We start from the raw sequence: 57671 nt of genomic DNA, 5'->3' as shown, positions 1-57671 counted from the left end.
TTTTAAATAGGCCAGTTTTAAGGTTGTATGATCTTGCAATTTATATTGCAGCAGACTGGTAAAATCAAAACTGCGTCGTGCCGCCAGATAATAGGCCCCTCCACGGTCTAATGCGCCATCTGCGGGTAGTTTCCCAAGGTTTAATGCATCACCAGCAATAAAAAAACCGTCCCCAATCATTATATTTTGTCGACCAATACTTAAATCATATGTGGTCAATTGATCTTTATGAGTACCATCTTTAAAACCAATGACCCATTCATTCACATCAGTTTTACGTTCTTTACCATTACTATTTTGTCCTGCATCCCCCTCTCCAAATGTGGCTGAGCTAATCCCACTCAAACCTGCATAGAGTTGGTTGTTATTCAATGTGTATTGTCCTTTTGCACCATATTTAAGATGCCCTTCTTGCCAATTTATTCTTTGCTCAGCTATATTTTCACCGTTATAACTTTTCCCACTGCTAAAAGCACCCAAGGTAACTTCAAAAATCGGTTTGATTTCTATTTCGCTTGCATAGACAGTTGAAAAAATTGAGACAAAGAGAGTCCCTCTCATCACTTGAGAAAGTAGCGTTTTCATACAAAATTCCTTTTTGTGAACGGTCTACAAGACGCTAAGTTTTGGGTAACTTATTGGTTACCCATACTTGCTGATTGGCACCTTTAGTGATGCTCATGCTGGGTATTTTCTTTTTCATCACCCAAGTTCAAGGTCGGTGTATTGTCAAAGAAATTCCACGGTTTGATTAAGGTATAAACCCATTCGGTTGGCATAATTGGCCATTCTTCAGCACGTGCTACATGGGTTGTTCCTGTCGTCATCCAGACCACAAGGTCTTTATTCTCAATATTGTCATTGTTACGAATAAACTGTCCTAAACCAGTATCTTGCGTTGAGCGATTTGAATATTTACCTTCAGGGTAGCGTTCATCAGCATTGTACTGCGTCACCCAAATTTGCTTATCCATAAAATTCAGGCGTTTAAATAACCATTCATCTTTGGCAAAATTTGCCCCCTTCGCCACAGGGTGTGTACCGCCAGCAAACGGAATCAGCTGATAAGAAACTGGGTTTCCGAGTTTATTTTCCTTATTAAAGTTGGTTAGCAAACGAATAGTCGACGGATCAAACTTTTCAGCAGCGTTTTGCTCATTGCTAATCACCTGACTGTCAATTTGCATCGTACTTGTACGAACACCACCTCTGTCATTTACCTTTACGACAGGGTCCATATGCATAAAGCTATTATTTTCCCCATCAACGTCCATATCTAAACGGAAGTTATAGATATGTTGATGCGTGGTACCAACAATATTATGGTCAATTAACGTGCCGTATTTAGTGTCTTCTTTGGCAGTACTGTCATGCATAGTTCGCGCTTTAACACCTTTAACAGCTTCAATTCCTGTTGCACCAGCATTAATTCCAATGACACCATTTTGAGCAAATACCCAATCAAACATATAATCATAGTTTCCAACCGTACTAATCCAGCGCACCACAAGCTCACGGCGGGCTTCACTTGCATCCTGATCACCAAAAATTTCTTGATGCTTATACTCAGGTCCAGCGTATCGCTCAAAAATTGCGATCGCATTTGGAATAACTTGAGGCTGCCCTTTGTAGTCAGCAATCACGGCATCCAGTAAAACCGCATTTTCTGGCGCATCTGTTCCCAGTTGAATCGATGAAGTGAGTGTTCCCATACCATACTCACCTGAGTCTAGATAAGATTTAAAGTACCATCCCATATCTGGGTCACCATATGGAACAACCATTCCACCAAGGTTGCCCTCATACATGACTTTACGCTTTACACCCTTATCTTTATAAGTCACGGTTGAAAGCTGTAGGCCAACACGAGAATCAAGTCCAACATGGAAACACCAGTTTCCCCAATGTACAGTCTGTCCAGTAATTGTGAAGTTTTTACCTTCAGGTTCAATAATGTTCAGTGGTTTAATTTTCGGGGGTTGCGTATTTTTAGTCGCATAAGGTCGATCTGCCATCGGAACGGGAATCATTGCCCCTTCTTCAATTTTAATAATTTTTTCTTTATCTAGATCAACCACAGCAACTAAATTTTCAATAGGATGTGCCCAATAATTACCATCGCCTGTATCTAGATATGACACAACTTTTAAAACGTTCAATTGTTTGTCTAAACCATCCTTACCGCCAAAATATCCAACAGTTAAAGGATTGGTAATGACCTTTTTAACATCTGTTACGCCTCGTTTACGTAAAGCTTCCTGATATTCTTTGCTTGACTCAATCACACGCTGGACTGTCTCGAAGTTATCTAGCAGGATCATTCCATGTGTATCTTTTAATACATTCCATTTTGTAACTTGCTGAGTATGAAGGTTCACCTCACCTTCAATCGCTTGATTACCTTTTAATAAAATAAAAGATGCTATGCGGTCTTCTTTATAGTCTTTGTGGTTAATAAAATAATCCCACACTTTGGCTTTTTCAGGTTCTTTCAGCTTTAACTCGGCAAAACGCATATTTTTATAGGCATATTTTGAGCGATTAATACTTTCAAATGTTTTTTTGATTTCTTCTGTATTTAAACTATTGAGTGGGTGAAACGTGTTTTCAATTTTAAATGTTTGATCTAAGCCAGACTGAAATACTTCATTGAAAAAGTCTTTGCCAATAACAGGCTTACCCTCTTTAATAATTAATGGCACACTTAACTTTAACGGTTTACCATTGACTAAAACCTGATCTGAATTTGGTTTAGCTCTCACCACTATAGAGCCTTTGCTGATCATATACGTATTGGTAAAATCATCTTTTACAACTTTAGCACCTTGCTCGCTCATGTTTTGATATAAAGGGACTAATTCTGCCTGTCCACCATGCGCATAAGCTTGTGTGTTCAGTCCCCAAAAGCTTGCAGCTATAGATAAGTTAAGCGCCAATATTTTTTGTATATCATTGAATAATCGTTGTTTACGCATCAGTTTCATCCTTTTCATCTATCCCTAAACTATCTAAGACAGATAGTTAAATGCACGTTCCTATGTGTGAAATTCGTGAGATAAACTGAATATTTTTAAGTTTATTCAGTCGTTCCTAACTGTTCTCATCGATTTAATTTCAACACACTTGCATGGGGCTAGCTTGTTCAGGAATGACCTCGAACTTGTCTAGAAGTGACATCAAAAACAAAAGACTTAAGTCAACACATGCTCTCTAAATTCTTTAGGAGAGACACCATAATTCTTTTTAAAGATTTTTGAAAAATGCGCGCCATCCCAAAATCCCCATTTCAAGGCAATTTGGGTAATCGAGCTTTGCTTATTTTTTTTATCAAGCAAATCTGCTTTAATTTTTTCTAAGCGTTTGAGCTGTATATACTTGTTAATCGATAAATTTTCTTGCAGAAATAATCGATAAAGATGCCGTAACGATACACCAATATGCTCAGCAATCAGCTTAGGCGTCAGATCAGGTTTGGCTAAATTTTCAATAATATAGCGCTCTGCTTTTTCCATAAGATTATTTGAATCATGCATATTTTTATAATTAATTGTCGGTTTGATTAAAGCAATCAAGGCATCTTCAAAAGCATTGCCATCTTCAGTTGCATACCAAAGTTTAATGTTTTCAGCAGACATATTTTTCATAATATTTTTAAGTAAAAAACCACTCATATTTTGCGTAATGAGTTTGCCAAAATATTCAGAACTAATATTTTCTTTCAACAATTTTTCCCGCGACAGATGCACAGAAATTTGACTGACTAAGCCTTGTGGAAACATAGAAATTGTTTCAACTGGGTCGAGTAATACAATATCGCCCTCATTGAGACTCAAGGTTTCATTTTTATAGTTCAACCGTATTTTGCCCGAATACTGCAAAATCAAAAAACAAAAACGATTATTTACTCGATCGATTTCATCCGCTTTTCGGACAATTTTGTTTGCATTATTTTTAATAAAAGCGATCTCAGTATCGCCCAATAAAAAACATTCGACTTCGCCAATGAACAAATCACGTGTACCATCAAAATCTGTTTCAAAATTACCGCAAACATTTTTGATATTACGCGTCCAAGTTATTAGTGCATCACGTACATATTGGTTCATCCGCTCACTTCCTTGTTTTACGGTTTAAACTGTTCAAAAATCGATATTAAATATACTTCTCGCTCATAAATTCTTTTGTTTATTATATAAATAGCGAATAGTCTAAAGCTGATAGACCCTTTCAACCTATCAGCTTATTAAGCCTTATACAATCCCCGCAATATCCTTTAAAATTTTAATAAAAATTTCCTTTTCATTTTCAGGATATTTTTCAAAAACTTCATTTTGATGGCTATCGGCAATATCAAACAGATAATGTGCGGTTTTCTTGCCCTTTTCCGTTAACTTAAAAAATCCATCCGTTTCAATCAATAAACCATCTTTTTTTAAGATAAGCGCAGCTTGTTCGATCTCACGCATCGGCATGGCAATATCACGTGGTAAATCTGCTTTATTGGATGCGGTACCACTGCCCAACACCAATAATAATCTTGCTTCACTGGTGCGAAATCCAGTGATTAACTGCTTCGGAATATAATCGGTCTGATAAAATTTAAACGCCCGACTCATTAAATAGCAGACATTACTATATAAATGCCCTTGATGTAATTCGCCTAAGTCTTCTGCTTCTACAGTATCTTTGAGCTGTAATAATGGATGAGGAATCACACCTGAATACGCACCTTGATGATACACCAACGGACTACGCCCTTGATCATGAAACTTAACGACTTTGCCAATTATAATCCAGTGATCACCACCTTCAATAATTTCGTGTCGTTCACATTCAAACACTGCTGAACAATGGTCTAGAACTGGTGATTGACCTGCACCAACCTGATAACTTGTACCTTCATACTTATCGATATTGCGACGGGAAAACTTATTGGACAACTCAATTTGAGAACCCGATAAAATATTTACCGCAAAATGCGTAGCTTGCTCAAATACAGAAAAACTCGATGATTTTTTATCGATACTCCATAAAATGAGTGGTGGGTCTAAAGACACTGAATTAAAACTATTTGCAGTGACTCCAACCTTCTCACCTTGCTCATTTTGTGCCGTAACAATGGTCACACCTGTAGCAAAATTACCCAATGCCCGTCTAAATTGCATTGGATCTATTTTGATTTCATCCATTGATTTTAATGAATTCATTATTCTCTCCTGAATCTTTTATCCTATTTAGCTCGGTATCTGAAATTGCTTAGTCCTGTTAAAAGCAATTAAATATCCAGTACCAATCGTGCTGACTTTGCACGGGAACAGCACACCAGTATTTGTTCATTACTGGCTTTTTCTTCATCAGTAAAATACACATCACGATGATCAGGCTCACCTTCGATCACATCGCACATACAGGTTCCGCAGACGCCCTGTTCGCAAGACATTTCAATCTCAATCCCTTCTCGTGCCAGTGCTTGCAGAATGGTTTCTTCGGCATTGACCATGATGATCTTGCCACTACGCTCAGCAACAACTTCAAATGCATCACCGTTGGTTTCAACCTCAACCTGAAAATATTCCTTATGAATCTGTTGCTCAGGAAAATTTTGCGTCAATGCCAAATTAATCACCCAATCCATAAACCCATTGGGACCACAGGTATAGATATGGCTTGCTTTGTCTATGTCCTGAATGGCGGATTGAAAAAACTCGCGATGGCTGGCCCCTTCCGATTTAAAATGAAAGGTGGTAAAGGGCGCCAATACACTATTTCTAATTTCATCGACAAAGGCACATTGCTCTGGGCTTGCCCCGCAATAATGCAGTTCAAAAGATGCGTTTTCTTGTACCAATTGATAGGCCATGGTGATCAAAGGGGTAATTCCAATCCCCCCACCCACCAGTACAGCATGTTTGGCTTTGACTAATGGAAACAGATTTTTCGGTTCACTGACCTGTATTTGCATACCATCTTTTAAATCATCAAAAGCCGAGACTGAACCACCACGCGATTCTGGATCACGTAAAATCCCCAGTCTGAATATGCCAACATCCTTTGGGTTTTGGCATAGTGAGTACTGACGCACCATACCATTGGGTAAGTGCACATCAATATGCGCACCTGCTTCAATTTTTGGTAATGTGGCAGAATTTGCAGATTCAAACTCCATGACTGCAACATTCCCACCTTCTACATGACGGTTTCTGACAACCACGTTATAGAGTGTAGCCATGATTTATCTCCCTTTTATGCATCTCGCCCAAGGCTTAACGCATAAATAATCCACCGTTAATATCCCACGTCGCCCCAGTGACAAATGCAGCGCTTGGGCTTGCCAACAAGGCACAGGTTTCAGCAATAAATTCCATACTACCTAATGCTTTGACTGGGATATTTTGAATAAATTGCGCCATTTTCTCGTCAGATACCACACTGTGTACAATCGGTGATTCCATTGGCCCAGGTGCTACGGCGTTCACAGTCACACCTTTAGCAGCAAACTCTTTGGCAAAGATTTTGGTCAAAGTTACAATTGCACCTTTGGTTGCAGCATAGTGTGCTCCTGTTGCAGTACCTCCATTTTGCCCTGCCAATGAAGCCATATTGACGATACGGCCATAGCCTTGATCTGCCATATATTTGCCAATAATCTGACATGCTTGAAAGGTTCCTCGCTGATTCACTTGAGTGATCCAATCAAAGTCAGCTGCAGTAATCTCTAAAACAGGGGTTGCCTTGGTGACCGTCGCATTATTAATCAACACATCCAATTTACTGAATTTTTGTTGAATCCACTGCACTGCGGCATGAAAATCTTGCTCAACTGAAATATCCAGTTTTAACGCAAACATATTCTCCGCATTAGGACTACGTGCTTTGGCATTTTCAGCCTTTTCTAAGCTGCTGGCAGAGACAATCACTTGATGCCCCTGTGCTGCAAAATATTCGGCGATCACATTCCCTAAACCAGATGCTGCGCCCGTGACTAAAACAACCTGTTTCATTTTTGCGCTCCTAGAGGATGTAACTGATACCCGCCAAAGTATCGGTCGAGTTGACTAAGTTGATAATTTTACGATTGATCTTAAAGCCTTGTTCTGGATCACGAACCAAATGAAAAATCACATCTGCGGTGTAATGTTTCAAGCTTTCCTTACGGAATTCACGAAGGTTTTGTGCACAGCGTAAAATGATTTCACCATCCTCATCTTTTACGACACGGATACGTGACACGCTACGGACGGTATTGGCTTTGGGTGCAGTCGAAATCGCTTCACCATTTTCCAAACGTTCTACCCGTAATGTACGCATATGATTGTTGTCATAGGCATAGTTCAAATTATTTTCATAATCCTTGAGTGTCGGATCAATCGGAATGATATACACGCCTTTTTCATTCCATAGATTGAGCCATTCACGGTATTCACTGTGATCTAACATGTCAGCTTCAGCCCAAACAAAAGCAGTCACTTCATTTAATAATTGCAAATTCATGTTCATGCTACTCTCCTTAAGCCGTCATCATCTTTTTCCACTGCTGATAAGCAGCGCGCATTCCAGTTTCTGCACTGACATCACTCTTTAAGCCATCTTCAGTTTTTACTTCACCGGGTAAACCACGGTTCAACATGATCCATAAATCATGACCAGCATTGGCACCATGTTGCACACGTTCCCACGCTTCTGAGTCATCAGGTGTACCAAAACCAAATGGACCTTGGAAATGTTCATGTAGACGTAAGCGATATTGATTGGCAATCTGTGGACCACCATCCATCGTGATCACGGAATGATGAATTTCAGTTTCATTGACTGAAATCGGTTGCATAACACGGAAGAAGGCCATTGAACAGGCAATGTTCGGGAACAGGTTTAAGTTAAAACCAGAGCCACCCACAGCGCGTACAATACGGCGTACTTCAAGTTCTTCATGCCCTTCATCACGTAACGCCTGTGCAAGCTCTTCAAAACGTTCCTGAATTGGGCGTTCCATCAACTCTTCATCTAAATCAACCAGTTCAGGAATCATCACCATGACACTGTGTCCATTGCCTAAATCTTCAACATAGCCAGGTTGATTTTCAAAATTAAATAATTCTTCAGTCTTCTCATCGACTGAACTTAAGAATGACTTATGTACCAACGGAAAATGATAGGCATCGGTGGTATTTTCCAGCTGGATTTTCCAGTTGCCTGGGAAACGGAAACGATGTTCACCCAATACTTTAATTGGATAACCTGCGCCTTGTTTCATAAACAAATCAATCCATTTTTTCGCAGCGCCCAAGAAATCCGCTAAAGGTTCAATATCGTCTTTAAAGGTGGCGAAAATCATACCGTTGTATTCTTCAACACGTAGGCTAATCAATGGAAACTCTGATTTATCCAGACATTCACCATAACTTTCAGGTGAAGGTACACCACGTAATGAACCATCCAATGCATAGCTCCATCCGTGATATGGGCAAACAAAACTGTTGGTTTTGCCTTTTTTATGTTCACATACAGTTGCTGCACGATGGCGGCAACGATTGAGCAATACATGGACTTTTTTCTTACGGTCACGTACAACGACCACAGGTTGCTTACCAATATTAATAGTTTTATAGCTACCACCATCTGGAATTTCGCTGGCATGTGCCACCCAAACCCAAGTGCTGTAATAAATCTTTTCCATTTCATCATCAAAGACACGCGCATCTTTATATAAAGAGGTATGTGCACGATCACTTTGAACTAACTCACTGTAATCAATGTTAATATTCTGCATTGGAATAATACTGTTCATATCCATTATCCTTTTCAATTTATCCATAACTTATTGCTGAGACGGTACTGGCAATATCGCTGTACTGTTCCAGTGAGACACGGGGCGACTAAAAATATTTTCAGTCTGAAAATGTTTGATCTTCCATAGACCATCGGTTTGCTGTTTAAATTTCACACTGAGTTTTGCGGCATTTAAATGGCTATCTCCATTGAGAAAGGTCGAGGTTTGCAACATCAACCAGCTTGCATTGGCCTGATCGCCTGCAATATAAATTTGTTCTGAGCTGACAAAATGCGCATTCATCACAAAATGTGATTCGGCTTGGGTATAGCTTTTAAACATGTCAAAAATGGCTTGCCATGAAGCATAGCGACCAAAAGATTGCGCATATTTCTCACCAATTCCTTCCCAAATACTGTCCTGATCAAATAAATCCATTAATTCATTGAGGTCAGTCTTGGCATTTAATCCATCACAAATTTCCATATAACGATGAATACAATTACGAATCGCGTTTTGCGCTTCGAGCTGCTCTAAGCGTTGTAAGATAACGGTCAAATCCATCTTGCTATTCATGTCATATTCATCCTTGGACATCTCGTGATTATTTAAATTCGGCTTATAAATAACCGGGTGCTGGCTGCATACCAAAGCTCACCAAAGCGGCATTTTGTAAAGTGGCATCGCCCATAAAGGCATGCTGAGTCACCACATTGGTATCATTCACAAAACGGCTAAATGGGTTATGGGTATAAATTGCAGTCATGCCCGCCAGCATTTGAATTTTGCGCGTTACGCGTGCGCAAACTCGAGCAACATGGGTACAAGACAAACGCATCTCACTGATCTGTTCTGGCGTTGGCGTACCACCTGCAATAATCTCATTCCAAACGATTTGCATAGTGTCGTAGAACCAAACACGTGCTGCTTTAAACTCAGCTTCGACTTGGGCAAATTCATATTGGGTGACTGGACGACTGGCAATTTCAGCACCACCTGTGATAGATGATTTGCCAGGTGCTAACTTTTGGAATTCTTCCAACGCTGCTGCTGCAACACCGATCCCGACCACAGTTAACACCTGTGTTGCCAATGACAGTGATGGATATTTAAAAAATGGTTCCGAAAGTTTAGACGGTTCACCACGAATAAAGGTCCAGTCATTGTTAACAAAGACATTATCGACTAGTAGATCATGACTGCCTGTTCCCTTTAAGCCGACTGTATCCCAAGTCATTTCGATTTGCGCTTGTTTTGCTGGGATAATTGCTAAACGTGGGAGACCTTGTGTGGTGTTATTGACCTGTGGACTAATCCCCACTCCAATAATATCGGCTCCCATACAACCACTGGAAAATTTCCATCGACCTTTTACCACCACGCCATCAGCTCTTAAATCTGCGGGTTGCGGTGGAAAAATACCTGCTGCAAATACAATATCTGGGCTCTCTTTATATAATTCTTCAAGCGTTGCTTCAGGCAGGCTACCCAAATAAGCAGGGCTCATCCCAAAACTCGCAACCCATCCCACGGACCCATCCGCTTTAGACAAACGTTCAATCAACTCACAAAATTGTTGAGGTGACCATTCATTGCCGCCAAAACGTTTCGGTACCAATGCACGATAGACTCCAATCTGCTTTAACTTATCGATAATGTCTTGACTCACATACGCTTGGTTATCGAACTCGCCTGTACAAGCACGTTCTCGAATCTCCTGACAGAGTGCTTCTAATTCCGTTATTGTTGTGTCCATTACAAATTCCTTTGTCGATAAATTATTCATTACCCAACTCCTTGTCATTTATTGCGCGGCATCCACGATATATTTCGCAATTGCACACACCAGCTCATCCGAATTTCGTTTCGCCACGATTTGTAAACCCACTGGTTGTCCTTCGCTGGTTTTGAGCGGTATTGAAATCGCAGGATGACCAGATAAATTGAATGGACGCACCAATGAAGTTAAGTTCAACAGTGCAACCATATGTTCTGCATCGATTAATTTGGGTGGGATTTGCGGAAGGGTTGGCAGTAACACGGCATCATATTTTTCCAATAAACCGTCAATTTCATTGATAAATTGTGCTTTGACCGCTTCCGCCTCTTTTACTTGTTGCGCCGTGGTTTGCGCAGATTTGAGCAAGCGAGCATGGATATCGTCACCCAGCAAACCAGTTTTGGTTAACTCACCATACGCCTGCCAATTTTCATAATTAATGATTTGCATCCCTGCATCATAAGCAGGTTCAAACCATTCAGATTTCACTGGTGTAGCTGACAGATTCGCCTGAGCAAGAAATTGCTGAATACAGTTCAATACCGTTGGGTTCGCATTTACCTCAAGCCAAGCCAGTTTCGGCGTATGCGCTAATTTTTCCAAAGCATGGAAACTTGGATCAATTATCTGCATCGCGGTTTCAATCATTGCAACCGAAGCGGCAAATGGTCCCACGCAATCCAGCGAACTCATGGCCGGATGTATCCCTTGACGACTGACGCGATTGAATGTCGGTTTAAAACCATACACCCCACAACATGCCGCTGGCATACGAATTGAACCACCAGTATCGGTACCTAAAGTGAAATCAGCCAGTCCCGCGGCTACGGCAGCAGCAGACCCACTCGATGAACCACCTGGAATTAGATCAGGATATTGAGGATTGATTGCAGTGCCAAAAACAGGATTGATCCCGGTAATACCAAAAGCCAACTCATGTAGATTGGTTTTTGCGGTAATTTGGCAATCCGCTGCCAAAATACGCTCTACCACTTCTGCATTCTTTGTTGCAGAAGGCTTATCCATCAAGGCTTTGCTCCCGATCATGGTCTTTAGACCTTGAATATCAATGGAATCTTTCACCATGACTTTTAAAGCACCGCGTCCTATTTGTACGTCTTGTACAACAATATTCATTCACTTTTCCATGTATTTTTGTACTTAATACCAATATCGGAAAAAGTAATGTAATTGTCAAGATGTTTTTATCAGAAAGAGCAAAGATTTTTTCTTTAATTTTTGTATAATGATGAATATTCATCTTTATAAAGTTATCACTTTGCTATGCTTACTCATTTAGAACAATTTCTACCTAATAATGAACCTAGCAGTTTACAAAGCTATCCTTTCTTTTGGATTTCTCAAGTGAATGGTAAATACACACAACTTATTGAAAAATCAATAAAAAAACTAGGTATCGACAATACACGTCGTAAAATCATTTTAAGTACCAATGCTTTGCAACAAGCTAGTATTACCGAAATTGCCAACCTCTCTACCCTTAAATTGACCACAGCAACCAAAGCCATTTATCGCCTAGTTGAAGATGATATTGTGCAGGTTTTTTCGTCAGAGTCTGATGAACGTATCTCGATGGTCAAGCTCACAGACAAAGGTAAAGAATTGGTGGAGCAGATCAATCAAATCAGCCAAGTGACTTTATCTGGGATTTTAAATGCCTTTGAAGATGAGGAATTGCATCAGTTAAATGCACAATTGAAAAAGCTATTCAATTTGATGCCATCAAGCTAAATGCTATAAATAAACGCCCATTAGCTGAATGCGATGGGCGAATTGTTCAGTTCATCACGTTGTGGACTGTAAAATATTAAACGGTGGTTTTAACTTACTTTTTTCAATTCGATCTGAAAAGGTCCGTAAAACATCTTGTTTATATTGATGAATATCCACATCCGCATAATTATAAAAGCCCTGCTTTTCACGAAGGCCATTACGCTGCTGCCGCATATTTTCCGCAATAATTTCAGGTGTTCGAAAACGCTCCCCCAGCTCTTTTTGCAAATATTGCGAGGCATAATACAAGATATCGCCACCGCCCCAATCAATAAACTCCAATAAGCCTAAAACAGAAAAACGCAAACCAAAACCGGTACGAATAGCAATATCAATATCTTCTGCCGAAGCGACTCCATCTTCAACCATACGTGCCGCTTCATTCATTGCCAAGGCCTGAATCCTTGGCACAATATAACCCGCCTTGGCATTACAAACCACAGGTACCTTACCAATCGCCTGTAGAAATTGCTTAAGCTGAGTCAGCACCTCATTTGAGGTCTGGTCAGAACGGCTTAACTCCACCAAAGGCATGAGATAAGCAGGATTTAGCCAATGTGCATTGACCACTCGCTCAGGATGCGAAATCATTTGCGCAATATCCGTCACTAAAAATGTGGATGTGGTCGAAGCCACAATACACTGCTGTGAAAGATATTGATCCAGCCAAGCAAAAATTTCTTGTTTGGCTTGTTTTACTTCTGGTACAGCCTCAAGGATCAACGCACAGCTTGGTAATATGCCTGTAGCAGCCTGTTTAGATAAAATCGCAATCTTATCCAAAACAAAAACTTGCTGGTCTGCTTGAATAAACTGAATTTTCTCAAGCAACTGTAACTCTTGCTGTAAATCAGCACGAATTTGAGTTTGATATTGTTCAAATTCAGCTTCACTGCGCTGTTTCGCATCAATCAAATCAACGCTAAGTCCGGCATAAGCAAAAGCAATCGCAATGGCTTTGCCCATACGCCCAGCACCGAGCACTGCAATTTTTTCGATCATTTGCATTTTAGACTCCTTGTTGCAAAATCGCTTGCAGTTCTGCTGGGCTTTTATCCGCAAGACCTAAACGCTCAAAAGTACGTCCTTGTTGATATAAATCCTTACCCGTGACCGCTGACGCGATATTTAACAATCCTTCAGCAACAGGGGTTGCGACACCTGCCCAACGTCCCACAGAAACTAAAAAAGATAATCCTAAACGAGTGTCTTCTAACATATAACGATGTGAATCTAAGTCGATATCCTCACGCCAGTCACCACTGTCAGTTAATTTTCCATGTGCCCCACGCCCATACATCCATTCATCACCCTCACCTTCATGATTATAATGATCCGCCAAAGGAAAATGTGGTGCGGCATATCCCAATGCTTCACGCAGTTGCATTCGTTCCGCATCGAGTTGATTGGTGACACGACGAATTGAGGGTTGAGTACCTTCGTTATGAATATCCCACGCTTCAAAATGTTCAAGTGGACCCGCATTCATCAAAATTAAAGGTGGATGAATAATTGGTCCAGCATTCATCAATGCACCACTTAAGCTGTCCTCAACGGGTTCAACGCTAGGATATGCCTGTTTAAGCACGTGAAATGCATGTTGTGACAATACACTTGGAAATACGCCTGTGGGTAAACGGGTCGCATAACCACTAATCACAATTTGATTCACCCCATGTTTACGCACCAAATAAGGCAAAGTTCCCGTTTCTGCAAATGCCACTTGCGCAGTGTTACCTGCTTGTTGCATCGCCTTGGCAAAGATAAAACTACCAAATGTCGCTGGTGGTAAGTACACCACTTGCCCAGCTTTAAAAAATGGCGCTGCTTGACGGGCTAAATCATCATGTGTGGTCGCAGGTAATGGAATAATAATCAACTCAGCATGTTTAATGGCGCGTTGCAAATCATCAGACAAATTAATCTGACTCTTTTCAAAACCCACTGTCACAGTGCGATCGCCCCGATAATCCTTAATCTTTAATTGGCCAGTGGCAGCAAGTTGTTGCAAAGCATCTGAATCACGGCGCCATAACAGCACCTCATGCCCTTTTTCAGCCATTTCTGCCGCAGCTGCATAACATCCATGACCGCCACCTAAAACTGTAATTTTCATCATTGCTCTTCCTGATTTATTTCAATTCATCATAGAAGCGCAATAACCTGCTGGCTTATCCAAACACGCAACACGTGTTCAGTTTACGAAAGCATTGTACTCATTTGAACAGGACTCATTTTTAAAGTTTTAGAGGGCACACACCCATAACGTTTTTTATACAGCGTAGAAAAATGCCCTAAACTTTGGAAGCCATGACGCAGCACAATATCCGTCACTGTTTCATTGGTTTGAGCTTGCTGTAAAGCCAGATGTACCCGTTCAAGTCGCTGATCACGGATATACTCGACTGGGGTTTGTTGTAAATACTGGCTAAAGCCTTTTTGCAATGTGCGGATCGACACCTCACAACACTGGCTTAAATCTGCTAATGAAATCGGTTGTTCTAAATGATCCTGAATATACTTTTGTGCTTTTTTTAGATAGCCGGGCAAAATATGCTGTCTTTGCAAATTAAGCTGATCAGTATAGTTATTTGGGATCTTCAATAAAATCAGTTCAATTAAATACTGGGTAAAACTCGCAGAGATAAAGCTCCAATTTTGAATATGATAATAGGCATGGCACAAATAATTGAGGGTTTCAATAATCGAGTCTATGCCTTCCTCGGTACAGGACAAACTCATATCAAAGATAACCGGTTCATGACTGGTATGCCCCAACATTTTAAACAATTGGGTTTCTACATCATGTTGAGCAAGTTTTAAAATAATATTTCGGCAATGCTGATTGGTCTGGATTTGCTGTTGAGTATGCGGATGCGTAATCGACATAATCCCGACTGACTGTAGCACCTGTTGGTCTTCTATACCGACTTTACATTGACCTTCCAGTGTCAATCGAAATAAATAAAAATCAGAAACCTCATCAATGGTGATTATCACAGGGGCACTATATTTAAGATCGTACAAGGCACAATTACCAAAGCGAAAGCCATTTAAACGGGTATTTAACGGTTCACGCACTTCCACCTCAAAACGATGAGGGCTTAAATAATAGCTGACCTGATCTTTAATGGTTTGATAATCATCCGATTTAAACAACAGCAGCTCATTTAGATAATCCAATTTGAAAAACTGTTCCATTCTTTCACTCCCTGATTATGGATTGGCCAAACAAGTCACAAAGCCCATTACAAAGAATGGGCGCTGTGACTGATTGAGAACACCATTGGATTAAGAGGCATGTTCCTGCTGCATACTGGCGCTAAATGCCTTACAGCCCTTTTTCAATAAGATAAATGCCAACACACATGAAATCGTACCCACGATAGACAAAGACATCCCCACCATCAGTGGATTTTCAAAGATTTTATCTGTAATCAATGCCACCAACGTGGTACCGATCCCAACCGCAACCAAATTACTGATCAGCAAAAATACAGCTGAGATTTGTGCACGCAACTGATTCGGTGCCAGCATTTGCATTGCTGTGGTTGAAATTGGCATTGGGAAAGAGGCAAAAAACATGGCAGGGACCAGAAATACCACAGAAAGCCACAGCTCATTGACTTGGGTAAAGACCATAATTGGTAAAATTAATCCTACGATTCCGATCACACCGGTAATCATTGGCGCGTCCTTACGTCCTTTTTGAATAAACCAGTCATTGAGCCAGCCTGCACAGAATACGCCAAGAATATTTGCCACCAATAACACCGTGCCTAGCATATAGCCTGCTTCTGTCGGTGTAAGGCCAAACTTACGCATGTAAAATGCTGGTGACCAACTAATCAAGCAATACAGCGCCATTGCATAGAAAGTAAAACCTAAATAATGGCAAGTAAAAGTACGACTATGTTTTTTGATAAACTTAAACGCATCTTTCATATTGGTCTTTTCAACTTGACCTTGTGCATTTAAACGCTGACCTTTGCGTTGCGGTTCTCTCACCGTAAGTAACACCAGTAAGCCAATAAACACTCCAGGTAAGCCTACGATAATAAATGCTGCCTGCCATGCTCTTAATGCACCAAATAAAGGAACCTGAATGGTGTCCATATTTTTAAGCAAGCCAATCACATAACCGCCGACCAGAAAAGCAATCCCTCCACCGACAAATGAACCAATTGAATATACTGCAACAGCACGGCCTAATTTGTCCTTGCTAAACATATCACTAAACATTGAATAAGCTGCAGGAGATAAAGCGGCTTCGCCCACCCCAACACCCATACGGCTTAAAAACAGTTGAATAAAGTTTTTACTTAAACCACAGAATGCAGTTGCAATACTCCAAAATACCACCCCGACTGCAATAATTTTTGGTCGCGAAAATCGGTCTGCCAAATAGGCCAGTGGCAATCCCATAAAGGCGTAAAACAACGAAAAGGCGAGACCATGTAATAGACTAAATTGGGTATCTGACAAACCTAGATCAGCCTTAATTGGTTCAATCATCAGTGCCAGTATTTGCCGATCTATAAATGAAAAGATATAAGCCAACATGCACAGCGAAACAACATACCATGCATATGTATTTGAATGAGAGCCTGTTGACTCTGGTGAATGAGTATCCATTTTTCTTCCTTGTCCATGCATTTTTATGATTGGTATCTTTAAGAAGACGTCGCGTATTCGAGGAAATATCCATTTCCTATCCACCTTCATAAAGAAAAGCTTAGCCTACTATAGTTATTTTTACATGGAATTTTCCATGTTATTTTAAGTATATAGTTATACCTTTTGCGTCACAATGCTCAACTCGAACAAATTCATTTTATTTAAAATAATAGATATCAATAAGATGCTATGTTTTTTAAATTGGAAATTATTTTTGGGAGCGATCTTGAAACATACGTTAAAAATTTAATTTTAAAATAATATTGAATTTTACATTTATTTTTACATAATATAAAAAATACACCTCTCATAGGAAATGGATATGCCACTGTCAAAACAAGATGCAATTGAAAGTATACATAGCATGCACGTACTGATTGAACGTATTTTTAACGGGAAACATACAGAACAAGATCTTCCCCTACTTATTGAATATTTTTCCGATCATTTTGAGATGGTCGGTGCAGCTGGAAAGCGTTTTTCCTTGGCCGATGTCAAAGGGCTGTTTAGCAATAATCAGGGCAAGATGCCAGATCTAAAGATCGAAATTTATGATGAACAAATTTTGATGCAAAGTGAACAAAGCATTGTTCTCACCTATACTGAAAAACACACCAAGGAATCAGGAATTCTAGTTCGACGTTCTTGTGCGCTGATTGAAGAAATTCAAGGAAAAATGCTATGGAGTTACTTACAGGAGACTTTTTTACCTTAAATAGCTGTAAGTCATAATAACTTCATTTTCCAATGCAACGCTTTAAGTTCAATAAGATATCAATTTAGAATATAAATGATTGAGTTGCGACTTAAAGCTTAGTCCCCCGTTTTTGGCAAACACTTTGTCTGTTTTCATCCCCATCATTAAAATTTTACTTAAAAACAAATTTACGGCGAAGTTCAATTCAAAAATATGAGGGTCTGTTGACATTTCATAAATGGCTTGCGTTGTAGGCAAAAATTGAGCAGACAAGGCATGAAATGAAGAGAATAGCGAGACTATTTTCGAGTTTCATAACGAAGGCTGAGATAATTTTAGCCACAACCCTGAGCAAGAACAAAGCACTGCTTTGTTTACAGCGCAAGGCGCAGCGGGGGGACTAGCGTGTTTTTTGCCGCTACGTCGTTACGAACTACTCATTTAGAATGACTAAATTTCGTATTTCGTGCCTAGTATCGCCTAAAAAACACACATAGTCGCAAACATAGACGAATTGTTAACAGACCCTATTTATTTCAAAAGTATGCATCTTGTTATGTATAAAACAGATTGAAAATCCTATCGCAATCTCCTCCACAAAAATGTATCCAAGCATTTAATCTGCATAAAGTGGATAAACACATGGAAAATCTGGATAGAGCCTTTCTTTAAATCGCGGTTCAATCAAACAAAGGACTGATTGGATAGAGGAAGAGCCCATGACTGCACGTAACCTCGCCGAATGGCAAAATTTTGTACACAGCTGTATCGATTTTCGACCAAATGATGGTGTTTATCGAATTGCTCGCGATATGTTTACCGAACCAGAACTATTTGATCTCGAAATGGAACTCATTTTTGAAAAGGTCTGGATTTACGCTTGCCATGAAAGTGAAATTGCCAATAACAATGATTTCATTACAGTACAGATTGGCCGACAACCGATCATTATCAGCCGTGATGGTAAAGGCGAACTACATGCCATGGTCAATGCCTGTGAGCATCGTGGTGCAACCTTGACCCGTGTGGCCAAAGGCAATCAGTCTGTATTCACCTGCCCGTTTCATGCTTGGTGTTATAAGTCGGATGGGCGTTTGGTTAAGGTCAAAGCGCCAAATGAATATTGTGAAGATTTTGATAAATCTAGCCGTGGTTTAAAACAAGGCCGTATTGCCAGCTATCGTGGATTTGTTTTTGTCAGTCTGGATACTCAGGCTACAGATTCACTGGAAGACTTTTTAGGTGATACTAAAGTGTTTCTTGACTTGATGGTTGATCAATCACCAACGGGTGAGCTTGAAGTATTACAAGGTAAATCTGCTTATACTTTTGCAGGCAACTGGAAACTACAAAATGAAAATGGTCTGGATGGCTATCACGTTAGTACCGTGCATTATAACTATGTTTCCACCGTTCAACATCGCCAGCAAGTTAACGCAGCCAATGGCAGTGAACTTGACACACTTGATTATAGTAAATTAGGTGCGGGTGATGCCGAAACGGATGATGGTTGGTTTAGCTTTAAAAATGGACATAGTGTGCTGTTTAGTGATATGCCAAATCCAGCGGTACGTCCTGGTTATGATGTGGTGATGCCTTATCTGCTGGAAAGGTTTGGGGAAAAGCGCGCTAAATGGGCCATGCACCGTTTACGTAACCTCAACCTTTATCCAAGCCTGTTCTTTATGGATCAGATCAGTTCACAACTGCGTATTGTCCGTCCTGTGGCATGGAATAAAACCGAAGTCATCAGCCAATGTATTGGTGTCAAAGGTGAATCAGCGGAGGCACGTCGTAACCGTATTCGTCAGTTTGAAGACTTTTTCAATGTATCAGGATTGGGTACACCAGATGATCTGGTGGAATTCCGCGAACAACAAAAAGGCTTTCAGGGCCGTTTAGAACGCTGGAGTGATATCTCACGCGGTTATCATCAATGGAATTATGGCCCATCACAAAATTCACAAGATCTTGGTATTGAACCCGTGATCACAGGGCGTGAATTTACTCATGAAGGGCTATATGTCAACCAGCATGGTCACTGGCAACGCCTGCTCCTCAATGGACTCAATAAAAAAGCACTTAAGATGCAAGAAGTCACTTTTTTAAATCAATCTGTTACGGATGAGGTGTAACCATGTCTCTAGAACTTCATTTTGCAGTGTCTCAATTCCTTTATAAAAAGGCGGAACTGTGTGATCGCTATGATTGGGATGCTTACCTTGAACTCTATGATGAAGATAGTGAATATCATATCCCGCAATGGATTGATGACCATCACTACGTTCAAGATCCCAATCAAGGCTTGTCCTATATTTATTACCCCGATCGTTCAGGACTTGAAGATCGTGTGTTCCGTATCCGTACTGGAAAAGCAGCTTCTGCAACGCCTTTACCGCGCACTCAACATAATATTCACAATGTACAAGTAAAGACTCAAGAAGATGGTTTGGTTGAGGCAAAGGTAAGTTGGCGCACGCTTTATAATCGTCAGGGCCTTGAAGGATGCTTTTATGGTCATGCCACTTATTTGCTCCGTCCAACTGAAGATAGTTTCCGTATTCGTCGTCAACACAGCGTATTGCTTAATGACAAGATAGATTCGGTTCTCGATTTCTATCACGTCTAAGGAGAAATACAATGAGTCATTCTGTTGCACTCAACTTTGCCGATGGTAGAACATTTTTTATCGCAGTACAGGAAGACGAATTGCTGTTGGACGCAGCGGTTCGTCAAGGAATCCACCTCCCGCTCGATTGCCGTGAAGGTGTTTGTGGAACCTGTCAGGGGAAATGTGAAACGGGTATTTATGAACAAGAATATGTTGATGAGGATGCATTAAGCGAACGTGATTTGGCTGAACGTAAAATGCTGGCTTGCCAGACACGGGTTAAGTCTAATGCCGCTTTTTATTTCGATCATAGTTCCGAAATCTGTAATGCGGGTGAGGCTTTAAAAATCACTACGGTGGTTACTGCTGTTGAATTGGTTTCAGAAACCACCGCGATCTTGCATCTGGATGCCAGTAGTTTTGACAAGGAACTGAATTTTTTACCAGGTCAATATGCACGTTTACAAATTCCAGAGACTGACGATTGGCGTTCTTATTCATTTGCCAATCGTCCCAATGCCAACAATCAACTTCAGTTTTTAATTCGTCTGCTGCCAGATGGTGTAATGAGTAATTATCTCAGAGAACGTTGTCAGATTGGACAAAGCCTGATGATGGAAGCGCCTTTAGGTAGTTTTTATCTACGTGAAGCTGAACGCCCTCTGATCTTTATTGCAGGTGGTACAGGTTTATCGGCTTTTTTAGGTATGCTCGATAATATTGCCGATCAACCAAATCAACCCTCAGTACAACTCTATTATGGTGTCAATACAGAAGCCGATCTATGTGAACAAAAGCGTTTGATCGCCTATGCAGAAAAGATCAAAGACTTTAGTTATCATCCGATCATTTCAAGCGCCTCAGAACTATGGCAAGGAAAATCAGGCTATATCCATCAACATCTGGATAAACAACAACTTCAACAACAGCGCTTTGATATGTACTTATGTGGCCCGCCACCGATGATCGAAGCCGTTAAATCTTGGCTAGATGAGCAATCTATCGAAGATTGTTCGATTTACAGTGAGAAATTCTTACAGAGCAATACGGTTAGAACTTAGTTTTAACAACAAAATGCGTGTCATATCTTAAGATATGACACCAACTCACAGCAGGGTTAAGCTCAAAATGATTCGAATCTTAATTGGGCAACAAAACTTATTAAATAGCGAGATCATAGAATGATTTATTGATGGAATTTGAATATTTTTTCTACGTGGCCTGAATATTTCAGTTTTGTGATATCCTGATATTTGCAATAATATGAGGATTTTTAATATAATTATATTATTCAATAAGTTAAACCAATAAAAACAACCAAAAATAAATTGATCATTTTAGTCAGATTTGCTATACATAGAGATAGATCTTAAGGAATAGGATCATATAAAGAGTACAAAGCATGATCAACGCTATCCTTTATTTTTTTAAAAATACCATAACGTTTTTATTGATTTGATCACGCCAAACTAGACTAAAAATATGTTGTATCGAGGTATTTTACTTGGTCTATTTTTTGCTTAACTCTTTATATCACTGCCAGCCACTTAAAGTTTTAAGTATTGTTTAGTGCATTTTAATCAGGTCATCATGTGACATAAAGATTAGCTGTAATAAACAAGCCAGCCAAAAGGAATATTTATGAGTCAGGTCGATCCTACTATGGAATTCAATGGACGTCATTTACAACAATGCCCCATTTTTTCATCGCAAAACTTAGTCTTTCAGCATCAAGACTTGGGCGAAACCTGCAAAAGTGTTGGGCAAATCTTCAAACCGCATCTATTAAAAATCGTACAACAACAAAACGATTTTCACTCATCCATGCACCATCTTAAAGCAGGACGATTATCCATCAGTCGTCTTGAATACAGTGCCGATGTCTATATTGAACCTGACCATTTAGAAAAATTTTATCTGATTCAAATCCCAACACAGGGATATGCAGAAATTGAAATGAATCAACAAAAATTTATTTCTTATCCGCAAGTTGCCTCTCTAATTTCACCCGAACAATCGCTAAAAATGCGCTGGCATGCCAACTCCCCACAGCTGATTCTCAAAATTGATAAAGATGACCTTTTACAGCACTGCCGCCAGCATCTTCCAGACGCACAGCAGCACCCTCCTATTTTTGAACCCAAGCTTGATCTTTCTACCCAAGGTGGTGCTTATTTTTTCCAATTGATGCGTACATTGATGGATGCGCTTGCTTGTGAACAGCATCCTTTGCATCACCCAATGGCATTTAAGCAGTTTGAATCCAGTCTATTTAATGCCCTGATTTACGGCCAAGCCAACAGCTTATTGCATCAAATCGATCAGTACAGAGAAAAAGCCATTTCACCTTATTTTGTCAAACGTACCGAAGCCTATATGCGTGAAAATCTACACGCAAATTTAACCATTGAACAATTGGCTGAACAGGCAGGCGTAAGCGTACGTACATTATTTGCAGGATTTAAAAGCTTTTTAAACACTACTCCAATGTCATATTTAAAAGAGTTGCGTTTTGAACAAGCGCATATGGAACTCCTACAAAATGAGCATGTCTCAGTCACAGATGTCGCGTTTAAATGGGGCTTTAGTCATCTTGGACGTTTTTCTCAGGAATATAAACGTCGTTATGGTGAATTACCCTCTTGTACACGCCGTAGCACCCTTGAACAGCAAGATCTTAGGTTTAAGCCATATTCTTAAACAACCGATGAGATTTAGTTAGAGATTTTATTCATTATAAATAATTAAAAAACCTATTTAGACGTATCTAAATAGGTCAAGTATATCTGTCAGTATGTTGCCATAGCGTTTCAAATCAGAAGTGATGAATATAGCGTAATTGCAAACGAGTTCCTTCAGGACGATTTTTTGCATCCTGTTCAAAATAGGCATTTGTCACGATATGATCATGTTTAGAAAAGCTATACATCGCCCCCGGTCCAATCGCCCACACTTGTTCACGTGTGCCTGTTAATTTTTCACCCTCTACTTCCGTGTCAGTAATTTGCTTGAGCCAGTAACCATTGATCCCTAAGCGTAATTGTGGTGTAAGCGCATAGTCGGTTGCAAAATTGGCATGGATCGCTTGCCCTGCCTGAATATCATCTGCAAGACCGAAGCTATAATTTGGATCATCATTTTTAAAATTGTACAAATAGTGCAGACGTGTAGAAACCGTCCACTTTGGATTAAACCAATAAGTTGCTGCCCAGTATGGATCAAATGAGACGGCATTATTGCCCGGATTAATATTTTTATTCTGATCATATTTCCCTGTCGGTAAATTAACCTGAAATTCAAAACGTTGTACGAATTTGGGCCCATCTTTGCCCATGACTGGGTCAAACTGGATAAATGGCCCAATCATCAGATCACCAAAACCCCCTTGGGCTTTAATCGCGGCATTATTTAAACCATCATCCATATCCATTTTACTGACAAATGGAATCAGCACATTCAATCCTAACGATGCGTGTTCACCTACACGCACATCGGACAGATAACTAACTTGTTCAACAATGACTTGATAATTTAAGTCGGTCTTGGGTAAAGCTAACCGATGAGCTTGATTGTCTTTTAACTTGTTCGAATCATAATTTTGCAGATACGTTTGAGAATACCACCCCGGCCCAGCAGGCAGTCCACCATCCAGAAAACTGGTCATGCCCAGATTCACTGTCGGCAAGTCATATGCCTGTGCTGCAACCGCAGTTAAGACCACTGTTCCAGCAAGAAAACCTCTTTTGATCACATTATTTTTCATTTTCGATCCCCGAAAAAAATCACGATCAAAATTGATCGTGATTGTTGCTGTTAAATACTCAGTTCTGGATGCGCTGCAGCAATACGATACTTGCCCGCATGAAACACCAAAGGCTCACCAATACGATGTTGATAATGTTCAATCTGACCAATAAAAATCAGATGATCCCCCCCTTCATATTGATTTACGTTTTTACATACCAATGTTGCCAATACATCTTCTAGTAACGGTAAACCGCGCTCACACTCACGATGTGCAATGTTGGCAAACTTATCCTCTGAACCACGGGCAAAATGCCCTGAAAGTGAGTGATGTTCTTGTGCCAGCATATGAATCGCAAAATATTCGGCCTCAGTAAAATCCAATAAGCTTGGTGCAGTCTTTGACAAACTCCATAAAATCAGCGGCGGATCGAGTGATAGTGAAGAAAACGAGTTGGCTGTCATCCCAATTTTTCGTCCATCTCGTCCACGGGTTGTAATCACCGTAACCCCCGTAGCAAACTGCCCTAACAGGTTGCGGATTTCTCTTGGATTTTCCGTATCAATCGGTTTTAAATCCAGTTCCTGCGATGTGTTGATATTCATACCATTCACCTTTGACTTTGCTTCCCTGTTAAGCCACTTTTTGACAGCTTTTCGATTCGATAAAACGTTGCGCCTGTTCTGGATCAAACCACCATGGAGCAAAATTGCGTGGATTATCAAAATTATTGGCAATACTCGAAGCAATGGCATGGTTCTGCTCAGCCGCCGCCAAAAGCTCAATCATGTGCGGTTGTGGTGGCAACAATAAACTGTTGGTCCAAGCCACGACTTTTTCGGCATATGCCCAATAACGTTCAAATGTCTGTTGCATCCATTCATCTGTAAATGTTTGATTGTCATGCGCTAAAATGGCATCGAAATAAATTTTGCTACACTTGGCGGCATTGTTTGAACCTTGCCCAGTGATTGGGTCGTTCACCACTAATGCATCGGCCATACCAAAAACTTTACGACCAGATGGCAGGGTTAATATCGGTTTACGCACTCCCGGTGGAAAACGTCCAGACAGATAGCCACCTGCATCGGTTAATTCAATATTTTCACAACGTGCTGCTTCCCAAGGCACATATTTGTTTAATATATCTTTACTCATTTGCAAATGCTGTTCTGGTGTTTTTGCATCTTGCCAGCAATCCATCGGCCCACCGGGAATGCCTTCAAACACCATAATTTCACAAGCACCTGTAACTGTAAGCGCAGGAAAACAGAAATATTCACCCACTTCTGGAATCACGTTAAAAGTCACACGAGAATACGGCGACATTTGCTTCATACCTGTCACATAGGTCAAAGCAAGCGCGCGTTGTGGCTTATCAAAACAACTACGCGCTTCATCATGCTCGAACTGTTTAACCACTTCCCCCTTACCTGCGGCCAGTAAGACCAGCTCATATTCAGCAGTGAGTTGTTCCAGTTCCTCTATTCCAACATCTTGAATAATCAACTGACCACCACGACGCTCAAACATTTCCATCCAGTACGGCATCTTGACGCGCTGATCTACCGATTGTGCATAACGCTCCAATCGCGCACTCCATGCAAAGGCAGGCTGTTTTGTTTCTGGGTTGACCAGTGTAAATCCAATCCCTTCAACCGCTGGGCATTGCTCTTCCCAAAAATTAAGTCCAACATCACGCTCTGTTTGCAAGGCCGTGTGAAACATACACTGACTCGACATGACCTTGCCCTGACGAATTTCATCACCAGTACGGTTGGTGACAATCGTCACCTCATAACCTGTATCTAATAATCCTAAACCGAGCTGCAATCCAGATTGACCCGCTCCTACTATAGCTATACGACGCATCATGGTTCTCCCATATTTTTTAATTCATTGAGTGTTTTAAATGTTTGATTTGCTATCACGCTTCATCGGCTAAACGTGGAATAGCTGGTTGATTCCCTTCAGGCCCCATGACGGAGTAACCACCATCGACGGCATAATCTGCGCCTGTCACAAAACTTGCGGCTGGCGAGAGTAAAAACAGCACCACATTGGCTACCTCTTCGGGATGACCTAGACGTCCCAGCAAGTGATAGTCAGCTGCTATGGCATCAGCTTTGCTTCGGTTATTGCCACTGACTTCGGCAATCACCCGTGACCATGTCCAACCAGGTGATACTGAATTAACTCGTACCCCATCTGCTGCAAAATCCATCGCCATGGACTGGGTGAGTTGTCGCATCGCTGCTTTTGAAACGGGATAAAGCCAGCGTCCTGTTTGCGCAAATTTGGCGGAGATCGAGGTGAAATTGACAATCGCACCATGCTTGGTTTTTAAATCTTGATAAAACGCACGGGTCAGTTCGACTGCTGAAAGCAGATTAATATTCAATGCTTGTAGCCAGTCTTCACGTGAGGATTTAAAGCCATCATCCAGATAGGTACAGGCCAGATTGACCAAATAATCAACTTTGCCAAAGCTGTCGTGAATTGTTTTCACTGCGTTTACAATCGCCACATCACTGCTTAAATCAGTTTGAATAAATTGCGCCTGCCCGTGCATGGCATCCGCCACTTGCTGTCCTTGTTGGTCAATATCCAGAATAATGACTTTTGCACCTGCATCGACCAGTGCTTGAACCACGGCCTGACCAATCAGGGTTGCACCGCCACTGACCACAGCGATTTTCTGATTCAATTGAATATCCATATTCCACTCCTGATAGTTAAAACGATTTGCCTTCGCTGCTTGACCAAGACGGCATGAGGGTATTGGATGGCAAATCTTCATCCAGTAGTTTTTGAGCAGTTTCTACACCAGCAACGGGTAGCCCTTTAGGATTGAGTAATCCAATTTGAACCAGAACGGATGCCTGATCCCAGTAGATATGTTCATGGCAGAGTTTTGGGCCACGGAACTGAATCACACCCAGCATAGGAATCTCAACATACTTCCCTGTTGGCGCGACTCCCGGCAGTAACCAGTCAATTTCACTGTCATGGGTAAAACTCATAATGAATTCATCCACCACCTGTGTTGAACCGACAGTGCGTGAGATCGACGTGATCTTCATATCTTTAGGATTTTGATGAACGAAGTGATATTGATAGAAGCGGGCAAGTTGGCTATATCCCACACCACCTGTCAATGTTGGAATATGATTGACATAGGGTTGCGCCACCATGGTTGCCATAGTGGCTGGTACATCGCGTGTATCAAATTCATAACGGATATGCGCTTCCCAAAGTGCAACCAAATCATAAACTGGTCCGATACTTTGATGCAGTGCGGTAATACTGCGTTCATGAGCAAAACGTGCGGAGGGTTTGTGATAATGTTCGCTGTTTGGTCGGGCAAAGGCATGATCTACACCCTCATAGACATAAGCCTGAACATTGCTATATTGGGCGGCAGCATCCAGAATCTTTTGGCGTGCCTCTGGCGGTGTAAACTTGTCTAATTCAGCAATATGTAAAACTACTCGCCCTTGGGCATTTTCAAGTTCATCGAGTGTCTTCTCGATTCCTACCCCGTAATACCCCACTGCACAGGCCACTTCAGGAATACGACAACCTGCCAGATACGCCAGTTTTCCACCCAGACAATATCCCACGACACCTAAGCCTGCAGTGGCATCGCAACTCTCCAAAGTTTTGAGAAAATTCAAGCTATCTTGAATATCTTCGACACCTTGATCTTCATCATAGTGTTGATAAAGCTCGAAGGCTTTTTGAAAATCTTGCTCGGTATAACCCAGTTCAATGCGGGGTGCAGTACGCCAGAATAAATCTGGAACCAATACGGTATAGCCTTCCTCAGCCAAAAAATCAGCCTTGATACGCATTGCTGCATTCACACCAAAAATTTCCTGACACAGTACAATTCCAGGCCCTTTTCCGCCTTCTGCAATTGCCAAATACCCAGCAAATGACTTCCCTGTTTGTGTTTTTACTTCAATATATTGACCTGACATTTCATCCACTCCAGACCTAACCGTTAGCGTTATCATGTCTGTGAAAGGTATTTAACGTCTGTCCAAAATCTGCGAGGATTATCCAATCAGTGCGGAATACTGTGAAAGATGAAAATTCAATGCATAAAATTTATTTTAGAAATCATTAGATCTTTTTCATAAATCAAAAAATGAGCATATTGAGCGAATCGTTTTGATATTGAAATTACCTTTGGGCTGAGGCGAGAATGAGAGGGCTTTTATGTTGAATTATGGTTTTAATAAGGACTTATGATAGAAGCTGATTGCCACTTTTTATAAATATCTTGTCATCTACTATTCTGAACAAGATTATCTTAAACAAGATTTTGCTCACCACATCAATAAGCCATAGTTAAATAAGTAAATCTGCAATTTTGCAAAAGTTCTCAATAAAAGCCATTGTTAAAGTCCATCTCACTTAGCAATAGATTGCAACAATACCCTGTTGTTCAGTAAGCTATGTCTAACGCTACATGTAATGCACGCTTCTGTGCGATTCGTCCCAACTTCTATAAAGCTGATTCTACCAAGCTGAGTGAATATATTAGACATGGTTTCTGATTTATTAAATTCTAATATGCACCCTGCATTTTCTGACAACAATCAAGTTCGTGTAGTAACGACTTTTTCTGAACTTGTAAATACGACATTTCAAGGCGAGATAAATGCCATTTGTTGGTACAGAGATTTGCTGGGTGATTTTAAAGAAATTGTGTCTAAACTTGAATTAAAAGAAAATATTACCGAAGTTTCCACTGAAGATCTTTTAGCACTACAACTTTCAGAAAAAGGTATTCTGGCAAGGAACATCATCTTAAACGATATACAACTATTAACTGATTTCGGCGCTTCGCCTTCACTGAATTTACTTAAAAATTATGAACGGGATCAAGATCTGGATTTCATTTCTACAGATGTATATTCGTATCATGTTGATCGTTCACCCATTGGAACAGATACTTTTTTATGTACCTATCATGGCGCTGCCAGTGACATCATCTCCAATGATCAAGTGGAACAAAAGATTTTGATCCCAGAAATCAGGGAACAGCTTAAAGCATTACATGACGGTCCTGAAACGGAATTTGAAACCTTTCTACAAGAGTATTTTTTTGATCTGCATTACCAGCCAAAACCCAACTCAGAACCTGTAAATTTAGGCTCAGGACATCTTTGGCGCTTAGCGGTAGATCATCCAACCCAACAGGTTTTACCTTGCGTTCATCGAGCGCCCGTTGAAAAGGATGGCGAGTATAGGTTGTTGTTAATTTGTTAGATCATGACCCAATACAGCGAATAAATAGAGAAAAATTGCCTCTTGATATGACAAGTCTAAAAAGAATGATCAAAACACGCACTTGTAAATAATGCTGTGTAATTCTATTTTTAAATAATCAACGACTCGCACTTTAAGCAAGAGACTAAAGTGGTTTATTAACACTTTCCAATTTTGAAAGAATCAGGTTAAAAGCGCGAATATATTCACAGATTATATTTTTACTCGATTCTTGGTTTCACTTGGATTCTCTCCAAATTCTTCACGATATTCATGTGAAAAACGGCCCAAGTGATTAAATCCCCAATCAAAAGCTAATTTTGAAATGGAAATATTTTTATCCATAGAGGTACTTAAAGTCTTATAAACTTGTTGTAAACGATATCTACGTAAAAAAGTCAAAGGACTTGTTCCATAGTACTGTTGAAATTCAGCATATAATTTAGACTTTGATACGCCAGCTAATCTTAGCAAATCTTCTGCACGAATCTCTTCATGGGCATACTTCTGAATATAGTCGCACACCTTACGTAAGTATTCTGGCGCTTGTTGATCAGATAAGGTTCTTAACAAGCTCGAATAATTATTTTCTTGCGAGAGTAATAAAGCTTTAATCAGGAAATTTTCATAATCCTCTGACCACAGTTGTAAGCCCTGCATACTTTTGTATTGAGATCGAAGCAACAAAAAATGATCAATATTTTGCCACCACATCCCGATACCCTGATCAATCTTCAAACTCATTTCAGGATTGAAAACCACGGGCTCTTCAACAGACCGACGTAGTAATTCGCCTAACACCTTCTGCATACTTTTTTCAGGAATAACCACTTGATATTTTTTACAATCTTTATCAATCGCTAAATCTTGTAAATCTGCATTAGATAAAATTAGGCCTTTATCAGCACTGGAAATATAATTGGTGCCATTGATTGCTAAAGTCTGCTTACCTTGAATCGGTAAGCTAATACTATATGCCCTTAAATTAGACGTGTTAATGAGTACATTTGCACCATAGCTGATCTTACCGATCGCCATACGCTTGTGGGGTAATCGAATCCCTTCATAATGAAAATCTAATACATTTCGACCGCATGTATCTAAGTGATGCTCCCCACATATTGAGGACATTAAACTGTGTGCAAATTCTGCCTGACGGGAATAGTGATTTAGATCCATCTCTTGGCTTAGTGATAACATATTCTTTTCACCTAGCTAACGCTCAATACTTGTTAAGGGGCAAATTACGTGCCAATTCCTTTACTTAAAATATTAAGCTCTGTTTATCCATAAACAATGTAGAAAATCAATTTTGTATCTTTCTTTATAACAAATTTAATTGAGAACTTATATACTATTTGAGTATGAAATTATTACTAAAATAAGTCCCCTTGCAAAAGCTCTCCAGCGTTTAAAAATCTGACTACAACATAAAAAATATTATTTTCTTTAGCTTGTGATTAAAAATATAAGCATAGATATTAAGATACCCAAAAAACCAGAATCCCCATCATCTATATTGTTTATTTAAGCTATCTTCAACATAATGAAAAATTATGAGGCTATTGACTCTAATTCACCTTAACTTGTAGCGATACTCAATATAACCTGCAATACTTATCATTATTTATTAAAGCTTACATCTAATAATCAAAATTATTTAAAATAATTCGACCTCTATTGAATAAATCAAAAAATAAGCATGTTAAGAAAATCATACTGCTATTCAAAGTGCCTTCTCCACTTTGAAGAAGGCTAGAATGATAGGTTTAATATAGATTTATGCTTTAAAAAAACTTATGCAAGAAAACTACTGATGGTTACCATTGATAACGAAGTCTAAATAAATGCAGATCAGGCGTTGCTTTACTATCACTGGTATATAATCGTTCATAGTCAAAACCAATACCATAATTAAAGCGCAATGCCATACCTACTCCCAAATCGCGTCTTGAAAAATCCTCACCTTGAGTATATTTAATATGATCACCCATAACATAAGGTTGTATCGATTGAATACCATAATTTTGCACTTTAAACTTATATCCTGCATAGTATTCAATACCATAGGCTTCTGTATCCAAATAATGTTCTACGCCATAAGGTGCTGGCTGATTGCGCGCAAGATTATTCGGCACTAGGTTTTTATACCATCCTGCTCCCACTCCCCACATCCATTGACCATCAAAATAATATAAAGCTGTAGCGATTACATGTTGAGATAGATCATGATTATCTTGTGAATCAGATAAACTGACTTGATTATGTTTATAAGAAGTTCCCCAATGTAAATTTTTGCTCAAATGAACATCGGTTGCGATCTCTTCACCTGATTTCAACTTATAGTGGAAGTTGTTCAGTGAGGTTTCATCTCCAAATAAATACGCTGCATAAAAATCAACATATTGATTTTTCTTTTCATAACGTAATGTTTTACTTGAAACTAATGTACCATCATGAAATGAAAAAGGACTCCACGTAGAAACTTGACCTAGCATATCGTAATCCCAAAGATCTGTTTTTACTCCAACGACATCATGGTAAATACTATACATTTTGCCAAACTTTAATGTGCCATATTGAGAATTTTCCATACCCACATATGCTTGAATCGTTGTGAACTCTTCATCATTCTTAGCATAATGACCATCCCAATCGAAGATTTTTGGTAAATTAAAATAATTTTGATACCCTGCAATTAAATGTGTATTTTCATCCAATTTATAATCAAGATCTAAATACATACGGCTCGCAGCACTATAACCATTTCTACGATATTTTTGACTTTGATTGTTCGCATTATATTGATCAAAGTTTAAAGCTTGTAAGCGCATGCTCCCATGTGTTTTAACTGTAAAACTATCTTGATCAGAAAAAATTTGATCTTGGTGGATCAGCTCAACTTCAGCAGATACTGTTGTTGCATTTAGTATTACCCATGTGGAACACACAATTTTTAATGTTCTTTTTAACATTTCTACATCCTTGTCATTCAGATTTAAATCGTTAGACTATCCTTTCTAACCATGATGAAATTTATAACAATTAAATATTATCCGTGTATTTCAATGTAATATGAAAATTATGATTAAAATTGTTTAAACTTTTTACTTACTCAATTCAGAACATCAACAACCATAATATTAAAGATCACATTTACGGCAAAATACTCAAAGTATCAAAATTTTATAATTACTCATATTACTATAGTTTTTTTAATAATTTATTCAATAATCTCTTATTAATGTTCATATTAGTTAAACCTAATATCACATTTATTAGAAATTTTAGAAAAATATATTAATACGACCTTAGGATTATCTCATCGATTTTATGTGTTATTAAAAACCAAATTTCTCTTGGTTTATTCTCTTCAAAAAAACCGAAATGGATAACCAATTCGGTTTTAGATTGCATATCGTCATCAAACTATTTTTTATGAGTATTCCCTTGATTCTGGATAAATTCAGCAATATTAATTACATCAAGATCCTCACTCGCATGGACAGGACCTTTAAACTCACGCCCTGCTGTTGTTTGTAGATATTCACTATTAATTTTTTCATTATCGGGCCAAATATGGTTCAATACCAATCCCTTAGCCCCCATTTTCGTAGCAAATGCACCCACACCTAAGGTTGCTTTACGATTACGAGGATCTGTTCCTGAAATAATCGCTGTATGACCATCTAAAATCTGTGTCGTCATGGTTTTTTCTAAAGGTGTACCTGCAAACACTGCTACGGCTGCATTTACATCCATCACTTCATTAATCAAAATATCGGTATTTTTACCCAAACGAAGTAAATTTTCATTTGGAGCAGTATCACCACTAAATGTGACCGATCCATATTTAGTATCGAAGCGATAAGACCAAGCTGGATATACCAGTGGATGCTGAGCCAATGCTGCTGTCACTTTTACATAATCATCTTGATAGACCTGTATCGGATTCATCACAGGTGACATATTGCTAGGACTGGCATTTTTAGGTGCAGGTAATGCCATAATATTTAACATCCCTTGACCATTTGTTCCTGTTAAATCTCGTGGATGATCATCTGCACGACGTACTGTGTGAATTGCATTATTCATATCATAAGCATTCGCAGCAAAATGCAGCTGCATTAATCCTTTAATGCCTGGCGTTGGGTCCTCAGCATGGATTAATTTAGTATTTGGTAAATGACCAAATCCAGCATCATCACCTAATTTACCATTCGAGTCAGCACGATCTGGTCCAACCAATGCAATTTCTTGTTTGCCATATTTCCAGTTAGGGAAGTTAACATTCACAAATGGATAGAGATCATCCACATGATCAGAGTGCAAGTGTGTAATAAAAATCCCACGCACATCGCCAAAATTCAGACCACTTTCATAAAAGCGTTGTACCAAACCTGATCCTGCATCAATAACATAGACTTGACCATCTACAACCAGTGCTGTTGATGTCGCAGCCCTTAGACTTGGGAAAGGTCCTGCTCTAGTCCCCAACATAACAAGATACATACCATCGCGTGGCGGTGGAGTCGCTCTAACTCGTTTAGCTTGACGCTGCAAATAACTCGGTGTCGCACTCTTTAAACTCTTTGATTGTGTATCAGTACGATTAAAAGCTTGTTCATCTGCTGCAAAACTCAATTGGCCAATAAAACAAGTTGAAATAGCAACACACAAATATTTTTTTAAATTTTTCATATTAATTCCCTTTATATAAAACAGTCTTTAAAAATCACAGCACATCATTTTCTGTAATTTCATCCATTACGGTATTTTCAAAGCAAAACTATTGAGTTAATAGCGTTAGTTTTCTATTAATCTCAGCCAGAAAGAGAGTCCTTCACTTAAGGTTTTACATTTTACTCATCATAATTTTAACAATCATTTTTGAACAATCTTTCTAATTTTTAGGTTAATTACAACGATATTTTGAATAAAATTTAAATAATAATGAAAAATCACTCATTATATTCTATTTTATAGATCCCATCCTATTCACTGGGTCTAGCTAACATTATGCTACTCACCTATATAAAAGCTTAATGTCATTAGACCTCAATAAATTGCTTGATGTTTAACATGCTATCTTGCATTGTTATAAGACTATTCCTTATCACCCATTCCACGATTTAATAGACAGTGAATTGTTTTAATATTATTCCATTCGTTCAAGAAATTTTCTTTTTAAACCAATAAACTATTAATAACACCATTAAAAATGGAATACCAAACTGCAATGTTGATTTAAACTCGTCGGTAAACCAAGTTGTAATCATAATGCTAAATATACTGACCAAACCTAGTACAGAAATAAGTCGACTTGCTGGAATTTTAAATTTCAGTACCGTTTGATGGCTTGCAAGATGTTTTCGGAAAAAAATATGTGTTACAAAAATACTTCCCCAAGTAAATAATGCACCAAACATGGAAAGTGCAATCATGATAGGAAATGCTGACTCTGGATTAATGCTATAAACTACACTCGCAACTCCAATCCCTATAGCAGACAGCATTAATGCATTTATAGGCACACCATTGCTGCGGATTTTTCCAAAGATTTTTGGAGCATCTCCTGCACGTGATAAACTAAAAAGCATACGGGTTGAAATGTAGAGCATGCTGTTCATCGCTGAAAGTGCGGCCACAACAACAATAGCGTTTAAAATACTGTCCGCATATGGGATACCGACCAGTCTCATGACTGTAACAAACGGACTAGTTGCATCTTTTCCAATCAATTCAGTCCATGGTACTAGCGTCACAATTAAAAATAGTGACAGTAAATAGAATAGAATCAACCGTACAGCCGTACTCTTAAACGCATATTTTACCGCTTTTTCTGGATCAGCAGCTTCACCTGCTGCCACAGCAATCATTTCAATACTAAGATAACTAAAAATAGAAATAATGACACCAATCCAGACCCCACTAAAACCATTTGGGAAAAATCCCCCATGATCAGTTAAATGAGCCGTGATATGGCTTTGCTCAGTATTTTGCGTGAGAATTCCAATTGCGAGTAATATAAATACAATAATGGCAAAAATCTTAATGGTAGAGAACCAATATTCAACCAGTCCAAAGGCTTTAACACTATAAGCATTAACCGCGAGCAAAGTCCCTGAGAAAAACATGATCCAGAACCAAGCATGAACATCTGGAAACCACATTTTCATATAATCAGCGACAGCGGTAATTTCAGTACCAACAGCAAGAACCATACAAGCCCAATAACTATAACGCACTAAGAACCCAGCTAATGGACTAATATAGTGTTCTGCATAAGCTCCAAAAGATCCTGAGGTCGGGTGCTGAACCGTCATTTCTGCAAGACATGCCATCAGTGCAAAAGCGATTAATCCACCAATAGCGTAACTGACAATAACTGCAGGACCCGCATAACTAATCGCAAACTTACTTCCCATAAATAAGCCAGTACCAATCGCACCACCAATGGCAATCATACTCATTTGCTTTGCAGTCAATTTTTTATGTAGGCCCGATTCCCTAGTTTGAATTTCATCAAAATTATTCATAAACCCCTCCTGGGTAAATGTATTTTTGTTTATAAAGCAACTTAAATTAAGTGACTTGCCCGCGAACTTGATATTCGCTGTTCTCCCATTCACCTAATATCATGACTTGCTTTAGGTGCTGTACAGCATCCCAAATATCAACAAAACCGAGATATAAAGGGGTGATTCCAAAACGCAATACTTCAGGCTCTCGATAATCACCTATTACCCCGCGCTTAATTAAAGCTTGGATAATCTCATAACCAAATTGATGTTTATAACTCACATGACTACCACGATGTTTATGAACAACTGGGGTAATCATTTCGAATCCAAAGTCAGTACATTCTTGCTCGACTAAAGCCATAAATAAATCTGTCAGCTTTAGCGATTTTGTTCGAATTTTCTCCATGCTGGTATTGAGGAAAATATCTAAACCACACTCAATGAGACTCATTGAAATAATACTTTGAGTGCCACATAAATAACGACGAATACCTACTGCTGGTTCATAGTTTTGAGCCATATCAAAAGGTTTGTTGTGCCCCCACCATCCAGATAAGGGTTGCCAGAACGTATTGTGATGCTTCGGATTAACCCAAAGTAAAGCTGGAGAGCCAGGGCCACCATTTAAATATTTATAAGTACATCCAATTGCAAAATCACTATCTGTCTGATTTAATTCAATCGGAACAGCACCAACAGAATGACAAAGGTCCCAAATAATCAAAGCACCTTGAGCATGAATTTTTTGGTTAATTTCGTTCATGTCATACAAATAGCCAGTACGATAATTCACATGTGAAAGCACCACCACAGCAACATCGTTTTGATTTAAGAGTACATCTAAGTCATTTTCGTTTTCAATTAATTCCAAACGATAGCCTTGATGAATAAGATCCAAAAATCCTTCAATGATATAGATATCCGTTGGAAAGGCATCCTTCTCAGCAATAATTACTTTACGTGAAGCATCCTTTTCTGCTTGAATTTTCACAGCTGAAGATAAGACCTTAAAAAGGTTTAATGTCGTTGAATCGGAAATAACCGTTTCACCAGCATTTACACCAATTAATTCAGCAACTTTATCTCCCAAACGCGTAGATAATCCCCACCAATCTGCGGTGTTCCAGCTATTAATCAGGTCATTGCCCCATTCTTGAGAAATAACGTGTTGTGCTAAATCTAATGATTTGGCGGGTCGAGCACCTAATGAATTACCATCAAGATAAATAACATTTGTTGGAAGTGAAAATTCGTTTTTAAATTGTGCTAGTGGGTCTTCTTTATCCCAAACTTGACATTGTTCACGTGTAATCATGTTTTCTCCTTATGGAAATCGTCCTTTATTTAGTTAAATATTATCATGATGAAAATATGATTTATTCGATAGTATCTAGTCATTTTCTTATATTTTGATATATAATTCTAATTAAATGGATTATATTTGAAGGATATCCCATCATGGATTTAGATGTTATTGATCTTAAAATTCTAAAACTGTTGCAAGAAGATGCACGCTTAAGCAATCAAGATCTGGCTGATCTTGTGCACTTATCTGCTTCTGCTTGTCATCGTAGAGTAAAGATTTTGGAATCAAATGGAATTATTGAAAAATACCAAGCGAAAATAAATTATGCGAAATTGGGTATCAAAATAGAGGCAATGGTAGAAATCAAGTTGGCTCATCTTACAGATGAAGATCATCACACCTTTATGACTCAAATTAGGGATTTTGATGAAGTAGTCAACGTTTATATTATTACTGGCGAATCTAACTATGTTTTGTGGGTGGCAACAAAAGACCTAGATTCTTTTTCTCAATTTATCATCAATAAGCTCAATAAGATTAAAGGCATTATGAATATAAACTCGAAGATCGTTTTGAAAAAAGTGGTGCAAAAAAGTTTGATTTAAAATTTACTTAATTGTTGATCATAGCGACTATCTAGCAGAAAGGGTTCAGTAACGCCCTCTCATATATGGTTTAGTTAAATACCTATTAAAACCATGAATCAAAGTAATTTTTAAATTTTTTAAAGAATGTTCTAAGGTATGTAATTTTTAAACGACCAAAAGCCTCCGTCTAATGAGCTTGAGTATTTTTTTAAGAAGTTTCATTTGCTCATTTAGAACGTTGTGAATTTGTTCATCTATATTTTGTATTATTTGCTATCGTTTTTTAACATGATGTTTGATCAGCTGAAAAACCTAACAAGAACCCTTATAATTCGACGTAACTTCATTCTAGAAAAAATATAAAATGAATTTTTCAAATTAAACCCAATCGACAATCATGATAAGTGCCAAATGGTATCTGTTAACAGTTTGACTTCCTCAATATCATGAGTCACATATAACATAGGAATTTTAATCTCATTCTTTATTTGTTGAAAGAATGGAATAATTTCAGCTTTATGCTCTGCATCCAATGCAGATAAAGGTTCATCTAATAGCAGAATATTCGGCGAATATAAAATCGCACGCCCCAATGCCACGCGTTGTTTTTCGCCTCCAGAGAGGTGTATTGGCATCCGATCAAGTAGATGGCTTAGCTTTAATAATTCAATGATATAGTCCAACTCAAATTGACGTCGCTCAACATCAATTCGGTTATATCCAAACTTTAAATTTCCCATAACATTTTTATGTGGGAATAATTGGGCATCTTGAAAGACTAACCCCACACGGCGTTTTTGAGTGGGGATATTTATTTTTGTTTCATGATCAAACCAAGTATCTCGGTTCACTTTGATCCAGCCTTGTTGTGGCGTACGTAAGCCAGCTATCGCATTTAAAATGCTGGTTTTACCTGAACCAGAATGTCCAAATAATCCCACAACACTTTCATCAGACTTAAATTGCTGATTTAAATTAAATTTATTAAATTTCAGGGTTATTTTAAAATCGAAATGCATTACGTTAACTCTGTTTTTTCTTTTGATAGCGGTGAAACCACTGTGCAAACCATAATGCCAAAAATGCCACAGTCAATGAAATCATAATCAGACGTTGCAATGCATGATTCATATCAGGCTGTTGCATCAAACTATACATCGCAAGGGGTAAAGTTCTGGTTTCACCTTCAACATTCCCCACAAAAGTAATTGTTGCGCCAAACTCTCCTAAACTACGACAGAAACATAAGATTGCACCAATTAAAATACCGCTACTCGCTAAAGGCAAGGTCACATGCATAAAAGTTGAAAATGCAGATGCACCCAAAGTTTTTGCAGCCATTTCTAGCTTTTGATCAACAAGTTCAATCGCCAGACGAATCGATTGGACCAATAATGGAAATCCCATCACTGCCGAAGCCAAGACTGCACCTTTCCAATTAAATGCAAAATCTAGGCCGAACTCCGTTAAATATTTCCCTAAGAAGCCTCGATTACCAAAAACTTGTAAAAGTAAAAAACCTGGCACAACTGGCGGTAACACCAAAGGTAAAAAAATCAATGTTTCAAATAATGATTTTCCGAAAAAATCTTTACGTGCCAAAATCCAGCCAACGATAATGGCTGGAATCAAGCTAAAAATCAGACAAAAACCAGCAACTTTACAAGAGAGTTTTAAAACTTCAATTTCTGCTGGTGACAGTACATCAAACATAACCGATTTCTAATTGAGAACGCTAAAACCATATTTCTTAAATATGGTTTTAGCTTCATTGCTTTGTAAATATTGATAAAACTTAACAGTTTCAGGGGTCGGTTTTACCATTCCCATTGGGTAAACAATCGGTGTATGCGTGTTTAACGGAAACTCAGCAATAACCTTAACGTCTGGACTAATTGCAGCATCAGTTAAATAAACAATCCCCACATTACATTCCCCACGTGCCACAAAATTCAGTGCAACGCGAACATCTTCTGCTTGAACTAAACGCGGCTGAATTTTTTCCCACCACTGCAATGAGGTCAAAGCTTGCTTTGCATACTTTCCAACAGGAACACTTTTCGTATCGCCTGTACAAAGCTTGCCTTTAAATGCAGTAGTTGGGTCAAATGACGGGGTCATTTTGAATTGTATGTTTTGATTTTTCGGGCTAATCAATACCAAACGATTACCAAGTAAATTCTTTCTATTTTTAGGATTAATCAATTTTTTATCTTGTAAATAATTCATCCACTGCTCATCGGCAGAGATAAATAAATTGGCTGGCGCCCCTGCTTCAATCTGTTTTGCCAGTGTCGATGAACCTGCATAAGATGTTTTAATTTTTATATTATTTTTCTTTTCATATTTTTGATCTAGTTCTGCTAGAACATTGGTTAAACTGGCTGCAGCATAAACTGTGATTGTATCTTCTGCATAAGCATGGCCCATGGCAAGCAAACTTAAACTAAATAAAAATTTTTTCATCGACATCTTCCTTTGAATAACAAAAAATTGATCGCTAAGCATTACTGACTATAAAGGACGAAACCGTCACCCCGACAAAAGCTTGCCAATGTGAGACCTGAAGCTTGTGCCATCTCTATTGCCAGACTGGTAGGCGCAGAAATTGTTGCTAGTAATGCGATATTTAATACAACACACTTTCTAATCAGTTCATAACTTGCTCGACTGGTCATCACCACAAATCCTTTTGACAAATCAAAGTTCTCTGCTGAGATATGGCCCAGTAATTTATCTAGCGCATTATGTCGTCCAACATCTTCAAAAATAGCATGAATGATCCCCTCCACAACCCAAGCAGCAGCATGAGCTCCGCCAGTCACAGCGGTAATCTTTTGCTGGTTTTTTAATTGTTTGATTGCGTTAGGAATTTCTCTTAACCATTCTGATTGAATTGTAGAACTAATTTTTGGTAATGAAAATTGAAGTTGTTGAAGACTTTCTATACCACATAAACCACATCCTGTTCTACCAATCAGCATTCTGCGATGTTGTTTTAATGCCATAAAAGCTTTTGATGAAATTTTCATCTCAACCTGTATACCAAAATTGTTGTGAATAATATCAAGCGAGTAAAGTTCTTTTAAACTTGCAATTATTCCTTCAGAAAGGCTAAATCCTTTTGCGAATTCAGCGATATCAGTTGGTGTAGCCATCATCACCGCATGAGATATACCGTTATAAACCAATGCAATCGGATATTCTTGAACAACCTGATCAAACTGAACATCTATTTTATCTTGATCAAATCGTGTAATTTGAACTGACGCATAACCTGAAAATTGTGGTTCCAACTTGAGCTTTCCTTACCATTCAGGATAGCAACCATAGGTTACTATCCAATTTAACGTTTCCTGCAATAAACCAGTAAATACTTAAGTTTCAACCTTTTTTTCTGCATTCTCAGGATCAACTTCAGTAAATAAATTGAAGTGCTCAGGTGCATCGCCAGCATGTAAAATAACAGGAACACTTTTTGAAGCTGGAATCTTGGCAAATTGATCATGACTTGAAAGCGCAACCAGTGGATTGGTTTCAGGATAATAGGCGGCCAGACTTCCTGATGGAATGTTATAGGGAACGATTCGGAAACTTTTCACGACTCTTTTCACCCCATCAGAGAATACACTTTCAATATCAACCCATTGATCAGCAACAAAACCAGCTTCATCAATATCTTGTTGATTTATAAATAATACACGGCGCTGGCCAAACACACCTCTATAGCGGTCATCTAGGCCGTATAAGGTCGTATTGTACTGATCATGCGAACGAATCGTCATTAAAGTGTAGACTTTACTCTTTGTATACTGGGCAGAAAATTGATTTTCTTGATCGTTATAGACTTGGGTTAATGGCGTAATGAGGAATTGTGCTTTACCCACGGGGGTATTCCAAACTTTAACATTGGCAGGATGAATAAGATGGAAACCACCTGGTTGATAGGCTCGCCCATTGAAATCTTTAAATTCCTCAAAAACCTCTTCAATAGAATCACGAATACGATCATAGTCCTCAACATACCAACGCCATTTAATTTTAGAGTCAGGTAACGTCGCTTCAGCCATTCGTGCAACAATATCAGGTTCAGAAAGCAAGTTCTTTGATGCAGGTTCATTGCGCCCAGCGGATAAATGAACATTACTCATTGAATCTTCAACTGAGATCGCCTGATTTCCTTTCAGTTGTTTATCAAATTCGGTACGACCTAGACATGGAAGAACCAAGGCGTCTTTACCACATACGAGATGGCTACGATTGAGTTTTGTTGCAATATTTACAACAAGTGAGCAGCGTTTTAGCGCTTCTTGAGTATATGGGGTGTCAGGTGTCGCAACTGCAAAATTCCCGCCTAAAGCAATAAAGACTTTAACATCGCCCTCATACATCGCTTTAATCGTTTCTACCACACCATAGCCATGTTTACGTGGCGATTTAATGTTGAACACACGATCAATATCATCCAACATTTTTTCACTTGGTAACTCGTTGATCCCCATGGTCCGATCACCCTGCACATTACTGTGCCCACGAACTGGACATAGGCCTGCTCCCGGACGACCAATCTGTCCTTTCGCCAAAAGTAAATTAGCCAACATATGAACATTCGCTGTACCGTGTCTATGTTGTGTTATGCCCATCCCCCAACAAAAAATTGAACGCTCAGACTCGCAAAACATTTTAGCAATTGATTCTAAGTTTTCCGAAGAGAGGCCTGAATACTGATAAATATCACGCCATTCTGTTCGGTCAACTTCTTTTAACATTTCATCAAAGCCAACAGTATTCTCAGCAATATACTTCCGATCAAATACCCCCTTTTTACCTGCGAGTATTGCCTGTTTATCCCATTCATGAAGATGCTTCATCATACCCAACAAAAGTGCATAATCTCCGCCAATTTTCGGCTGAAAATAAAAGCGACTAATGGGCGTACTGCCATTCGTCATCATCTCAATTGCTGCTTGAGGATCCTGAAAACGCTCTAACCCACGTTCTTTGATTGGATTAATCGCAATAATATTTCCACCTCTACGCGATACTTCACGTAAAGTTCCTAACATTCGAGGGTGGTTGGTACCAGGATTATGCCCAAAGCTAAATACGGTATCCGCTTGATCAAAATCATCTAAAGTAACGGTCCCCTTGCCAAGCCCAATTGAATCTTTCAAACCAATACTGGTGGTTTCATGACACATATTTGAACAATCAGGGAAGTTATTTGTTCCATAACTTCTGACAAATAACTGGTACAAGAAAGCCGCTTCATTGCTTGCCCGACCAGACGTATAAAATGCTGCCTGATCTGGATGATCCAAAGCTTGAAGATGTTGAGCGATAAGCTTAAATGCATCATCCCAAGAAATTGGGACATACTTATCTGTAGCCACGTCATAACGTATTGGATCTGTGAGTCGCCCCAAATCTTCGAGGTAAAAATCGTTTTGCTCAGCTAACCAACTCACCGTGTGATGCGCAAAAAATTCGGGAGTAACTCGTTTACTGGTTGCTTCGAATGCAACAGCTTTTGCACCATTTTCACAAAAGTTAAATGCGTGCGTATCTTTTTTTTCAGGCCATGCACAACCAGGACAGTCAAAACCTGTCGGCTGATTAATATTCATTAATGTAATTGAGCCTTTGGCAAAGACTTCTTGCCTTTTTAAATTTCTGGCAACACTCAACAAAGCGCCCCAACCACCAGCTGGGTGCGTATAGGGTTCGATACGCGCGAAATTGGTATTCTCCTGAATATGGCGTTCTTGGCCTTCTGTTTCAGCTTTATTTTTTTCTAAATCGTTCATTTGAGTGCCCTCTTTAATGGCTTATCTGATTAAAAAATCAGCTCAAGAAAAAATTCATTTACTTTACATGGTAACTTTTCATAATAATCATTCATCATTCTTATAACTTAAGCAGCTTAATTTACAACGACTTAATGAGAATGTGAATTCAAATGAAGATGTTTATGCGAAACATCGTCATCTTTTCGGATACAACAGCCAGCGACATATTCACTGGAACCATCTGAGTAAAACTCTTCCTTCCAGACTGGAACTTCATGTTTTACACGTTCTACAGCCTCTTCACACGCCATAAAAGCTTCTCTTCGATGCGGCGCATAAGCCACTGCGATGATTGCTTTGCCTCCGATTTCTAGAGCGCCAATTCTATGAATAACCTGAATATATGATACTGCATATTTGTTTTGTATTTCTTGCTCAATTACACGAATCATTTTTTCAGCAATGGGCGTATAAGCAGTATATTTTAATGCCTTAACACTGCGACCTTCATGGTGATTTCGAACCGTTCCAATAAAAATTCCAATTCCACCACACTCAGGAAAATCGTCGATGGTTTTAAAATCATCTAAACTCAGATCCGTTTCCTTAATCCGAGATCCATTTGTCATGTTAGCCTCCTGCTACAGGGGATAATAAAACCAATGTACAATGGTTTGTTAATCGATGTCGACGGGGAATAATTTCTTCACCAATCGCACATGCACACTTCTCTAAAAGACTAGCGCAATCAGGATATTGATCAGAAATTTGCTGCAAAATTTCTAAGACCATACTACTTTCAACACAAGAAAAAATTAAATCTTTAGGTAACAGCCTTTCAATTGCACCATAAGTTTCTATCTTAATTTGAATCTCTGCCATTTAACACCTTTGCTTAAGCATAAGTCCCACAGTGAATATTCAGGGCGAACTAACTTGAATTTGAACGACTGAATATATGTAATTCTTCACGGTATAGTCTTAACTCCTGTTCTGAATTAATGCTATGGAAACTTATAGGGTTTTCATATTTAACGACTTGTGGCTTTAAATCATCAAAGCACTTTCGAATACTTAATTGCTCGTTAGCCAAATGCTTTTCAAGCGTAGCTAAGCTGTCTCTTTTCAACAAGCAAAAGGGGTAAAGGCTTTGTTCGTTTATAGAGATAAATACAGCTTGAGAATTTTCTGCCTCCAATAAAGCTTGATGCATTTTTGATAAGACATCTTTAGGGATAAAAGTAATATCGCAGGGAATGAACAGAATATAATCTGTAGTTACATGTGCCCATGCACTTTTCATTCCCATTAATGGCCCTAAAAATCCCGCCTGATCATCTGAAAAACAGGCTATTTCAGCGATGATCTCCTGATAAACAATACAGTCCTGATGACTATTTACCCAAATTTTCGCAACCTCATCACAAAATTGATGATAGATTTTAAGCAATTGCATTTCATGATCAAACTGCTGCAAAAGTTTGTTTTTACCTTGCATCCGTCTAGCTTGACCACCAGCTAAAATGACTAAGTCAGTATTTGGATATTGAGACATTTTATTGTTACCCAAGCGTATCAGACTCAAAATACTAAAGACGAATGAACTCAATGAATTTGGGGTAATTTTCAGTATTGTTAAACACTGGAATTCGACCAATGACATTCGCTTCACTTAAATTACTTAGCATATGCGATTGCTGTTTTTTGAGTTTTGAAACACTAAGTTGCCCTTGCTCATCAACATTCAGTTTCATACGCAACAGTTGTTCTCGACTATCACCCTTTACAGCTTCGCTTAAGCTTGCCTTCTCCCATTCTGGTTTTGCTTCTTTTAAACCTTGCATTGCTTTAAGCAAAGTGAACACATGGATTTCTAAACAAACAAATACTGCTGCTGGATTACCCGGCAACCCTAATAAATAGGAAGACTGGTTTGGTTTTTTATATTCAGCAAAATAAATCGGTTTGCCTGGTTTTTGAGCAACTTGCCAAAAAATTTCATTTGCCCCTAATGCAAGAGAAACAGGACGAATCAAATCATAATCTCCAACTGAAACCCCACCAGTCGTGATAACTAAATCGTAATGATCTAAGGCATTTGCTAAAGCCTTTTTCAAGACAGTTTCATCATCTATCACATGTTCTAAATGGATCGAGTAAAAACCTCTTTCCTTCAACCATGTCAAAACCATTGGCGAATTCGCATCAAAAACCTGAGCGCTATTATCAAGACTTTTGCTGACTTCATCCCCTGTAATCAGTACAGCAATACGAGGACGGTTAAAAACACTGACCTCTTTTACCCCGGCCATACTTAGTGATGCAACTAAGCCACTTTTTAGATATTGGCCCTGCTTTGCCAATATTGTACCAATGGATAATTCTTCGCCTTGATAACGAATATCTGTCCCTTTGTTAAGCGCTTGATTTAAGCTGATTCGGCTATCTAGTTTAGATACTATTTCTTGTCTGGCAACTGTATCAGCCGAATCTGGCAATTTACCGCCTGTAAAAATTCGAACACATTGTCCAGACTCGATCTGGATATATTCTTCAATACCTGCGCGTATTTCTCCAACCAATTCAAACACGGTAATACCCGCGAGAACATCTTCACTTTTTAAGGCATAGCCATCTACTGCACTCTGAGTAAATAGAGGTAATGCAATCTCAGACAGAACATCTTGTGCCAGATAATGTTGATGTGCTTCTACCAGTGGCAGAGTCTGAACCGCTCGCGGTTCAACCGTAGAATAAGCTGCCAATGCTTGATCTAAACTTATTAATCCTTGACCAGAACAACTCATTCATAACCTCCTGGGTGTGGTAAGTCTCGACATACATCAAAGATATGCACCAAGGCAGGTAAAATCGCGGCCATTGATTCAGAAGCGCCACCACGACTTCCTGGTAACGTAATGACCAATGAACGGTCAATAAAACCAGCAACACCACGTGACATTGCAGCATAAGGTGTCCGTCTTTGACCAAAAGCACGTGCTGCTTCCATCAGGCCATTCAGCTCTCGTTCCAATAATGGTTCTATCGTATCGACAGTAATATCGCGTTTACCTATGCCTGTCCCACCCACCGTAATGATGCATCCATAAGATTGCACCAATTCTGAAATCAACTGTTTTAGCTGCAAAGGCTCATCTGCGATGATTTGATAGTGAATTGGATCAAATCCAGCCTCAGTTAAGGTTTCGACCACAGAACGTCCCGCAGTATCAGGTTTTTTGCCAGAAGCGACACTATCTGATAAAACAATGACTGCAGCTGATACAGCTTGTCGAAGATGACGTTTATAGTGCGATTTCCCGCCCTTTTTCAATTCAAGTTTGCAATGACCAATCATCAGTTCATCTGGTTCACAATGCGGTTTCAACATGTCATAAATCGTAAGCGCAGCCAGACTTGCGGCAGTTAAAGCCTCCATTTCAACACCAGTTGGCGCAATCGTTTCTACGGTTGCCGTAATCTTGACGCGATCTGCTAGTATTTCAAAATCGACATCAGCTCGATAAATAGGTAAAGGATGACAAAGCGGAATAAGCTCATCGGTACGTTTGGCTGCAAGAATCCCTGCGATTCGTGCTGTTTTTAGTGCATCGCCTTTTTCAGTATTACCCTCTGCTAATAATTGTAAACAATGCGGAGGCGCGAATAACTCTGAACTTGCAGTAGCAATACGATAACTCTCAGGCTTCATGCCTACATTTTTCATAAAAAACCCTATCAATTTAAATAATATACAGCTTCACAATAAACGATTCATTTCAAATAAAAAAAAGCATATACAATTCTATCTCTATGTATAAAATCAACCGCCAATAGAATGCATACTAATCTTACGAATGGGTGCAGCTTGGTAAGCAATATAGCCTGCCTTTTTTTGCCAAACCGTATCCAAAATTGTTGCTATCAATTGTTTTCCCTGAGCTTTATCCAATAAATGTCGAACAGAAATACCTGTATTGGCAAACAAACATGTAAATAACTCACCCGTCGCGGTTAAACGCAAACGATCACAACTTTGACAAAAAGGCTTGCTGATGGTGGAAATAATACCCAGTTTAAAACGTTGATTGAGTGTATATATTGTGGCTGGGTCATTATTTCGCTCTAATTTATCTATGCGAAAATATGGCGAAAGTATATTGATAATGTCATCCTCAACCACGACTTTCTCACGCTTCCAATGCTCAGGTTGATCCAATGGCATGTATTCAATAAATCGTAGTTCAAAGTCATTTTGATAAGCCCACTCAGTTAATGGCAATATTTCCTGATGATTCTGTCCATACAGCAAAACACAGTTGAGTTTAATTGGGATATTTGCAGCTTTTGCCGCCTCAATTCCTTTTAATACGGGTGTTAAGGGTTTTTGAGTCATTTTTAAAAAAGTGTCTGGATCAATACTGTCTAAACTTATATTTAGATCATCAAGCCCAGCTTGTTTTAGCTCAACTGCGTATTTTTCTAAATAATAAGCATTCGTTGTCATTGAGACACGTTGTAAACCTGATGGTCTTAACGTATTGAGCGTATAAATAAAATTAACGAGCCCTTTTCGCATCAACGGCTCGCCACCCGTTAAGCGAATTTGAGTGATGCCAAGCTTAATCATCACTTCGCAAAATCTATAAAGTTCTTCAAAACTTAAAATATCCTGTTTAGCTAACCAGGTCGGATGATCAGGCATACAATAACTGCATTTAAAATTACATCGATCAGTCAACGAAATTCTTAGTTTTCTTTTGTGTCTTTGAAACTGATCAACTAATTTCGATTCAGGTAAATGTGCTGATAAAATAGATTCAAACTGGCTTTTTGTTTCAGAGCTTATGCTTACAGAGCTTTGTTTTGATACCTTCATCATTTTATTTCTCAGCACTTAAAAACAGTTTTGCTTCATTAAAGTTGCGTGGCAAAAATAGATAAACCAGTAATAACACCTAATCTAGGTACCCTACACCTTGCTCATTCAAAGCCTAATCAACCTTTTTTATTGAACTTTGTTGTAAAACCAGTCCGTATGGCCTTGTTCAGCAATATCATTCACAGATCAACAAACCCGTATCTAAAACCTATCATACAAGCCATTCATCTTCTACTGCCAAGCCTTGATAAATCGATGAAATCTCTCAATAGCTTTGTTCCAAAACGTGATCGTATACACAAGCCAAAGGCAAACATGAAAGAAATACACCATCCAGGATATCTTAGAGCACAAGATATCTTTTACATTGGCAATCTCAAAGGTGTTGGTCGAATCTTTCAACAAACTTTCATCGACACCTACAGCAAAGTCGTTCGCAAGCTCTATACAACGAAAATACCGATTACAGCAGCAGATCTTTTTAAATGATCCTGTATACCATTTTATCAGTCACATGATCTACCAATGCTGCGTATCCTGACAGATAGGGTATTGGATATTGTGGTAAGGTTGAACAACATAATTATGAGTTATGTTTAGCCATCAATGATATTGATCACACAAAAACAAAACCAGCATTCCCACAAACGAATGGGATATGCGAACGTTTCCATAAAGACGATCTTGCAAGAGTTTTATCAAATTACATTTAGGAAGAAGCTATATAGTACATTAGCGGAATTACAAGCTGCTCTAGACGTTTGGCAAAATTCTATAATACTTAACGAACTTATCAGGAGAAAAATGTGCAGTGGTCACACACCACTAGAAACATTACTTGAAGGGAAGCGAATTTGGGCTGAAAAGAATCTAGCTCAAATTTAACCTAACAGACACACTAAAAAAGGGTAACTGTCAGATCAGGCTTGAGCTAGTACATGTAAATTTAACAGAAGTAATTTCTGGGCCATTTCTAATAAAACTTAGTGAATTTAACAAAACAAATATAATTCTTTAACTTTACCAAATTCAAATAGCATCTTTATTAAAATCTTTTCTCCATTGTATTGGACTCATACCAAACCAAGTTTTAAATGCTCGGTTGAAAGAACTTTGTTCATTATAAGCGAGCAAAGCTGATATTTCATTAATGTTCAATGACCTGTCCTCAAGGTATTGTAATGCCAGTCCTTTTCTAACTTGGTTAAGACGTTGCTTAAATGTATAACCTTGTTTTTGTAATTTGTATTGAAAAATTCTCGTAGGAAGACCTACTTTTTTGGAAACATATTCAATATTGATATTACCTTGATGAATAGCTTTGATAATATTTTGTTGCACCAACTCATCAAATGAATTCACCTCTGGTAGCTCCGTCAACAAAATGTCTGCTTGCCTATTTAAAATATTTTTTAAAACAGGATCAGCCTTATTTATTGGCAACTCTAAATTACTTTTCGCAAAAAACATCCTTGTTCTATTTTTTGAAAACTCAATATTACAATCAAAATATTTTTCATAAGTACGTGGATTTTTGGGTCGATCGAATACAAACTCCACTTTGTTCAACTTCACAACATTGGGCGCTACAATGATGTTTACAATATTAAAAAATATAGCAATCATTGTCTCATCCGCTAACTTACCCGCTTTAAAGTTTGCATCAAACTCCCATGAAACAACAAGGCTTTCATCTTCAATAGAAACTTCCATTTGCATAAAGTCATAACAGAGCCTTTGATATTTAATAAAAAAAGGCAGTGCATCATATAAGCTTTCACATGATAAGCCGATGTATCCTAAAATACCTAAATGTGAAGGTTTTACATATCTAGCAATTTCTAATCCTAGAGATGGTCTATTATATTTTTCTTCAATTGCTTTCAACATTGCTAACCATTCAGTAAATGGAATTCGTTTGTATTCATGCAAATTGTTTGAAATTTTAGCGACATTTAAATTTTTTTTTAAAACAAAAAGCTCTAACAAATCAATTAAACCGCTCGTCACAGACTTCAAACTATAAATACGCTTCATCTTTAATTTCCCCTGTACATCTAAAAAAGATTAATCGCTAAGCATCAGATTTTATTAGAACATATAGAACTATACCAAGGTTCTATATCATTAGCTAAATGGGTTCAGATTTTTCTGAAAGTGAATTGCATTACCATCATCATCAAGAAAATTAAAGCTAAGTTTATATAAATTATCACTTTTATTAAGTTCACCAGCTATTTCATAACGTTTAGTTGAATACGGGTAGCACATCATGTCCATTTCTGATTGTATATATATTTTTTGAGAAGAACTTTCAATTTTTAAGTTGATCAATGAAGCATGATAAGGCGTGGGATTTTCACACTCGATATAATTTTTTTTATCTTGTTCAACGATTTTGAAATGTATTTTTTCTACAATCATTTCAGGCAACATTTTTGCGATCTGTTTAGGACGATAAAATAATTTAAGCTGAGTATTCATTGCTAAATTCATATACGCAGCTTGATCGCTATGGCGCTTAATCATTGGTATTTCATATAGATTTAACCAAAAAACAGTTTCTCTATCGTTTGGTAGAGCCTTGCCATTATATAAAATTCTAAGCCCGTGAATGTCATTTGATGCGAGTTTTACAAAAGGTGGTAATATTAGAAACGGCATATTATTAATATCAGGATCCCCTTCTCCTTGATCAACCCATGTTTGTAGAATAATAGGATAGTCATTAGTATTTGCTAACATTAGACTTTGTTCATGCTCACCGTCCTTAAAAACTACCCGTGTTTTAGCAGCCAATACCCCAGCTTGACATAGAAATGAATAAAACAAACAAATACATAATAGTGTAAATTTTGTTATTTTCATTACTGTACCTTAACTAATACATATGCTGTGGAATTAACTTTCCCAGCTTTAATTGGTTCAGTTCCAGGTAGTTTTTTTAAGATTGCGGTAAAATTATGTAGATAATGCGTATAGCCTGACTCTGTTGATGCCCCTGTTTGCGCTCCACTTAGTACAGGATACCAACCAGCTGCAGTACCCCCACCTGCTAAACCTGGCTGACCAACAAAATTCATATCTGTCCCAGTATTTGTGTTTTTTAAGAAAATTCCTACACCTTTTGCTGACTGTGCATCAGTATAATTATCTGAGAGTAAAGCAGTCACACCATTTTGGGCATTTACTAAACCTAATTGTTGTGCTGCTGCAAATGCACCATTTGAAGTCTGTATACCAATAGCAGTCTGATTACTTGCTGTACCTGAAGTAACTTGATTGGAACATTCAATAGATACATTAAAGTTCTCTTGTACAGATTGATTTGCACCAAGCGCTAGAGTATTAATCGTATTGAAAAAAACAATAGGAGTCGCATTTCGAGCAACACAAGTTGGCTGATTCGCAAGTGAGTTTCCAGAGCGCATTCCATAGCCTATCCCATTATTTACCCCCCAAAATCTATAATTTGTATTCGAATCTTCTCCAACATTATCACTGGTTAAACCCGGTCCTTTTAATTGAATATATGCATTAGGCTGTATACAGGTATATGAACCCACCGTGATTTGATTGTCTATACCAGTTCCACAATAAGCGCTACCTGAACCAGATTGAGGTGCTAAACGGCTAACTCTATAGAGTTCTGCATAAAGCGATGGGATATCTTGTAGTCTAATTCGTATTTTACTTCCGACAGTTTGGTAATTTTTGACTGGCAAGGATTTCCAATAGCGAGTTAAAACCACCCCATCCATTGTTTGTTTAAGACCAACATACTTATAGTAAGTTGCATATACATTGGGAAGCCCATCATACAGTCCACCCAAATCCCAATAGCCCCCTACTCGATCATCACCATTTGTAGCTACCAAGAATTGGATATTCGGTAAATCTGTAAGGTCACACTCCCAAAATACTGTCGAGGCATTCGCTCCACCATAGGTATAACTTGTTGGAGGGACAACAGCACTCCCCATTAAACTCCCAACAGGTTGTAAATATAAACTTGTTAAGTTTACTTTTCCAAACACAATAGGTGCAGTAGTACCATCAGTTGCTAGAAAGTTTCCCACTTTTGTACAGTTAGCATGGGCAAAGATAGATAAAAAGAATCCCAATAAAATTAATATTTTGAATTGTATGCGGATCATTTCAACTCTCCAGATTTACACGTTTCTTCCAGACGAATAATCGTTTGTTTAAGAAGTTCATCATTCAACTGATAATGAACATCACATTTCTGATCTGATTCTTCGCCCCATTTGACAGTTAGAACCCCTTGCTTTGCTGGAGTACGAACATACATTTGACCACTTTGCCCCACCATTCCAATCACATTATTTTGCGAATCAATTACATCAGCACCTAAAGGAACAAATTCATCAGCATCCAATTTTGCTTGGATGAGTAATGGATAACCCATTCTGGTTTTAAACTTTACTTTTACCGCTGCACCAGCATAGGGAACAATACGTTGATCATTTGTTTCAATCTCAACACGATCAGAAATGCCTTTTGGTTCTAATGAAATATTGTTATAGCGATAAGGTGTAATTGCAGGAATAAGTGCATAGCCTTGATGATTAATTCGTGTACCTTGACCATTGAAGAGTCGTGCACCTTCAGCGCCTTTGGCTTCAACTAAAGCAAAAGTTTCACCAAGGTATGGACCAAATGTGATCCCTCCAGAATGCACCGCTAATGCGCCTTGCAGATTAGTTGAAACTTGCCAGTAGTTATCACTCATTGAAGCATTTAGACCTAAATTACTATTGTCTAGACGTTTATTGAGATTTGTATTCCAAGTCGTCACTTGCATATTTCGATCATGGCTGAGACCTACTGCATAATTCAGTGATTGATCCTGAGTTAAAGAACCAGATAATGTACTTTGATAAAACTCTTTAGCGTTTTCAGCATGTGAGTAAGCTAAATCTAAATTCGGTAAATTTGCTTTTTTGTATCGTCCTAAAGGAAAGCTCAAGGAAAGATTCACTGAGGTATCTTGACGATTATCAAGTAGTTTTGAATCTATTTCATCAAATCTATTGTTGATGATATTGTCATAAGCATAACGTTGTCGCATTACAGCCAGATTGAGCGTCAAACCATTTTGAAATGCTTTGCCGTATCCAATTTGTGCCTGTACATCATTATCACGACCATCACGGTAGTTTTGTGCTGATCCTGATAAAAATAATATCCCATAATCACCAAGGCTTTGGTTCAGCGTAATTTCAAAACGGGAGCGTTGTTGGTAAGTCGATGACTCCCAACGATAACCATGTTTATAAGAATTCCTCAGCCCAATAACATCGCCTAGATCTCTATATCCTTCAGTTGAATAACGATAGCCTGCTAAAGATACTGTCGTGTTGGTAGGCTGAAAAGTCTTACTATAGGTCAGGTTAGTCATCCAACCTGTTATTATATTTTCATCAGGTAAATTTGCTCTAGAGTAAGTTAAGTTAGCACCAAAAGCACCGATATGTGATGCATATGTTCCGCCTAAGAGGCCAGCTTGATAACCATCTGCTAAACGTAATCCTGAATTTAAAGTGACGCTATTACTTATTCCTCGTTGGTAAGTAAGATTAGAGAAAAAAGTGTCCTCTCCAATATCACGAGTTTTCCCTACATCTAAGTTATAACGTGAAGCACCTAAACGTAGAGACTCAGGTACAGCTGAAAATGGAACACTAAACTGAGAAATCGTTCCATCAGCTTCTCTAACTTTAACGATTAAATCACCATTAAAATTTGTAGGATATAAATCAGAAATTTTAAACGCGCCTGGCGCTACTGTTGTCTGATAAATCTCCTTTCCATTTTGCAATATAGAAACATTTGCATTGGTTTTAGCTATACCTTGAATCGTTGGTGCATAGCCTCGTAATGAATCAGGTAACATCCTTTCATCGGAACTAAGGCTCAATCCATTAAAACTTAACCCTGAGAAAAACTTTCCAGAACTATAGGTCTGCCCTAAAGTCAATACACCTTGAATAGGTTCTATAGGGCGAGAAATATAACTACGAATATTGGTCCATTTTATCCCTATTTCTGGACTATAATTAATATTAGACTGTTGACGATATTGCCATTTTCCAATGTTTACACCACCATTTAATGATACATATGCAGCAGATTGAGTCTGCGAATGGTCGTGTAATTGATATGAAGTATGATAATAATTACCCAGATAATTGATAAAGCCAATACTTTCACCCGCATCCCATTGGGATGAATTAACATAACCCCGTGGAATATTATGCATATCATTTTGAGGGATACTAATATCAAGTCGAAGCTTTTCAAAATTAAAATCTATTGAGCTGGATTGAATATAATTTGATAAGAGAACACATTGATCTTGCTGTTTTTTAATATTTATCAAAATTTGCTCTGAAATTCCTAATTTTTCTATAGCAACTAAATCAAAACATGGAGAAATATTTTTTTGTTGGTCTTCTACAAACTTTAAATCCATACGTTCAATAATTTGCTTGTTAACAAAAACATCCACTTTGTAAAAGCCTGACAATATATCTTCTTTTTCACTTAAACGTTCTAATAGCTTAATTTGATGATCAGATTGCCCACGGAATAATGCTTGATCAAATATATATTCACCATCGTTATTAACATGATCATTTGCATCGGCAGAATTATAACCACCAATCAAGTAACCTACTAAAAATATAGACAATAAGCTTCTACGGCCAAAATATTCAGCAAACATAATATTATACTCGCTTATTATTTATTCAGAGGAATCTCGTGGACGACTAAAGCACCATAATCATTAACAAGGGTAAGTTTAATTTTTGAATCTTTTAAACTATGCGTATTATTATTTATTACCCAATTAACTTTAGCTTTTGGAGCAATTAAGTCATTTTTTTTCACCACGATTTCGCTATTTCCAGCAACTAAACTTAATTCTTTAATATTCACATAATATTCAGATGAATTTTGAATGTTTAATTGCTTTTTTGTTCCATCATTTTCCAAGGCAAATTGAACTTTTTTATAAGCATCTGCTGTAGAACCTTTCAAATTTTTAGGACGGTAAAAAACCTTGACACGATTCTTAAATACAATCATTAAACGGCTACTATCGCTGTCTTGTTTTTTTAGTGCAGGAAACTCAGAAAAATTCAAATAAAACAGTGACTCAACATCCTTTGAGACGTTTTCCTCACCCGTAAATATTAAGCGTACAGTTTGTCCAGTATTTGGATTTATCCGAAAAATCTGTGGACTAACAACAAAGGGAGCTTTGCTTTTTTCAAGAGTAGAATCTTCATCCCCTTCATCTAGCCAAATTTGTACAAGGTTTGGATATTGATCTTTATTTTGTAAGTAAATCGTTTTTTCATTTTGGCCATCAGGAAAAATTACACGTGTTCCTGTAAGAACTACACCTGAGAAGGCAGCGGACATTATGGTTAAGCCACCAATCAAAATATGACTTTTTATAATATTGACGATCCACCTACTCATTTTTACCACTCCAACCAAAAAATTGATTGATCTGCTACTTAAGTAGCAGATCAGATAAAACCTTATTGATAGCTTAAGGTGTATTCAACAACTGAGGTCACAGCACCTTGTGTTGCACCACCAGCTTCAGAAATATAACGCGCACCAAAATCATGGCTGGCACTTGTTGCACCATTGAGTAATTTCAGACCTTCAACAGCTGTTGGCCCATTTAGAACAACTGAAGTTGTTCCAGCAGCCTCTTTAGTCAACTGAATCGCAACATTAGTAGCAGGATTAACTGTTGCTACATTGCCTAAATTGCCACTCGTAGTTACTGAGTGACCTAAAAATTTTGTTTTAATATCAAGATCTGAGCTAGGTGCAGTACATCCAGTGACATTAATCGTAAAAGGTGTCAAACCTGCTGTGGCACCAGAAGAAGTTAGCGTATTTGCTGATACCGTAGGTAGTAAAACCACGCCATTGGTTCCACCATTGATTGAAGCTTGGCAAGTTTGATCTGTAACTTCCCCTTGAAATGTTACTGTAGGCGCAGCATTTGCAACGCCTGTAACCATAATGCTCATAGTTGCTATTGCTAGAAAACGATTTACTAATTTCATAAATACACCTTTAAATGATAAATAAAACCAAATGAAACTATGAGGATAATAATCTTTAAGCGATAAACAATTCTTTACATTTCACACAAATTACTTATACATTTAAAACAAATTTTCTTAAAAATTTAAATATAAATTTATTATTTTAAAAAATTATACATTGAATTCAATTGGATAAATTTACTCAAAATTCACAAGAAAAAGAGTGATAAGTTTAACAAAAATAATAAAATACCCAATACAAGACAAATTATTGAATTTTAATAATGACTTAAAGAAATAAAATGAAATCAATCATATTTATCAAGTTTATTTATCAAATAACTTGAAAAAAAAATATTTTTCACACTAAAATAAAAACAATCAAACGCTAAAAAGGAAATAACCTGAATGAATTTTTATAAATGTATTGCTACCGCCTCAATAATCTTCGTATCAATTAACACTTCAAATGCTCAAAATTTTCAATCATGCGAATCAAAACAACAAGAAATCGAAAGTAAATTAAAAATTGCGATACAACATAATAATACATACGAAATAAATGGTCTTAAAAAAGCACTAAAAGAAAATCAGATACATTGCAATAATGTGACATTAAAGCAAAAAACAGACACTAAAATTAAAGAAAAAGAAATTAAAATACAAAAACTTAAATCAGAAATACAACTAGAGCAAAAATCTGGAAATTTAAATAAGATTAAAAAGAAAGAACGTAAAATTGAAGCCTTAGAAAATGAAATAAAAACATTAAAATCTCAATAATTAAAAAGGTAAATTCAGTTCATTGAACTGAATTTCCAACATACCTTAAATATTTTCCTTATCTAAACTCATTTTTAAAGTAAAATATAAATATTCATAATCTTTACTTTTCGCCTCTTTTAATACTTTTTTAATTTTTTCATCGTTCCAACCTTCATATTTAACTCTTGTTAAAAAGATAGAAATGAGAATAAATGCATGATCACCTTTCCTTAGATAAGTTCGATTATATTTTCGTTTAACCTTTGTGCTTGATTTTGACAAAACAATAATTACTTAAAAAAACTGGACGTTAAAGTTTAAAATTATTGATTATTATTTTCTTTACATCTTAAACATTTTGTTTATCA

General features: G+C 38.1%; 51 protein-coding genes and 1 pseudogene (1 of these 52 running past the window's edge). 10 read left to right on the top strand and 42 right to left on the bottom strand.

Annotated features, from left to right (window positions below):
• From GJV03_RS13060 to GJV03_RS13010, 11 genes are all read right to left on the bottom strand, one after another.
• Positions 1 to 585, bottom strand: the beginning of a protein-coding gene (locus GJV03_RS13060; RefSeq protein WP_154130242.1) for a hypothetical protein. 693 nt of this gene lie to the left of the window's left edge; the window shows 585 of its 1278 coding nt (coding positions 1-585); the start codon lies at positions 583 to 585; the stop codon falls past the left edge of the window.
• Between the two features lie 83 nt (positions 586 to 668).
• Entirely contained in the window at positions 669 to 2984 is a 2316-nt protein-coding gene (gene tynA / locus GJV03_RS13055) for a primary-amine oxidase (protein ID WP_171287943.1), read from the bottom strand.
• A 207-nt stretch (positions 2985 to 3191) separates the two neighbouring features.
• The gene (gene feaR, locus GJV03_RS13050; protein ID WP_154130241.1) at positions 3192 to 4106 is read right to left on the bottom strand and encodes a transcriptional regulator FeaR; all 915 of its coding nucleotides are present in this window, start codon (positions 4104 to 4106) and stop codon (positions 3192 to 3194) included.
• 144 nt (positions 4107 to 4250) lie between these two features.
• Positions 4251 to 5210, bottom strand: coding sequence for a p-hydroxyphenylacetate 3-hydroxylase reductase component (locus GJV03_RS13045; RefSeq protein WP_171287945.1), 960 nt, complete (start codon positions 5208 to 5210; stop codon positions 4251 to 4253).
• 65 nt (positions 5211 to 5275) lie between these two features.
• Entirely contained in the window at positions 5276 to 6229 is a 954-nt protein-coding gene (locus tag GJV03_RS13040; protein ID WP_004721592.1) for a PDR/VanB family oxidoreductase, read from the bottom strand.
• 34 nt (positions 6230 to 6263) lie between these two features.
• Positions 6264 to 7001, bottom strand: a complete 738-nt coding sequence (locus GJV03_RS13035) for an SDR family NAD(P)-dependent oxidoreductase (protein ID WP_154130240.1) — start codon at positions 6999 to 7001, stop codon at positions 6264 to 6266.
• A gap of 10 nt (positions 7002 to 7011) precedes the next feature.
• Positions 7012 to 7497 carry an aromatic-ring-hydroxylating dioxygenase subunit beta gene (locus tag GJV03_RS13030; RefSeq protein ID WP_004721595.1) on the bottom strand — a complete coding sequence of 162 codons (486 nt, stop codon included), beginning with the start codon at positions 7495 to 7497 and terminating at the stop codon, positions 7012 to 7014.
• 10 nt (positions 7498 to 7507) lie between these two features.
• Positions 7508 to 8785: an aromatic ring-hydroxylating dioxygenase subunit alpha gene (locus tag GJV03_RS13025; RefSeq protein WP_004721598.1), complete on the bottom strand. Its 1278-nt coding sequence runs from the start codon at positions 8783 to 8785 to the stop codon at positions 7508 to 7510.
• Positions 8786 to 8815: 30 nt separating this feature from the next.
• A complete protein-coding gene (locus GJV03_RS13020) occupies positions 8816 to 9343 on the bottom strand; it encodes a nuclear transport factor 2 family protein (RefSeq protein WP_154130239.1) in 528 nt (175 codons plus the stop codon).
• A 43-nt stretch (positions 9344 to 9386) separates the two neighbouring features.
• Positions 9387 to 10523: an acyl-CoA dehydrogenase family protein gene (locus GJV03_RS13015; protein WP_227548142.1), complete on the bottom strand. Its 1137-nt coding sequence runs from the start codon at positions 10521 to 10523 to the stop codon at positions 9387 to 9389.
• A gap of 48 nt (positions 10524 to 10571) precedes the next feature.
• Entirely contained in the window at positions 10572 to 11684 is a 1113-nt protein-coding gene (locus GJV03_RS13010) for an amidase (RefSeq protein ID WP_056515409.1), read from the bottom strand.
• Positions 11685 to 11831: 147 nt separating this feature from the next.
• On the opposite strand from GJV03_RS13010, the gene GJV03_RS13005 reads away from it, so the two are divergent.
• Complete coding sequence (locus tag GJV03_RS13005) at positions 11832 to 12299, top strand: hypothetical protein (RefSeq protein ID WP_004721604.1); 468 nt, start codon at positions 11832 to 11834, stop codon at positions 12297 to 12299.
• A gap of 54 nt (positions 12300 to 12353) precedes the next feature.
• On the opposite strand, the gene GJV03_RS13000 is transcribed toward GJV03_RS13005, so the two are convergent.
• From GJV03_RS13000 to GJV03_RS12985, 4 genes are all read right to left on the bottom strand, one after another.
• Positions 12354 to 13349 carry a 3-hydroxybutyryl-CoA dehydrogenase gene (locus GJV03_RS13000; RefSeq protein ID WP_154130238.1) on the bottom strand — a complete coding sequence of 332 codons (996 nt, stop codon included), beginning with the start codon at positions 13347 to 13349 and terminating at the stop codon, positions 12354 to 12356.
• Position 13350: 1 nt separating this feature from the next.
• Entirely contained in the window at positions 13351 to 14457 is a 1107-nt protein-coding gene (locus GJV03_RS12995) for an NAD/NADP-dependent octopine/nopaline dehydrogenase family protein (protein ID WP_154130248.1), read from the bottom strand.
• 83 nt (positions 14458 to 14540) lie between these two features.
• Entirely contained in the window at positions 14541 to 15542 is a 1002-nt protein-coding gene (locus tag GJV03_RS12990) for an AraC family transcriptional regulator (RefSeq protein WP_154130237.1), read from the bottom strand.
• Positions 15543 to 15632: 90 nt separating this feature from the next.
• Complete coding sequence (locus GJV03_RS12985) at positions 15633 to 16976, bottom strand: MFS transporter (protein ID WP_004721612.1); 1344 nt, start codon at positions 16974 to 16976, stop codon at positions 15633 to 15635.
• A 364-nt stretch (positions 16977 to 17340) separates the two neighbouring features.
• Between GJV03_RS12985 and GJV03_RS12980 the strand changes: the two genes are divergently transcribed.
• The 5 genes from GJV03_RS12980 to GJV03_RS12960 all read left to right on the top strand — a co-directional run bounded on the left by GJV03_RS12980 (position 17341) and on the right by GJV03_RS12960 (position 23026).
• Positions 17341 to 17733, top strand: a complete 393-nt coding sequence (locus GJV03_RS12980) for a DUF4440 domain-containing protein (RefSeq protein WP_096733761.1) — start codon at positions 17341 to 17343, stop codon at positions 17731 to 17733.
• A gap of 701 nt (positions 17734 to 18434) precedes the next feature.
• A complete protein-coding gene (antA, locus tag GJV03_RS12975; protein ID WP_056515395.1) occupies positions 18435 to 19850 on the top strand; it encodes an anthranilate 1,2-dioxygenase large subunit in 1416 nt (471 codons plus the stop codon).
• Between the two features lie 2 nt (positions 19851 to 19852).
• On the top strand, positions 19853 to 20344 hold the full coding sequence (gene antB, locus GJV03_RS12970; protein WP_056515392.1) for an anthranilate 1,2-dioxygenase small subunit: 492 nt from the start codon (positions 19853 to 19855) through the stop codon (positions 20342 to 20344).
• Between the two features lie 11 nt (positions 20345 to 20355).
• Positions 20356 to 21387 carry an anthranilate 1,2-dioxygenase electron transfer component AntC gene (gene antC, locus GJV03_RS12965; protein ID WP_004721619.1) on the top strand — a complete coding sequence of 344 codons (1032 nt, stop codon included), beginning with the start codon at positions 20356 to 20358 and terminating at the stop codon, positions 21385 to 21387.
• 580 nt (positions 21388 to 21967) lie between these two features.
• A complete protein-coding gene (locus tag GJV03_RS12960) occupies positions 21968 to 23026 on the top strand; it encodes an AraC family transcriptional regulator (RefSeq protein WP_004721620.1) in 1059 nt (352 codons plus the stop codon).
• A gap of 115 nt (positions 23027 to 23141) precedes the next feature.
• Here GJV03_RS12960 and GJV03_RS12955 read toward each other — a convergent pair whose 3' ends face one another.
• Genes GJV03_RS12955 through GJV03_RS12935 form a run of 5 tightly spaced genes read right to left on the bottom strand, consistent with a single transcriptional unit; the run spans position 23142 to position 28054 of the window.
• The gene (locus GJV03_RS12955) at positions 23142 to 24089 is read right to left on the bottom strand and encodes a transporter (RefSeq protein ID WP_004721622.1); all 948 of its coding nucleotides are present in this window, start codon (positions 24087 to 24089) and stop codon (positions 23142 to 23144) included.
• Between the two features lie 50 nt (positions 24090 to 24139).
• Complete coding sequence (locus tag GJV03_RS12950) at positions 24140 to 24670, bottom strand: flavin reductase family protein (protein ID WP_035371150.1); 531 nt, start codon at positions 24668 to 24670, stop codon at positions 24140 to 24142.
• A 34-nt stretch (positions 24671 to 24704) separates the two neighbouring features.
• On the bottom strand, positions 24705 to 25943 hold the full coding sequence (locus GJV03_RS12945) for a styrene monooxygenase/indole monooxygenase family protein (protein WP_154130247.1): 1239 nt from the start codon (positions 25941 to 25943) through the stop codon (positions 24705 to 24707).
• 55 nt (positions 25944 to 25998) lie between these two features.
• Positions 25999 to 26790, bottom strand: a complete 792-nt coding sequence (locus tag GJV03_RS12940; RefSeq protein ID WP_154130236.1) for an SDR family oxidoreductase — start codon at positions 26788 to 26790, stop codon at positions 25999 to 26001.
• Between the two features lie 16 nt (positions 26791 to 26806).
• Positions 26807 to 28054 (bottom strand): dienelactone hydrolase family protein, encoded by a 1248-nt coding sequence (locus tag GJV03_RS12935; RefSeq protein WP_004721631.1) that lies wholly within the window; start codon positions 28052 to 28054, stop codon positions 26807 to 26809.
• A gap of 598 nt (positions 28055 to 28652) precedes the next feature.
• Between GJV03_RS12935 and GJV03_RS12930 the strand changes: the two genes are divergently transcribed.
• Positions 28653 to 29351 (top strand): DUF1826 domain-containing protein, encoded by a 699-nt coding sequence (locus GJV03_RS12930; protein ID WP_154130246.1) that lies wholly within the window; start codon positions 28653 to 28655, stop codon positions 29349 to 29351.
• Between the two features lie 213 nt (positions 29352 to 29564).
• On the opposite strand, the gene GJV03_RS12925 is transcribed toward GJV03_RS12930, so the two are convergent.
• The 5 genes from GJV03_RS12925 to kynU form a co-directional block, all read right to left on the bottom strand.
• Entirely contained in the window at positions 29565 to 30551 is a 987-nt protein-coding gene (locus tag GJV03_RS12925) for an AraC family transcriptional regulator (protein WP_151956979.1), read from the bottom strand.
• 620 nt (positions 30552 to 31171) lie between these two features.
• Positions 31172 to 32326, bottom strand: a complete 1155-nt coding sequence (locus GJV03_RS12920) for a porin (protein WP_154130235.1) — start codon at positions 32324 to 32326, stop codon at positions 31172 to 31174.
• Positions 32327 to 32780: 454 nt separating this feature from the next.
• Positions 32781 to 34052, bottom strand: a complete 1272-nt coding sequence (locus tag GJV03_RS12915) for an MBL fold metallo-hydrolase (protein WP_154130234.1) — start codon at positions 34050 to 34052, stop codon at positions 32781 to 32783.
• A gap of 470 nt (positions 34053 to 34522) precedes the next feature.
• The gene (locus tag GJV03_RS12910) at positions 34523 to 35890 is read right to left on the bottom strand and encodes an amino acid permease (RefSeq protein WP_105714278.1); all 1368 of its coding nucleotides are present in this window, start codon (positions 35888 to 35890) and stop codon (positions 34523 to 34525) included.
• Positions 35891 to 35936: 46 nt separating this feature from the next.
• The gene (gene kynU / locus GJV03_RS12905) at positions 35937 to 37190 is read right to left on the bottom strand and encodes a kynureninase (protein ID WP_105714277.1); all 1254 of its coding nucleotides are present in this window, start codon (positions 37188 to 37190) and stop codon (positions 35937 to 35939) included.
• A 143-nt stretch (positions 37191 to 37333) separates the two neighbouring features.
• Between kynU and gigD the strand changes: the two genes are divergently transcribed.
• Positions 37334 to 37786: an Lrp/AsnC family transcriptional regulator GigD gene (gene gigD, locus GJV03_RS12900; RefSeq protein ID WP_154130233.1), complete on the top strand. Its 453-nt coding sequence runs from the start codon at positions 37334 to 37336 to the stop codon at positions 37784 to 37786.
• Between the two features lie 377 nt (positions 37787 to 38163).
• Here the strand turns inward: gigD and GJV03_RS12895 are convergent, their stop codons facing one another.
• The 11 genes from GJV03_RS12895 to moaA form a co-directional block, all read right to left on the bottom strand.
• Entirely contained in the window at positions 38164 to 38787 is a 624-nt protein-coding gene (locus tag GJV03_RS12895) for an ATP-binding cassette domain-containing protein (RefSeq protein WP_154130232.1), read from the bottom strand.
• A 4-nt stretch (positions 38788 to 38791) separates the two neighbouring features.
• Complete coding sequence (gene modB / locus GJV03_RS12890) at positions 38792 to 39481, bottom strand: molybdate ABC transporter permease subunit (protein ID WP_004820372.1); 690 nt, start codon at positions 39479 to 39481, stop codon at positions 38792 to 38794.
• A 9-nt stretch (positions 39482 to 39490) separates the two neighbouring features.
• Positions 39491 to 40234 carry a molybdate ABC transporter substrate-binding protein gene (modA, locus tag GJV03_RS12885; RefSeq protein WP_004721655.1) on the bottom strand — a complete coding sequence of 248 codons (744 nt, stop codon included), beginning with the start codon at positions 40232 to 40234 and terminating at the stop codon, positions 39491 to 39493.
• Positions 40235 to 40275: 41 nt separating this feature from the next.
• A complete protein-coding gene (gene fdhD / locus GJV03_RS12880; RefSeq protein ID WP_154130231.1) occupies positions 40276 to 41064 on the bottom strand; it encodes a formate dehydrogenase accessory sulfurtransferase FdhD in 789 nt (262 codons plus the stop codon).
• Between the two features lie 81 nt (positions 41065 to 41145).
• A complete protein-coding gene (locus GJV03_RS12875) occupies positions 41146 to 43575 on the bottom strand; it encodes an FdhF/YdeP family oxidoreductase (RefSeq protein WP_154130230.1) in 2430 nt (809 codons plus the stop codon).
• 131 nt (positions 43576 to 43706) lie between these two features.
• Entirely contained in the window at positions 43707 to 44186 is a 480-nt protein-coding gene (locus GJV03_RS12870) for a molybdenum cofactor biosynthesis protein MoaE (RefSeq protein WP_004820364.1), read from the bottom strand.
• A 1-nt stretch (position 44187) separates the two neighbouring features.
• Positions 44188 to 44439, bottom strand: a complete 252-nt coding sequence (locus tag GJV03_RS12865; RefSeq protein ID WP_154130229.1) for a MoaD/ThiS family protein — start codon at positions 44437 to 44439, stop codon at positions 44188 to 44190.
• A gap of 49 nt (positions 44440 to 44488) precedes the next feature.
• Positions 44489 to 45112, bottom strand: coding sequence for an NTP transferase domain-containing protein (locus GJV03_RS12860; protein WP_154130245.1), 624 nt, complete (start codon positions 45110 to 45112; stop codon positions 44489 to 44491).
• A gap of 34 nt (positions 45113 to 45146) precedes the next feature.
• On the bottom strand, positions 45147 to 46364 hold the full coding sequence (locus GJV03_RS12855; protein ID WP_154130228.1) for a molybdopterin molybdotransferase MoeA: 1218 nt from the start codon (positions 46362 to 46364) through the stop codon (positions 45147 to 45149).
• Positions 46361 to 47284 (bottom strand): bifunctional molybdenum cofactor biosynthesis protein MoaC/MoaB, encoded by a 924-nt coding sequence (gene moaCB / locus GJV03_RS12850; protein ID WP_034614123.1) that lies wholly within the window; start codon positions 47282 to 47284, stop codon positions 46361 to 46363. The genes GJV03_RS12855 and moaCB overlap by 4 nt, the downstream gene beginning before the upstream one ends.
• Positions 47285 to 47380: 96 nt before the next feature.
• A complete protein-coding gene (gene moaA, locus GJV03_RS12845) occupies positions 47381 to 48439 on the bottom strand; it encodes a GTP 3',8-cyclase MoaA (protein WP_154130227.1) in 1059 nt (352 codons plus the stop codon).
• 330 nt (positions 48440 to 48769) lie between these two features.
• Between moaA and GJV03_RS12840 the strand changes: the two are divergent.
• Positions 48770 to 49324: pseudogene (locus GJV03_RS12840) on the top strand (integrase core domain-containing protein); the annotation flags it as partial.
• A 144-nt stretch (positions 49325 to 49468) separates the two neighbouring features.
• On the opposite strand, the gene GJV03_RS12835 reads toward GJV03_RS12840, so the two are convergent.
• From GJV03_RS12835 to GJV03_RS12810, 6 genes are all read right to left on the bottom strand, one after another.
• Positions 49469 to 50476, bottom strand: coding sequence for an AraC family transcriptional regulator (locus tag GJV03_RS12835; protein ID WP_056515336.1), 1008 nt, complete (start codon positions 50474 to 50476; stop codon positions 49469 to 49471).
• 90 nt (positions 50477 to 50566) lie between these two features.
• Positions 50567 to 51307, bottom strand: coding sequence for a molecular chaperone (locus GJV03_RS12830; RefSeq protein WP_004721676.1), 741 nt, complete (start codon positions 51305 to 51307; stop codon positions 50567 to 50569).
• On the bottom strand, positions 51307 to 52596 hold the full coding sequence (locus GJV03_RS12825) for a fimbrial protein (protein ID WP_004721678.1): 1290 nt from the start codon (positions 52594 to 52596) through the stop codon (positions 51307 to 51309). Before GJV03_RS12825 ends, GJV03_RS12830 begins: the two co-directional genes overlap by 1 nt.
• Entirely contained in the window at positions 52593 to 55187 is a 2595-nt protein-coding gene (locus GJV03_RS12820) for a fimbria/pilus outer membrane usher protein (RefSeq protein ID WP_154130226.1), read from the bottom strand. The genes GJV03_RS12825 and GJV03_RS12820 overlap by 4 nt, the downstream gene beginning before the upstream one ends.
• A 17-nt stretch (positions 55188 to 55204) precedes the next feature.
• Positions 55205 to 55951, bottom strand: a complete 747-nt coding sequence (locus GJV03_RS12815) for a molecular chaperone (protein ID WP_056515329.1) — start codon at positions 55949 to 55951, stop codon at positions 55205 to 55207.
• A 62-nt stretch (positions 55952 to 56013) separates the two neighbouring features.
• Positions 56014 to 56556 (bottom strand): fimbrial protein, encoded by a 543-nt coding sequence (locus GJV03_RS12810; RefSeq protein ID WP_056515326.1) that lies wholly within the window; start codon positions 56554 to 56556, stop codon positions 56014 to 56016.
• 390 nt (positions 56557 to 56946) lie between these two features.
• Between GJV03_RS12810 and GJV03_RS12805 the strand changes: the two genes are divergently transcribed.
• A complete protein-coding gene (locus tag GJV03_RS12805; RefSeq protein ID WP_004721683.1) occupies positions 56947 to 57321 on the top strand; it encodes a DUF1090 family protein in 375 nt (124 codons plus the stop codon).
• The last annotated feature ends 350 nt before the right edge of the window (positions 57322 to 57671 follow it).

Origin of the sequence: Acinetobacter sp. RIT698, from assembly GCF_009668065.1 — a bacterium.
GTDB lineage: Bacteria > Pseudomonadota > Gammaproteobacteria > Pseudomonadales > Moraxellaceae > Acinetobacter > Acinetobacter guillouiae.
The sequence above is the reverse complement of the archived record's forward strand: the minus strand, read 5'-3'. Positions and strand labels throughout refer to the sequence as shown.

Coding starts and splice junctions, on each gene's coding strand:
- GJV03_RS13030 (WP_004721595.1), bottom strand. CDS start 7,497: ATGAACATGAATTTGCAATTATTAAATGAAGTGACTGCTTTTGTTTGG.
- gigD (WP_154130233.1), top strand. CDS start 37,334: ATGGATTTAGATGTTATTGATCTTAAAATTCTAAAACTGTTGCAAGAA.
- GJV03_RS12875 (WP_154130230.1), bottom strand. CDS start 43,575: ATGAACGATTTAGAAAAAAATAAAGCTGAAACAGAAGGCCAAGAACGC.
- antB (WP_056515392.1), top strand. CDS start 19,853: ATGTCTCTAGAACTTCATTTTGCAGTGTCTCAATTCCTTTATAAAAAG.
- kynU (WP_105714277.1), bottom strand. CDS start 37,190: ATGATTACACGTGAACAATGTCAAGTTTGGGATAAAGAAGACCCACTA.
- GJV03_RS12915 (WP_154130234.1), bottom strand. CDS start 34,052: ATGAAAAATTTAAAAAAATATTTGTGTGTTGCTATTTCAACTTGTTTT.
- GJV03_RS13040 (WP_004721592.1), bottom strand. CDS start 6,229: ATGGCTACACTCTATAACGTGGTTGTCAGAAACCGTCATGTAGAAGGT.
- GJV03_RS12990 (WP_154130237.1), bottom strand. CDS start 15,542: ATGGAACAGTTTTTCAAATTGGATTATCTAAATGAGCTGCTGTTGTTT.
- GJV03_RS12935 (WP_004721631.1), bottom strand. CDS start 28,054: ATGTCAGGTCAATATATTGAAGTAAAAACACAAACAGGGAAGTCATTT.
- GJV03_RS12940 (WP_154130236.1), bottom strand. CDS start 26,790: ATGGATATTCAATTGAATCAGAAAATCGCTGTGGTCAGTGGCGGTGCA.
- feaR (WP_154130241.1), bottom strand. CDS start 4,106: ATGAACCAATATGTACGTGATGCACTAATAACTTGGACGCGTAATATC.
- moaCB (WP_034614123.1), bottom strand. CDS start 47,284: ATGAAAAATGTAGGCATGAAGCCTGAGAGTTATCGTATTGCTACTGCA.
- GJV03_RS12815 (WP_056515329.1), bottom strand. CDS start 55,951: ATGAGTAGGTGGATCGTCAATATTATAAAAAGTCATATTTTGATTGGT.
- GJV03_RS12930 (WP_154130246.1), top strand. CDS start 28,653: ATGCACCCTGCATTTTCTGACAACAATCAAGTTCGTGTAGTAACGACT.
- GJV03_RS12860 (WP_154130245.1), bottom strand. CDS start 45,112: ATGTCTCAATATCCAAATACTGACTTAGTCATTTTAGCTGGTGGTCAA.
- GJV03_RS12960 (WP_004721620.1), top strand. CDS start 21,968: ATGAGTCAGGTCGATCCTACTATGGAATTCAATGGACGTCATTTACAA.
- modB (WP_004820372.1), bottom strand. CDS start 39,481: ATGTTTGATGTACTGTCACCAGCAGAAATTGAAGTTTTAAAACTCTCT.
- GJV03_RS13025 (WP_004721598.1), bottom strand. CDS start 8,785: ATGAACAGTATTATTCCAATGCAGAATATTAACATTGATTACAGTGAG.
- GJV03_RS12870 (WP_004820364.1), bottom strand. CDS start 44,186: ATGACAAATGGATCTCGGATTAAGGAAACGGATCTGAGTTTAGATGAT.
- tynA (WP_171287943.1), bottom strand. CDS start 2,984: ATGAAACTGATGCGTAAACAACGATTATTCAATGATATACAAAAAATA.
- GJV03_RS12985 (WP_004721612.1), bottom strand. CDS start 16,976: ATGGATACTCATTCACCAGAGTCAACAGGCTCTCATTCAAATACATAT.
- antC (WP_004721619.1), top strand. CDS start 20,356: ATGAGTCATTCTGTTGCACTCAACTTTGCCGATGGTAGAACATTTTTT.
- GJV03_RS12910 (WP_105714278.1), bottom strand. CDS start 35,890: ATGAATAATTTTGATGAAATTCAAACTAGGGAATCGGGCCTACATAAA.
- GJV03_RS12895 (WP_154130232.1), bottom strand. CDS start 38,787: ATGCATTTCGATTTTAAAATAACCCTGAAATTTAATAAATTTAATTTA.
- GJV03_RS13000 (WP_154130238.1), bottom strand. CDS start 13,349: ATGCAAATGATCGAAAAAATTGCAGTGCTCGGTGCTGGGCGTATGGGC.
- GJV03_RS12820 (WP_154130226.1), bottom strand. CDS start 55,187: ATGTTTGCTGAATATTTTGGCCGTAGAAGCTTATTGTCTATATTTTTA.
- GJV03_RS12945 (WP_154130247.1), bottom strand. CDS start 25,943: ATGCGTCGTATAGCTATAGTAGGAGCGGGTCAATCTGGATTGCAGCTC.
- antA (WP_056515395.1), top strand. CDS start 18,435: ATGACTGCACGTAACCTCGCCGAATGGCAAAATTTTGTACACAGCTGT.
- GJV03_RS12835 (WP_056515336.1), bottom strand. CDS start 50,476: ATGAAGCGTATTTATAGTTTGAAGTCTGTGACGAGCGGTTTAATTGAT.
- GJV03_RS13010 (WP_056515409.1), bottom strand. CDS start 11,684: ATGAATATTGTTGTACAAGACGTACAAATAGGACGCGGTGCTTTAAAA.
- GJV03_RS12920 (WP_154130235.1), bottom strand. CDS start 32,326: ATGTTAAAAAGAACATTAAAAATTGTGTGTTCCACATGGGTAATACTA.
- GJV03_RS13020 (WP_154130239.1), bottom strand. CDS start 9,343: ATGAATAGCAAGATGGATTTGACCGTTATCTTACAACGCTTAGAGCAG.
- modA (WP_004721655.1), bottom strand. CDS start 40,234: ATGAAAAAATTTTTATTTAGTTTAAGTTTGCTTGCCATGGGCCATGCT.
- GJV03_RS12830 (WP_004721676.1), bottom strand. CDS start 51,307: ATGAAAATAACAAAATTTACACTATTATGTATTTGTTTGTTTTATTCA.
- GJV03_RS12825 (WP_004721678.1), bottom strand. CDS start 52,596: ATGATCCGCATACAATTCAAAATATTAATTTTATTGGGATTCTTTTTA.
- GJV03_RS12980 (WP_096733761.1), top strand. CDS start 17,341: ATGCCACTGTCAAAACAAGATGCAATTGAAAGTATACATAGCATGCAC.
- GJV03_RS12805 (WP_004721683.1), top strand. CDS start 56,947: ATGAATTTTTATAAATGTATTGCTACCGCCTCAATAATCTTCGTATCA.
- GJV03_RS13005 (WP_004721604.1), top strand. CDS start 11,832: ATGCTTACTCATTTAGAACAATTTCTACCTAATAATGAACCTAGCAGT.
- GJV03_RS12955 (WP_004721622.1), bottom strand. CDS start 24,089: ATGAAAAATAATGTGATCAAAAGAGGTTTTCTTGCTGGAACAGTGGTC.
- GJV03_RS12855 (WP_154130228.1), bottom strand. CDS start 46,364: ATGAGTTGTTCTGGTCAAGGATTAATAAGTTTAGATCAAGCATTGGCA.
- GJV03_RS13015 (WP_227548142.1), bottom strand. CDS start 10,523: ATGGACACAACAATAACGGAATTAGAAGCACTCTGTCAGGAGATTCGA.
- GJV03_RS12925 (WP_151956979.1), bottom strand. CDS start 30,551: ATGTTATCACTAAGCCAAGAGATGGATCTAAATCACTATTCCCGTCAG.
- GJV03_RS13035 (WP_154130240.1), bottom strand. CDS start 7,001: ATGAAACAGGTTGTTTTAGTCACGGGCGCAGCATCTGGTTTAGGGAAT.
- GJV03_RS12995 (WP_154130248.1), bottom strand. CDS start 14,457: ATGAAAATTACAGTTTTAGGTGGCGGTCATGGATGTTATGCAGCTGCG.
- moaA (WP_154130227.1), bottom strand. CDS start 48,439: ATGATGAAGGTATCAAAACAAAGCTCTGTAAGCATAAGCTCTGAAACA.
- GJV03_RS12865 (WP_154130229.1), bottom strand. CDS start 44,439: ATGGCAGAGATTCAAATTAAGATAGAAACTTATGGTGCAATTGAAAGG.
- GJV03_RS12810 (WP_056515326.1), bottom strand. CDS start 56,556: ATGAAATTAGTAAATCGTTTTCTAGCAATAGCAACTATGAGCATTATG.